This is a genomic window from Lacticaseibacillus zhaodongensis, assembly GCF_009687905.1.
GTDB lineage: Bacteria > Bacillota > Bacilli > Lactobacillales > Lactobacillaceae > Lacticaseibacillus > Lacticaseibacillus zhaodongensis.
This window is the reverse complement of sequence record NZ_BLBG01000006.1, coordinates 57672-115342: the sequence shown is the minus strand read 5'-3', so window position 1 is coordinate 115342 and position 57671 is coordinate 57672. Positions and strand designations below refer to the sequence as shown.

Below are 57671 nucleotides of genomic sequence, written 5' to 3'. Positions count from 1 at the left end.
TCCGGTTTAATAAACTGCTGCTCCTTGATTTGGGGATCAGCACTGCCCACCATGATTTCTTCGTTGAGCAGGGGGACGGAGCGCCTGTCGCGCCGCGGCTGCCGGGTCGAAATCGTGAAGTCAAAATCGTGGGTGTCATTGACCGCGGCAATACGCTGGGTCAGTTTGATTGGGGCGTCGGGATAGATGTGGTGGATCGTCGTGATAATGCCAGGAATGAGGGCCGAAGCCACCTCAACTAGTAAGCGAATCGGCTGCTGCTTGGTCGTGCGCTTGGCCACGGCTTCCACACCGGCTTGGATTTGGTCAAGGCCGGTTTCAACATAGTTTAAGAAAACGCGGCCAGCATCATTGATCACGATCCCCCGGCCGACCCGGTCGAATAAGGGCACCCCAAGTTCCTTTTCGAGCTCTTTGATCATTTTGGACATGGCGGGTTGACTAACGTAAGCCTGCCGGGCCGCTTGCGTGATGCTACCGGTCTGGGCGGCGTAGACGAAGCCTTGTAGTTGGGTGAGATTCATGGGGACGACCTGCTTTCATTAATAACTTACGGTTATATATATTATCAAAATTCATTATACAGCGTTATTGGTTCGGGTTACAGTAAACTCTGTGAGAGCGATCGGATCGAATTAGAGAGAAGGTCAACCGTGAATTCATTATGGATTTTCCCCGGTCAAGGGGGGCAGAGCGCTAGCATGCTGCAAGGTGTGGATGCTGATTTGCGCACGCACGTTGAAGATTTGCTGGGGCTTAAATTACAGGACACAGACGAAGCCTATCAGGACTCCGTGCAACTGCAAGTGGGCATCGAGCTGCTGCAGGTCGCACAGATCGATGCCATGTTCAAGGCGGGACTGCGGCCGCACCTAGTCGCTGGCCACAGCCTAGGCGTGTTTGCGGCGGCATATGCACTTGGCAGTCTGCAGAAAGACGATTTGTTCCGCACCGTTAAACGGCGGGCGGAGCTCATGCAGGGGGCTTACCCCAGCGGCTACGGCATGGGGGTCATCGTTGGCCTCAGCCGGAGTGAGGTCGAAAAATTGGTTGCGCGAGTGCACAGCACCGCGCATCCGGTATACGCGTCCAACCAGAACGCGGAGGACCAGACCGCGTTGTCCGGTGAGCTGGATGCGATCGCCCAAGTGGTGGCGTTAGCGAAGCAAAATGGTGCCGCCCGGGCGCTGCGCTTGAAAGTGCCAGTACCATCGCACTCACCGCTGATGACTGAGGTCAGTACCCAGCTGGCGGCGGCAATGAGCGCGGTTGAACTGACCAAACCGAACGGTATTTACCTAGCTAATTACTCGGGCCGCGCAGTTCGGCAGGTTGCGCCAATTCTTGAAGACCTAACGGCGAACTTGAAGTACCCGGTGTACTTTGAAGCCATGATGGGGGTCGCACGCGATTACCAGCCGGATAGCATCGTCAATTTTGCCCCCGGCCAGCCCTTCCGCAAGGTACTAGCGCAGAAGTTTGGGGACTTGCACCAAATCAATCTGAATCAAATGAGCGTATCTGACGCAGCGTTTTTATTGAATAAATGGGAAAGAGGTTCTTATTAATGAGCGAAGAACGTAATTGGGCAACGCATCGCGAAGCCAAAGCGAGAAAGCTCGCAGCCATTAGCAGTCTGCTGGATGGCAAAATTGCGCAAACGAAGGATGCCAAAACCCTTCTGGAAGGCTTGATTGCCCCAGGAGACAAGGTCGTTCTTGAAGGTGACAACCAGAAGCAGGCCAGTTTTCTGTCCAAGACCCTGGCTGCAGTTGACCCAGAAAAGATCAACAATCTGCACATGATCATGAGCAGTATTTCGCGGCCCGAGCACCTGGACATTTTTGAAGACGGAATCGCCTCGAAGATGGACTTCTCCTTTGCGGGTCCCCAGAGTACCCGGGTTTCGCAAATGATTGCTGACGGGACACTGAAGGTGGGGGACATTCACACCTACCTGGAACTGTACGCCCGCCTGTATGTTGATTTGATTCCGAACGTCGTGTTGGTTGCGGCGGATAAAGTCGACCATGAAGGTAATCTTTACACCGGTAACAACACCGAAGAGACGCCAGTTATCGTTGAGGCCGCTGCATTCCACGATGGGATCGTCATCGTGCAGGCCAACGAAATCGTCGACAAAGTACCGCGCGTCGACATTCCTAGTGATTGGGTCGACGTGGTCATTCCTGCCGACGAGCCATACCAGCTGGAACCACTGTTTACGCGGGACCCACAGAACATCAACGAGTTGCAGATCTTGATGGGCATGATGGCAATTCGCGGAATCTACGAAAAGCACAACGTTCAGTCCGTCAATCACGGGGTCGGCTTTAACACCGCCGCCATCGAATTGCTGCTGCCAACGTATGGCGAGCAGCTGGGGCTGAAGGGCAAAATCGTGCCGAACTGGGAAGTTAACCCAACCCCGACCCTGATTCCAGCAATCGAATCCGGTTGGGTCAAGTCGATTCACTCCTTTGGTGGCGAAGTGGGGATGGAAAAGTACATCGCAGCCCGGCCGGACGTGTTCTTCGTTGGTCCAGACGGCTCGATGCGGTCCAACCGTGCTTTTGGCCAGATGGCCGGTCAGTACGCACTGGATATGTTTGTTGGGTCAACACTGCAAATTGACCAGTACGGGAATTCGTCAACTGTTACTAACGGCCGCCTATCTGGTTTCGGTGGGGCGCCAAACATGGGTTCCAACCCAACTGGGCGTCGGCACTCGACCCCTGCATGGCAGAGTTTGCGGCCAGATAACGATCCGCTGGGCAAGGGCCAGAAACTGGTTGTGCAGATGGTTGAAACCTTTGGCTCTAACAAGCGGCCGGTCTTCGTTGACTCGCTGGATGCGGTCAAGGTTCGTGAAGAGGCCAAGCTCGCCAATGTGCCGATCATGATTTACTCCGAAGACACGACCCACATCGTGACTGAAGAAGGGATTGCTTACCTGTACAAGACCGACTCAATGGCTGAACGCCAGGCGGCAATCGAAGCTATTGCCGGCGTCACACCTGTCGGCTTGCGCTCTAATCCAGACACAGTCAAGGACTTGCGCGCACGGGGCATCGTTGCGTTCCCTGAAGATATCGGCGTTAATCGCAACCAGGCAACACGGTCCCTGCTTGCCGCCCAGAACATGGAAGACCTGGTTAAGTGGTCCAAAGGCTTATACAACCCACCGGCTAAGTTCAGAAGTTGGAGCTAAAACCGCGAACTAGCCGCAGCCTTTTACACGAGAGGAGCACCCATTATGGAAAAATTGCACTTTAAATATCAAGCAACGCAGCCAATCGACCACCCGGTCCACATTGGTGTTGTTGCTTCAGGTGACCTGGAAGTCATCATGAAGCCAACGGACAAAACAGAGTCCGAGCTGAACATCGTCACTGGTAGTGATGGTTTCAAAGAAGTCTGGCAGAACGTTCTGACGCGCTTCTTTGCGCGCTACCCGCTGCTCGCCGATTTTGAAATCAATGATTTTGGGGCCACACCCGGGGTCGTTAACTTGCGGCTGACACAAGCAATGGAGGCACTTAAAGATGAGCAATAGTTTTGTAGAATTACACGCTCGCCAGCGGGCCGAAGCCTTACTGGACGCCGGTAGCACCCGCGAACTGATTGGGCCTTTTGACAACATGATCTCACCACATTTGGAGCCACAGGGCATCGTTCCCGAAGCTGATGATGGGATTGTCGTCATGAAGGGCACGATGGCTGGCAAGAACGCCGTCGTTATCGCCATCGAAGGCAGCTTCCAAGGCGGTGGGATCGGTGAAGTTTCCGGTGCCAAAATTGTTGCCGCACTGGAACATGTGCTAGCCGATAACAAGGCTGGCAAAACCGTCTACCCAATCATCATTTTGGATACCGGTGGTGTGCGCCTGCAGGAAGCTAACTACGGCCTCCTGTCAATTTCCGAAATTCAGAACATGATCATCGCGCTGAAGAAGTACGTGCCAGTCATCGGTCTAGTTCCCGGACGCGTTGGTTCATTCGGCGGGATGTCCATCACCAACGCCCTGTTGTCCTACGTGATCGGTACCGACAAGGCCCGGATTGGTTTGAACGGTCCTGAGGTTATCGAACAAGAAGCCGGCGTCAAGGAATGGGATTCTTCGGACAAAAACCTGATTTGGAACACGCTGGGGACCAAGCAGCGGCAGGCAACGGGCATCATTGATGAAGTCGTTGACGACGATGTTGCGGCCTTTAAGCAGGCAATTACCAGCGCAATTAACGAGAAAAAGGATTCGCAGCGTGATCAGCGCGGTGACTTCTACTTGTCCTTGCTCGATCAGCTTGACCCAAGCCAGCCGCTCGACATCGCTGGTTATGACAAACTGTTCAAGCAGGTCACGGTTAAGGAGCATCATTTGGCGCCAGCCGTTGCGGGCACGGAAGCCGGCACCAAGTCGCGGGGCCGCAACTGGTTCGAGATTCTGACTGGCATCAAGAACGCTCAGAGTGAGGTGCCAACTGTTTTGCACGCGCAAAAGGACGGGCGGGAATACATCGCCATCGTGCCTGATGAGCATAATCGCTTCCCGCGCGTGCAGCACGGTGAAGTTGGGCTGCAGGAAGGTTACACCGTTGCCAGTGTTGTTAACGACTTGATTGCCGCTGACAAGGACAAGCCGGCCACGCAAAAGACTCCAATCGTCATTGTTGTGGACGTTCCGAGCCAGGCATATGGCTACAAGGAAGAGCTGATCGGGATTCACATGTCCCTGGCAGCTGCGGCTAGTGCTTATGCACGTGCCCGGCAGGCTGGGCACAAAGTGGTTGCCTTCATTCCTGGTGATGCGGTCTCGGGTGGTTTCTTAGCCCAAGGACTGCAGTCGAACCGGCTGGTTGCACTTGATGACCTTGATATCACCATTCAGGCGATGAGCAAGGCCTCCAGTGCCCGGATTACCCAGCGGACCATTGCCGAACTGGAAGAAGCAACCAAGCACGTGCCAGCGATGGCTTATGACATTGAAAATTACCAGAAGCTCGGTTCTCTGTACCGGCTGATCGAGGGCGTGAAGGGTTACGACCACGATGCGCGGGCTGTTGGTACCGTTGAGGCCGCACTGGATGACGCGTTCGCGAGTCTGGACGACGCGCCAACTGACCTGTCCTTCCGGTACACGAACGACATCGCGGTCAACGGTGCAGACGGTGGGCGCAAGGCAACTAACCAGGTCCGCGCCCTGATGGATCAGCAATGGAACGCTTAGCACCCCACACGCTCATTCGCCTCAGCAGTCGCGCTGCGTTGACAGCGGCAGGCGCTTTACCGGAGTGGGCAGAAGCCATGTTAAAAGAAGCACCGTACGTAATCGTGCGGCGCGGCGCACAGGTCGACCGGTATCCGGTCGGCCTGCGTGGCTATCAGAAGAGTGAGCGCTTCGCGGCGTTCGTGACCGCAGATGGTTACAGTGATCCGGTCACGCCTCAGCAGGCGCTTACGCTACTCCCACAACTGGACCCCGTGCGGGCACAGCTGCCGGCGTTTCAAAAGCTAGTGCAGTTGCAGCCCCTACTCCAAGATTTTGATTGGGGCGTTGGTGGTAGTCTGCAGTTTGAACTGGTCACCGGTCTGAAGATGGCCCGGCCTGGTTCCGACGTGGACGTCATCATGAACCGCCCGGCGCAACCTTTGAGCTATGCAGCCGCATTGCGGTTAGTGCAGCAGCTGCAGGTGATTGCTGGCGCGCACGCCGATATTCAGGTGGTGCACGGTCAGGACGGCTTTTCGCTGGAAGAGTACGCCCAGCAGCGTGACCGCCAGATCATGATGAAGACGGCGAATGGCCCGCAGTTAACGGCTAATCCTTGGCATTTTGCGGGTGAGCGTTAATGTTGGTAGAAGTTCCGCAGGCAAAATTAGCTGTGCACACTGAAGGCGAGGGCCGCCCGGTGATTTTTCTCAACGGCTTTGGTAGCTACAAAGAAATCTGGACCGCCCAAGTCGCAACGTTTAGCCGGCACGCGCAGACCGTGTGTTTTGATTACCGCGGTCAAGGCGAATCGACTGGTGCGGTCGCGACCACTCTTGAGCAGCTGGCCGATGATTTGCTGGCAGTTATCCGAAGTCTGGTACTGATCAGGCCGCTGCTGGTTGGCCACTCGATGGGGGCCAGCGTGCTGTGGGCATTTCGGCAGCGTCACCCCGAAGTGCCAGTCAGCGGGTTAGTGATTGTGGATCAGTCGCCCAAAATGCTCAACACGGCTGACTGGCCGTTTGGTTATCGTAATCTGACCGCGGCCACCGCCCCCGTGCAGCTGACGCAGCCGCGGCAAGGGCATGAGACTCTACACGGCATGGTGCCAGAGATGTTGACCGCCTTCATTCGGGCCGAGAGTCAGCATCCCTTTACTCGAGATGAGGGCTTGCCCCTACTCAAAAGTCATTTTGCGGCTGACTGGCGCGATGTGGCCATTGCGGAGACTACGCCAACGCTGTTTGTGACCGCTGAGCAGACGCCCTACTTCAATAATGGTTACGGCGAGTGGTTGGTGCAGCGCAACGCCCATGTGCGGGAGGTATTGCTTGCCGACTGCGGTCATGACGTGATGGCCGAGGTGCCAGAGGCGTTCAACCAGACCTTGCGCCATTTTATGAAACAACACCAATGAAAGGAACTCCTTATGCCGAAGTATACCCCGGCGCAACTCGCCAAATTTGCCACGCGTGCACTTTTATATGAAGTCAGTGTTAATCCCAAGCCGGGGCTGGTCGATCCAGTTAGTTCTGGTCCGCACCCGGACATGACCGTGTTCACATTTATCGACTCGAGCCTGAGCTTGCAGCCTTATCTACAGTTTTGTGCAGAAACTGGGGATAACTGGGCGGGCACACTGCCCAATCTGTTCCAAAAGCTGCGGCCGGAGGGGATGGAGGCTGAAAAAGCCATGTTTGAGGCAACCAACGGGGTCAACACGCACAAGGGCGCCATTTTTTCCCTGGGTATTCTGGTGGCCGCGACCGCTTATCAGCAAAATGCTACTGCGGCGTTCTCTTCGGTGCAGTTAGTCATTAAGCGGATGCTCGCCGGATTGACCGAGCAGGATTTTGCCCGCACAGCGGAGAAGCCTAAAGCAGCGCTGACGGCAGGTGAAAAGCTTTACCTAGGCTATGGTTTGACCGGCGTGCGGGGCGAGGCTGAGGCCGGCTACCCCAGCGTTTTTGCGCACGGGTTGCCCACTTTGCGGCAAGCAGAAGGGAGCCTGAATGAGCGGCTACTTGATAGTCTGCTCGCAATCACGGCGCACTTTACGGATACTAATCTGATTCACCGCGCCGGGACGGTGACGGCCATGGCTGCCGCACAGACGCAGGCGCAAGCAATCCTTGATGCGGGCGGAGTGCACACCAAGCGGGGCAAGGAGTTACTTGACCGGATGAACACGGATTTCTTAGCGCGAAATCTGAGCCTGGGCGGATCTGCGGACATGCTGATCCTGACAATTTTTATGGCGCTGGTTGCAGGCGTAATCTAGCTACTTTACGGTGTCTCGTTTCATCAATTGTTGATGAAGCGGGGCACTTTTTGTTCAGCAAAAGTGGCCTACCTGAACCGTTTCTAAAAAACTGTTGACACTTAACAATTATGTGATAGCATTAACTCAACATTAAATATCAAGTGAACAGAATTAAGTAGAGATTAGAAGAAACGAATTGCGGCAGTGCACAGAGAGTCTCAGGGGATGGAACGAGATGACTGCAGATTCGTGGCACATCTATGAACTTGGCGGCTGAACCAATAGTAGGCTGGCACGCAGGAATTGCGTTATCATAGCTATCAGGAAGCGTTCGCGTTACGCCGCCGCTCCTTGACAGTGCGAGGCTATTTGGCGCAAGCCAGTAGCAAATTGAGGTGGTACCGCGGTGACACATCGTCCTCAAGAATCTAGATGATTCTTGGGGACTTTTTTTGTACACAGAGCGGAGCCCCGCGGGTAGAAGCTGAGGACTAACAGGCTTCTGAAAGAATGCCGGTTTTGGGCATTATTTCAGAAGTCAGTTAGCCGCAAGCTTCTGCGGGGCGCAGCTCGACTATGTACACAGAGCGGAAAGGAACGGTTTGAAGGTGAGCATTTGCAGACTCCGGAAGAAATGCCGGGTTTTGGCATTACTTCCGGAGTGGGCAAAGCGCAAGCTTCAGTTCCTCGCAGCTCGACTAGACATCGTAAGCAAGAACGCCGCAGCTCGACTCGGTACCGTAAGATAACCATTATCCACAACAAATGCGAGTTATTAACAGCCAATTCTAAGCACCATAAAAATTATCCACATCTTTTCCACACAATCGGAGGTAATCACATGTCCAAACGCAATTTGCCCCTCGGCACCCGCGATGAACTCGGGCCGGCAATGGCACGTAAGCAGCAAATCATCCAGACGATTCAAACCACATTCAGCCAGCAGGGTTTTGCCCCGGTCAAAACACCAGTGCTCGAATACGCTGACGTGTTCACCGGCATGAACGGCGGCAACCTCGGTACATACAGCCTGCCCGCCGAAGAGGAGCAGCTGGTGCTGCGGCCCGACCTGACGATGCCAATTGCCCGGGTGATGAGCACCACCGGGATCGTGCCTCCGGTCAAGCTCAGTTACAGCGGGGATGTGTTCCGGCGCCACAAGCGGCACACCGGCGGCTACGACCAAATCACGCAGGCCGGTATCGAAATCATCGGCTACCCCGGCAGTAAGGCTGAAGAGGAGTGCCTGCTCCTCGCCGGGCAGCTTTGCACCCAGCTGCAGATCAAGCAGTTCACGATCGAGCTGGGCAACGCGGGCTTCGTTGACGCAGTGCTGGCGGCCTTGCCCCTGGCCGAGCCGGCACGCGCGGAACTGAAGCAGGCACTGATTGCCAAGAACCTTAGCACTTACCAGGACCGCATCAAGCCGCTGGTAAACAGTCCCTACGCCGACTTCTTGCAAAATTGGCCCTGGTTGTTCGGCCCGCTGGACACGGTGCTGGCGCAAGTCGAAAAGTTACCGGAGACACCCGGCGTGGCTGCAATTTTGGCTGACCTGCAGCGGGTGGCGGCGTTCCTCAAGCGTTACGTCCCGAACGCGGAAGTCACCTTGGACCTGTGCAGCAGCGCGCCGCAGCCTTATTACACCGGACTCAGCTTCCACGCCTACGCTGCGGCTGGCGATTACTTGTTCTCCGGTGGCCGCTACGACCGCTTGCTCGCTAGCTTCCAGCAGACGCCGCTCGCCGCGGTCGGTTTCGCTTTTGACGTGGACGCGCTGGTCGCCAGCGTGCCCGTGCAAGACGCAAGCCCGCAGCAGCTGGTTTACTTTACTGAAGACCAGTGGCTGGCGGCCCAGCAATATGTTGCTAAGCGGCCGAATGCGACCTTGTGCCTCGCCACCAGTCTGGCGGCCGCGCAGCAGCAGGCTGATCAGCAACAAGCTCAGCTCATCGACTTGAGCAGTCAGGAGGAGACCAATGCTTAATATCGCCTTAACGAAGGGCCGGACCGAACAGGACGTCTTGCCACTACTAAAGCAGGCCGGTGTCGACACCGTGCCAATCGAAAACAAGGGCCGCAAGCTCATTTTCACCGACCGCGACCGTTACCGGACGATTCTGGCAAAAGGGCCGGACGTGCTGACCTACCTCAACCGCGGCAGCGTGGATATCGGCATTGTTGGTTCCGACATCCTCACCGAGCAGGAAAACGACCAGCCGGACATGCTGGATCTGCAGGTTTCCAAGTGCCATTTTGTCCTCGCCTCGACCAGCGCCTTTAATCCGGACACGCCGCGGCGGCTCATCATTGCCAGCAAGTACCCGCACATCACGCAGACCTACTTCGACACGATTGGCACCGACGTTGAAATCATCAAAATCGAGGGCTCCGTTGAACTGGCCCCGCTCATTGGCATGGCGGACGCCATTGTCGACATCGTGGAAACCGGTACGACGCTGCGGGAGAACCACCTGCAGGTCTACAACCGGCTCCAAGATTGTTCGGCGCACCTAGTGGTCAACCGCCTCGCGTTGAAGCAAAAGCGGGCGGAAGTCTACCAGCTGATTACTAACCTCCAAAAGTGTATTCAGGCAAAATAAGCAATTATTGTTGAAAGATGGCGTCACCGCGGCTGCGGTGGCAGGAGCAAGCAATTAGGAGGGCATAATTATGAGACAAGCAACGATTACACGCGACACGGCCGAGACCAAAATCACGGTTAGTTTGAACCTTGATGATTACAGCACAATCGATATCGATACTGGGATTGGCTTTTTCGACCACATGCTGAACGCCTTTGCCAAACACGGCCGCTTCGGTTTAGTGGTCAAGGCGGATGGCGACTTGCAGGTCGACCCGCACCACACGACAGAAGACGTCGGCATCGTGCTTGGTCAGTGCTTCAAGCAGGCACTCGGCGACAAAGCCGGCATTGAGCGCTTCGGCACTGCCTTCGTGCCGCTGGATGAGACTCTTTCCCGCGTTGTGATTGACCTCTCCGGCCGCAGCTACCTGGTCTTTGACGCCGAGTTCGACAACCCGAAGCTGGGCGGCTACGACACCGAGGTCACCGAGGACTTCTTCCAGGCCTTCGCCTTCAACGCCGAGCTCAACTGCCACGCCGCCGTTTTGTACGGCCGCAACACGCACCACAAAATCGAAACGCTGTTCAAGGCGCTGGGCCGGGCGATGCGCGCGGCCGTCACGCTGAATCCCGAAATCAAGGGGATTCCGTCGACCAAAGGGGTGATCTAATGCTGGCACTAGTTGATTACGACACGGGGAACGTGCGCAACGTGCAAAAGGCGCTCAGCTTCCTTGGCATCGCGAGCACCCTCACCGCCGATCCGGACGAGCTGCTCGCGGCGGACGGCATTATCCTGCCTGGGGTCGGAGCGTTCCAAAAGGCGATGGCGGCGCTAGCAGACCGCCAGCTGGTGCCGGTCTTGCAGCAGGCGGCCCGCAGCGGGCAGCCGATGCTGGGTATCTGTTTGGGGATGCAGCTGTTGTTTGACTACAGCGATGAGTTTGGCCGTTGCCCCGGCCTCGGAATTTTGCCCGGTGCGGTCGTGCCGATTCCGAAGGCCGACGACTTGAAGGTACCGCACATGGGCTGGGACAAGAACGTCTCCCAGCGGCCGGGTAAGCTCGCCGACATCTTTGGCGGCCAGTACACCTACTTCGTGCACTCCTTCTACGTGCAGACGGCGAGTCGCAACGTGGTCTGCAGCTGCGATTACGGCGTCCGCATTCCGAGCGTCGTGCGCCAGAACAACGTCATCGGCATGCAGTTCCACCCGGAAAAGAGCGGCAAGGTGGGGCTCGCCGGCTTGTCCGCTTTCGAGGAGGTGTGCCGCAATGCAGATGTTGCCCGCAATTGATTTGATTGGTGGTCAGAGCGTGCGCCTCAAGCAGGGCGATTATGCCCAGCGCGACCTCATTAACGCCGACCCGGTAGCGCAAGCACAAAAGTTTGCGGCCGCGGGCATGACGGACCTGCACCTCGTGGATCTGGACGGGGCCAAGGCGGGCACGCCGAAGAACACGGCGGTGATTGCCAAAATCCTGGCCGCAACGGATTTAGATGTAGAAGTCGGTGGCGGCATCCGCACGCTCGCTGCGATTGAGCAGTACCTGCAGTTGGGCGTCAAGCGGGTCATTCTCGGCTCCGTGGTGCTGACCAATCCGGAGCTGGCGCGGACTGCGCTGCAAAAGTTTGGCCCTGACGCGATTACCATCGGGCTCGACTGCCGCGACGGCAAGGTGGCCACGGCCGGTTGGCTCGAAACCAGCAGTGCCCAGGTCGACGACGTGCTCGCGGCGATGCGCACTGCCGGTGCCCGGCGCTTCGTCGTGACGGACATCGCCAAGGACGGCATGCTTGCCGGCCCGAACGTGGCACTCTTGCAGCGGCTGCAGACCGCCTTCCCCGATGTGACGATCGTGGCTTCTGGCGGGATGCACACGCCGGCGGATCTGGACCAGCTGGCGGCGGCCGGTTTGCGGGCCGCCATCGTTGGTAAGGCTCTCGCTGCCGGCACGATTACGTTGGCCGATTTACGGGAAAGGATGGATGCTTAATGCTTAGTAAACGAATCATTCCCTGTCTGGATGTTGATCACGGCCGGGTGAAGAAGGGCGTGCATTTTGTTTCCCTGACCGATGTTGGTGACCCGGCAGAAATCGCCGCAGCCTACGAAAAGCAGGGGGCCGATGAACTGGTCTTCCTGGACATCACGGCAACCGTTGAACAGCGGCCCGCAATCGTCGATACCATCGAGCAGGTGGCCAGTCAGGTGTTCATGCCCCTGACCGTTGGCGGCGGGGTGCACAACGTGGCTGACATGCAGCGGCTGCTCCACGCCGGTGCCGATAAAGTGGCCTTGAACTCTGCGGCCGTGCGCAATCCCGAGCTACTCACGCAGGGCGCGGAGAAATTTGGTGCTCAGTGCATGGTGGCTGCAATCGACGTGCGTTACAACGACAAGATGCAGGTCTACGAAGTCGTGGTTGATGGGGGCCGCACCCCAACCGGTAAGGACGGCATTGCCTGGGCTCGCGAGGCGGTTGAACGCGGGGCCGGGGAACTCATGGTGACCTCCATGGACAAGGACGGCACCAAGGCCGGATTTGACCTCAAGTTGTACCAGCAATTGACAGCGGCGGTGGACGTGCCCATCATTGCCTCTGGCGGCTGCGGCAGCACGCAGGACATGGTTGATTTATTCAAGCAAACGAACGTTGATGCCGGCCTGGCCGCCTCGGTCTTTCACTTTGGCGAGCTGACCATTCCGGACGTTAAACGGGCGCTACAAAAAGAGGGGGTCCCGGTACGATGGAGCTAGATTTTGCCAAGGAAGACGGGCTGATTCCGACCGTGGTGCAGGACGCGCGCACGAAGCAAGTGCTGATGGTGGCCTACATGAACAAGGAGTCCTGGGAGCGCACCAAGGCGACGGGGCAGACCTGGTTCTGGTCCCGCAGCCGCGGCGAGCTGTGGCACAAGGGCGAGACTAGTGGCAACACGCAAAAGGTCGTCGACATCCAAGTTGATTGTGACGCCGACACGGTGCTGTTGCTGGTTGAACCAGCGGGCCCGGCTTGTCACACCGGCCACACGAGTTGTTTTTACAGGAACGAAAAGGGAGACGTTATCGATGAGTGAAAAGCAGACGATTCACGAACTAGAAGCATTGATCAAGTCACGCAAGGAAAACCCGGAACCGGGCTCCTACACGGATTACCTATTCACTAAGGGCCTCGACAAAATCTTGAAGAAGGTCGGCGAGGAGTCGACCGAGGTCGTGGTCGCGGCGAAGAACCCCGACGACCCCGCATTCATTCTGGAAGTTGCCGACCTGACTTACCACGTACTCGTGCTGATGGCGGAGCGCGGAATCAGCGTTGACCAGATTGAAGAGGAACTCGCCAGCCGCGAGGGCAAGAAGAGTAAGACGCAAGACCGGCGCCCAATCGACAAGTTCTAGGGGGGCAGAATATGCTTAAGAAAACTGTTGCGGACTTACACCCCTACGTGCCGGAAGAACCACTGCAAGATTTGCAGGCCAAGTTAGGCATTGATAAACTTGTGCGGCTGTCGGCCAATGAGAACCCTTTTGGCACCTCACCCCGCGTCAAAAAAGCGCTGGCCACAGCAACGAGCCTGCCATTGAACGAATATCCAGACGGCAATGCGAATGCGTTGCGGGAGGCGGTAGCGCAATACTTGCAGGTTGACCCTGAGCAGCTGCTGTTTGGTTGCGGGCTGGATGAAATTATTGAGCTAATCACGCGTACTTTCCTCGAACCTGGTGATGAGGTCGTCGAACCATGGCCGACCTTCTCCGAGTACAAACTGCACGACCAGATTGAGGCAGCCAAAACCGTTGATGTACCAGTGACCGCTGATGGCCGTGTTGATGCGGACGCCATGGTTGCCGCCATCACGGACAAGACCAAGTTGCTGTGGCTCTGCAACCCGAACAATCCGACCGGAACGCTGCTCAAGCCAGTTGAGCTGGAGGCGCTGCTCAGCCGCATCCCGCAACACGTGCTGGTGCTTATCGATGAAGCCTACATTGAGTTTGTGGACGGGGTCGACAATCCATCCGCCGTGCAGTTTTTGGACCAGTTTTCCAACATCGTGGTGATGCGGACCTTCTCCAAAATATACGGGCTGGCGGGGATGCGGGTCGGTTACGCTGTTGTCCCGAAGTCGCTGATTGCCAGCATGCAGGCGGTGCGGCTGCCTTACAACCTCAACAGTGTATCCCAGACCTTGGCGCTAGCCGCACTGGATGATCAGGAGTTTGTCGCGGATACAAAGCGGAAAGTGGTCGCGGCGCGCAAGTCCTGGACTGATTTCCTGACCGCGCAAAAGCTTAACTTCTATCCTAGTCAGACTAACTTCATCTTCTTCCAGGTGCCAGACGCGGCCGGCTTGCACGATTTTCTGATGCACAATGGCTTTCTTGTGCGTGACCGCTTGCGCCCCGATTGGCTGCGGGTCACTTTCGGTAGCGCGGAAGAGAATGCACAGCTGCAGAAACTGATTGCGGAATATTTGGCAGCACACAAGTAGCATTAACAAGCGCGCCACGACGAGACCCTTGCTCGGACAGTTAATCATCTGCCTGAGCGAGGGTCTTTGCGTGCTTATGTTAAGGTATAAATAATAGTAATTAGCTTACATATTCTGATTGAAAGTGGTGAACCATCTTGGACAAGCGTTCCCAATGGACCCTCCTGCTGGCAACATCAATGGTGTCATTCATGTCGACCATCGACGCCAGTATCGTTAATATTGCCGTGCCGCAACTATCTCATGACTTTGGTGTGCCGATGAACCAGGCCGAATGGGTCGTGTCTGTCTACTTAGTTTTGATTTGCGTGTTGCTCATCTTCTTCGGTAATGTCTCCGACCAAATTGGCCGTATTCCGGTGTTTCAGGTCGGTACGATTATTTTCACAGTTGGCTCTCTTGGCTGTGGGCTCAGCAATTCGCTGCCGATGCTATTGATCATGCGGGTACTGCAGGCGGTCGGCTCCTCGATGACGATGGCCACTAACTTCGGTATCATCACCGAAATTTTTCCCCGAGCGCGGCACGGCATCGCACTGGGCGTCAATAGCTCCTTTGTCCAGATTGGCAATATCATGGGGCCCGGATTGGGCGGCCTCATCCTGGCCGCGTTCACTTGGCACGATATCTTTTATATCAACGTGCCGCTCGGAATTATCGCGTTTATACTCGGGCGTAAGCTTTTCCCCAAGGAGCCAGTGCACCTGCAGAAAATCAAAATTGACTGGCCCGGCTATGCCGCCTACGCATTAGCCATCGTGGCGTTCTTCGTCGGGATTTATTGGGGCCAGGATAGCGGCTATACCCGTTTGCCGATCATCGGCTTGTTCGTCTGCACCTTAATCATGATTGGTGGCTTTGTTTACCGGGAAAATCATACCCCGGCGCCATTACTGAATTTGCGGATCTTCAAGAATCCGGCGTTTACGATTGGCGTGCTGACCACGATGATGGTGTTTGCGGTCAGTTATTTTAATAATATGATCTTGCCGTTTTACCTGCAGGAAACTTTAGGCTACTCCTCCGCAATCGCTGGAATGATCCTGATGGCGGCACCGTTCGTCAACGTTTTCGCGGCACCACTGGGCGGGCAGTTAAGTGACCACATCGGGCCGGAACGGGTTTCGCGGTACGGCCTGGGCCTCTTCTTGATCCCGATGATCATTTTCATACTGATTGAACCCAGCTGGGGCGCCCTGTGGCTAGTTATCGCCCTCATGATTTTTGGCTTTGCCAACGGGACCTTCCAAAACAACCCGATGATCATGAGCAATGCTGGTCAGGAATATCAGGGCATTGCCGGCTCGATTGCGTCGCTATCCCGGAACCTAGGCATGTCCCTAGGCCTGTCGCTCGCCACTTCCACCCTCTACTGGGGTATTAGTCGGCAAGCTGGTCGGCACATCACCAGCTATCCGCATGCACACCCGGAGTGGTTTATCGCGGGGATGCACATCAGTTATTATTTTGCACTCGGGCTGATCGTAATTGCGCTGGGCTTGCTCACCTGGTTGCTGCGCAGCACCCGGCGCGCTGCGGCAGCTAATTCATAGCGTGCGGAGAACACGGCGATTAACACTGCATTTGACGCCGCCGCTTGCAAACCGGTATGCTGGAACTCGATTTGTTTTCATGGCGGAGTTGGAAAAGTGGAGGTATGCGGGTGACACGCAGGCAAAAGTTAATCATCTATAGTTACGGCCTTTTGTGTGCGCTCATCATCGGTGCCATTCTCGGCGGCTTCTACCTGCTGCAGGGCTGGTTGATTGATGTCGTCTGGCCGGGACCAACGTTTCGGCCGGTGTTCAACGCCGCCTGGATAGTGCTGGTTGGGGCGCTGATTTACCTGACCCAGCGCACGACCGGTCAGTTCCCGAAGGCGCTCGGTCTGATTCGGGCGGACCTCGCCGCGACGGGAACGTCGAACTACCGCTATCTGCTGCTGCAAATGATTGTGCCCGCAGTCATGCTGACCAGTGGCACGAGTCTCGGCCCCGAAGCCACGCTCGTGAGTTCGACCTGTCTGTACGGCATCTGGCTCGGCGACAAGCTGCGTTACATTGACCGCAACTGGCCGGCAATTCACCAACAAGGCACAAAGCGACTCCTGCGCGTTATCTTGACGCCGCACCGGTACCTGCTGCACCGGTCACCGGCCGATAAGCACAAAAGTCTGTGGACCCCGTGCATGATCAGCTACTTCGTGTTCGGAATCTTGGCCTTCTACCTGACCTGCAAGTGGGGTGGTGAACCGTCCGTGATTGTTTACCTCGGTCGTTCCGCCTGGCACATGCGCGACCTGCTGTGGTTGCCACTCATTGTGCTGGGTTCGTGGCTAGCGGGACGCATTTACTTACGGCTAATGGTGGGCTTGCGCCACATCATCACGGGCCGCTTGACCCACGACTGGAGCCTGCTCGTGTTTGGTGGGATTGCCATTTACCTCGCAACACTCTTCACGCCCGCAATCAACTTTTCGGGGATGCACAACTTCCACCTGCTCGCGACGAGCTGGCAGCAGCAAACGAATGGGTTCCTGTTGTTGCGGTCGTTTCTGAAATTGGCACTGCTGACGATTTGTCTGAACACTGGCTGGCTCGGTGGGGATATTTTCCCAGTTCTCTTCGCTAGCACTGCGCAGGGGATTGCATTAAGCCACCTCTTGCCGCAACTGGACCCGATCTTTATCATCGCTGTTTGTGCCATCAGCATGGGTGCAACGATTCTGGAGTCACCCTTAGTTGCGGGTGGGGTGATGGCAATCATGTTCCTGCCGCCGAACCTGCTGCCAGTCAGCGTGATTACCACTGGCTGCATCTTCTTGGTGGACCGAGGCTACCAGCGGCTGAACGCTAAGTATGGCGATCAGTTTGCAATTCTTCGACTATAGACTGAAACGAGAGCACCGTGGTCAGCTGGCTGCGGTGCTCTTTATATAGTCTGAATAATTAACGTTTTACGGCTCTGTTGCAACGTGAAGTTAGCAGATAAACAACTACTGTTTTTTTATTGAAGCATCATAAGCAAACTCATTTAACTATCATCGCTAAGGGGTCTTAACTAAGCGACTCCGTTAAAATAAAATGATTGAGACATTCGGCTTGGATTATGGTCAGACAAAACAGAGCGTCCCCCAGCGCCTGTTTGTGCCTATTCGTGCAGTTGAATAAACGTTAAAGTCGTTAACTTATAGTCTGAATTGGCAGTAGCAACCATCAATCTTGAATGGCATAACAAAGTCCGATGGCGCTTGATTTGGCGGGCGTTGCGCAGTCCGTATCATTCGATTATCGAGACATAGGAATCGACTGCTCACGTTCGTTAAAAAACAAAAATATCCGGTCAGCCCCTGTTGCCCTCCAAGTTGTAATTAACTCAGGTTTAAACAGGAAGTCACAATTTGGCAGGCTAAGCACCTGTGTCAACTAGGTCTAGATGTAGCTTATCACTAATATAATTTTGCACTGACAAAAAATAAAAAAAAAAAAAATAAGCCTTTTCAAAGTTGATTCCGAATATCTATTTGGAAACCTACAATGTATTCGATGGGACAGATATTATATTTCTTTTTTTGATTAGGGGGAGAATATTATGATATTCGGTTTTAATAACAATAAAGGTAAACATATGTTGGTTAAGGAACATTACAAGCTGTACAAAGACGGTAAGCTTTGGGTTGCGGCTGCAATTGGCGCGCTAAGTATTGGCGCTAGCACCGTCATCACGAATCCACACCCGGTAGCGGCAGCATTTCAGGTTACCCAGACTTTGGGCAACGGGACTAAGATTAGCTTCCGCGATGAAGAGGAAGTTCCAGTCGGAAGTTCTGCAACCTTGGCTGATATCCTGCAGCCCACAATTAATGGTAGTTCGAAAGGTATCCGGATCGACCCGGAAGCTTTTGATTCGAACAAGGTCGGGACTTACGGAGTTAAGATTAGTGATGGCACCGGTTATGGAATAACGGCCACTGTTTACGTTGTGGCAACTGATTCAACACCAGCAACCAATATGGATAGCGTTGGTTCCTTACCTAATGGCAGTGACATGGCATATTACTGGCGGACTGATTTTGATGCCGATCCAAAGGCCGCCCACCCACAAACGCCGCTCGAAAATAATGACAGTTATGGTGTGCCGTTCTTCCCATACGACTTCAGTTCGTCCGTGGACTTTTCAAAATTCGTTACTACGCCGTCAGTTCAAGACTCAGCAGCTGCTTTTGGTGAGTTGATTGGTGGTAACGATACGCTCGGCTTTGCTAAGCAGTGGCGGGGTATGGACAGCGAGCCGACCGACGTCAAGAGCTGGGTCAACAATGTTGTCTACGCTGACGGTCCGCACAAGGGCGAAGAGGTGAACGTAAGCAGCCCGTACTTTGAGCACGACCCTAACGATCCTAGCTCGCCAGCAGTAATCAACGCCTTGGTTCAGGTTGGCGCGGCTGGTGACAACATGGTTGCGATGAAGACCTACCCGCTGCAGATTGTTGATGATGCGCCGCAAATCAGTTCTGACAGCAACATTCAGGTTCAACAAAACGACAGTCCCCTCACAGTTGAACAATTGATGCACGCTACCGCAACTGACACGGAAGATGGCGAGTTGCCAGTTAAAATCACTTCCAACTATGACCCAACGAAGGTTGGCAAGTATGATGTTGAGATGACGGCGACCGACAAGTACGGAGTCCAAACCGTTCGGCACGAGACCATCACGGTTACCGACCATGACGTTTACAGCTTCCCATTCACTTATGTTGATGAGAACGGCAACCAGATTCACGACCCAGCGCAGACCGATGCGTCAGTTGAGGCACCTGCAAACATTCTGAAGTACGATGTTAAGGGCTACACACCGGCGCAGGAAATCATTAACGAAAGCAACCGTGGTGGCGGTGTTCAGAGCCTGGTCGCAGACTTCGAAAAGCAGGAAGTCCAGATGTACAGTGAGTTGAACGGACAGGGCAAACTCGTTTCAACGATTCCGTTTAGTCAATTGACCCCAGGACAGCTGCTGCAGATGGGAATTGAGACCGCAACGGGGACCGTGCCGCTGACTTCTGGCACGAGCTACAACGACCTAGCCAACGCTTATGATTTTGCCTCCGCTATCAGTGACGTTAAGTTCGTCTACAAGGAAGATGCACCAACCGTGACTGATGAAGCGCCGGAGCTGAATGCGACCGATGCGACCGGTCTGGTTGGGACCACCGCAACCATCACGGACCTCTTGAAGGCAAGCGCAACTGACAAGGAAGACGGTAACCTGACACCAGTTGTTCAGGTCATCAACGATGGTGGCTTCAACAAGGACCAGGCGGGTAAGTACAACGTGACCCTGGGCGTAACTGATAAGGCCGGCCACTTTGTTACCAAGAACTACACCATCACTTTGACGGATGGTTCTGACCAGACGGATCCTGACGCTATCCCAACTCTGACCGCAAGCAACGCCAGTGCAAAAGTCGGCACGACTGGATCCATCCCGGCACTGCTCAGTGCGGCCGCAACGGATAAGGAAGACGGCGACTTGACTTCAAAGATCACGGTCGTTGACGATGGTGGTTTTGACAAGGACAAGACTGGCACCTACAACGTTACCCTGAATGTAAAGGATTCTAATGGGCACAGCGTTACCGGTAAGTACACCATTACGTTGACGGCTGATAATGACAATACAACCCCGGACGACAACACTAAACCAGGTGATGACAGCACTAAGCCTGGCGATGATACCACTAAGCCTGGCGACAACACGAACCAAGGCGGCAACACTGTGATCGGCAGTGGTAACAATAATGGCAACACCACGATCAATGGTGGTGACACGAATACAACCACGAACACGACTGGTGACACCAATATTACCATTAACGGTGGCGACACAAATACTAGTGGTGACACCAACATCAAAGGCGGCGACACGAGTACGACTGGCGACACGACCACTAGCGGCGACACCAATACCCACATTAAAGGCGACACGGATACCAGCGTTATCATCAACACTGCAAATGACAGCACTTCTGGTGAATGTGGCAGCACAAACGGAGGTGACACTACCAACGGCGGGACTACTAACGGCGGTACCACCAACGAAGGCGGCACAACCAATGGCGGGACTACAAATGGTGGAACCACAAATGGTGGCACCACCAACGAAGGCGGCACAACCAATGGCGGGACTACAAATGGTGGGACCACAAATGGTGGCACCACCAACGAAGGTGGCACAACCAACGGCGGGACCACAAATGGCGGTACCACCAACGAAGGTGGCACAACCAATGGCGGGACCACGAATGGCGGTAGCACCACACCGGCTGGTAGCACGATTAACAATATCTTCACCGGCGCTGGCTTGCCAACGACCGGTCTGCCAGCAACAGGCGGTAGCGTGACGAATACCAATACCACGACTGTTCCAACCGGTAGTAACACAGCTACTGATGGTGACACGACCGGTTCACTCCCAGAAACCGGATCATTCTCAGCAAACGGTACTGGTACGGCTGGTTCGCTGCCAGACACCGGTTCTTTCCCAACAACTGGTGCAAATGGCGTAATTAGTACCACCCGGACGCCATTAGCAAGTGGCTTTAGCGGTGTGACAAGCACGAGTCGCACGTCACTGCCGAATACCTTTGGCGGCACCACCTCATCTTCACGGCGGAGTTACCTGCCACAGACAGGTGACCGTACGAACAGTGTTATTACTGCTATCGGTGTAGCTCTGCTCGGTGGGATTATCCTGCTTGGCGGACTACGGCGGCGGCGTGAAGACTAACATTTGAAACAAGCTGATTCATCTCTGCCAAACAGAAGTAGTCATGCTGTAGGTGGTCAGTAGAATGTAGCGAAAGCTCTCGGTAATCTTTTGAAATGCCGAGAGTTTTTGCGTTTCAAAAAGAGTTGGCCAATGGATATTGAACTGATATCAATCAAAATTGGGGCTTAGGACTGAAGTGACAATATCAAGTAAGAAATTACAATTATATTGTTAACTAAGTAAACAATTTTGAATGTAAACGGAGGTACGCGGATGAGCGATAAAGAGAACCGCTTTGTAGAACCTGACAAGTATCCAAACGTGGGCGGACGGAGATTGAACGTGATTGTGGACCGCAAGACGAGGGTGCAGTACATCGTCTTTAATGGTTACATGGGCACGGTCAACGGCAGTGGCGTGACGGTGCTGGTTGATCAGGACGGCAAGCCGTTGCTGTATTCGGGTGAGCTGCCCGACTAGGTCATATTCGTGGGGATGGTGCTTACTTTTTTCGTGGTAGTTGCATCCCGACAACCTGAAGCCAGAACTGATGTGAATTTCACGTCAGTTCTGGCCTTTTTAGTTCAGGTTGAACTACTCCCAACACTTTGGCGGTGTGTAATTTCTTAAAATTTTAGGGGGTGAAAACGTTTTAATTATTTTGACTACGTTGCTTTACAAGGTATAAAGCGGCGCGTATACTTTGTTTTGCAAGGTAGGGGGCGATGTCATGAGCAAGATTGAAACACAGATGCTGAAGGGGACACTAGACAACGCCATTCTGATGATTATTGCGCAAGGCGAAACCTACGGGTATGCCTTGCTGCAGCAACTCGGCGACGCCGGCTTTGGTGAAATTACCGAGGGGACCGTTTACCCCCTGTTACTGAAGCTGCAACGGAATGGCTGGATCAGTGCCCAGCGCCATGCGACCGCGACCGGTCCCGACCGGAAGTACTACCGCATCACGGCGGACGGGGAAGCACATTTGGCGGAGTTTTTACCGCAGTGGACACAACTAGTGGTGGCGATGAATCGGCTGATTGCCAGACAGGAGGGGTAATCATGGATCTCTTGACGAAGAATGACCAGCGGCTTAAGGAATTGCACGGGTTTAACCGGAATTACGCTGAGACCTTGGTCGGTTACTTGCGGGCTCACTGGGGTAAGGATGCGCTCGCTCGGGAAGACACGATTGCGGACCTGCTGGTGGATATGGTGGCGGCGCAAGCGGATGGGATTGCCAGCAAGGACCATTTTGGCAAGGACCCGCAGGCTGCTGCGGATGAAATCCTGGCTGAGTTACCGCCAGCTCCCAAAGCACAGTGGTTGCTCCAGTTGTGGCCGCTATTTAATGCTCTGTGGGTACTGATGTTTGTGTACGCAGATGCGATTATACTCAGTGGTGAGACTGTGGGGCTAGATATCCTGTGGCAGCAGTTGGCCATCCCCTTTCTATTCATTGCTGTTGCCCCACTGTTTCGGGGGATCAGCTTTAACCAGATCAAGACGAAGACCAAGTGGCGGGCAAGCATTGCGGTGGTTCTGATTATCGCCATCTACGCAGTAACGTTTCTTTTGCCAGACACCTCGCCGCTGACGTCGGACCAACTGCAAATTGGTCTTGGCGTAGTGGTTGCGGCCTTGATTGTCTGCAACTTGGGTTTGAGCTTTTGGCTCCGGCGGCTCACGCTACCTTGGTTCTTGTACTGGCTGATTGTTGGGCCAAGCGTTCGGGCGCTGATTGGCGCGACCTTGCCCGTTGCGTTGGTTGTAGTGCTGCTAGTTGTCTTTATGGGTGCTGTGCTGGCGCTGGCTATTTACCAGAGCAAGCACCTGCACTTTGTCTTTCAAGCACAAGGTGGCAAGCAGCTGCACGTTAATCAGTAGGATTGTGGAGGTGCATCATGAAGAAGTTAACCACCACCATTTATGCAAGCAGCGGGATTGCCGTCTGTTTGTTAGCTTTAATCGACTTTGGAATCAGCGCTGACAGAACGCCCAAGCACGTCATGATGCTGGCAGGACTCCTGATTCTGGGCTTAATGTACATTGGTGCCGCGCTGGTGGCGGCATTCGGCAAGCGGCAAACGACGCAGACGCGGCCACGACTTGCTTGGCCGTTCGCCGCGTTGGCCTTATTGCTGTTGAGTGTGCTGATTGGTTTCGGCATTTCCCGGCACCCAATCCAGTTGCACGATATTGCAATCGCGGCGGTTCTGCTGACGGTGCCAATCGTCAATTGTGTGGAGGCACTTGCCATGACGCGCCGCGCACGGCAATGACGGTGGGCAAATTGGCGATGAAAACTGAGATGAAGAAGAGTATCGGCAAAATCATCCTGTTTATTGCGTTTGAGTTTGGCATTGACGCAAATATTATTGCCTTACTGCTTTGGGGCTGCTTATTTGCGCACACAGAGCTTAATGTTGCCAGTTGCAATTCACTTTTCACTCGACTTCTTAGTAACGCTTCGTTCTGGTTATGCAACATCACAAAATGCGCACCCAAGCCTGATGGGGACATTAACTATTTTCGCTTTATATTCGTTCATTGCTTAGCTAATCTTGTTGCATCAGCCAGCTGCAGATAAGTTTGCCAGTCTTGCGCATAACCATCGCGAACTGAAAGTGTGAGCTCCATGGTCATTATTAGGTAAGTTGCGGTAGCCCGTTAACAATCGGGCTGAGGACTGATGCTGCGACTTTTGGGAGGGCTTACAATCACAGTGTGCAAAAAATTCAAAAGTTCAGCGGTCTTTATCAGTACTGATGGTCACTGTTGCCGAAAATAAGCATGAATTAACGTCATCTATTCTCGGCGAGTGTTTGTTAATCCAAGTGAGTCTGTTTCTGGAGATGAAGATAAGGGGTAATCTATATGGGTATAATGGCTGAAAGTAAAGCGCAAATGGAAGCAATCGTCCGTCAGCTGGGATACGAACCTGACGACAATTACCTGTTAGCGTACAATCGTCTGAACAATGTTGCTAAAGCCGGTATCTATATCCTTTTGCAACAGCCATGGATTGGTCTTGCTATGTCTGAGAAGGAACATGTAATCATTTTTACGCCAGAGGCAATCGTAATCCACCGGCTTAAGAAAAACGGGCAGACGCAGGTGTTTCCGGCAAACGAAATTGAGAACTTTCGCGTGCGGGATGGCGCAAACAAATCAGTAGTAATCGAATTCACACACGGAAGCGACTCTTTTAGTTATTACAGCTATAAAGACTTCAGCATGCGCAATAAGTACGTGGCGGAGAATCTCGCCAAGCTAACAGCCAATAATTTCGGGGGCTATGCTAAGGATTAACTGATAGTGTTGTATGCCTTAGTCCCAGCGGAGGTTTTACCCATTAAGATAAAGTTCAATCCTAAGTTTTACAGAGATCCAGGCTTTTGGTGCTTCGTTTCGCTTGGTTTCGTGTATCTTACTTTTCATACCAAAACGATGCATTGGATAGCATTACTTCTATGGGGGCCGGCACTAGTTAGCATGTTTAAGTGGGGGCGAGCCGCCAAGTAGGAGTGCAAGAATCTATGAGTACTCTACATTTTGTGATTACCTCAAAAAACAGGATTTTGAAGTAGCTTGTTTAATTTCTATTTTGCGAAAACGCGGTTTTTGAAGAATAGAATTCGAATATGCTGGGGCAAAATGCCAATATCGCGATAATTGCAAAATAGAAGTGGCAAATCATGAACAACTTACGTGAACAAAAGAAGGAGCATCCCGGCTGCGTAGTCGGGATGCTCCTTACTTATTGGCTTCGCCTAGTTAGATGGCCGAGGCGCGGTATGCGGGCGTGTTCTTAAGTGGATTTGAAGACGATGGATTAATACCGACAATGGAGAACTTACATTTTAATCAAAAGCATCGGCGTGACGTCAGGTGAATTGCTGATGTCATGCCGCTGTTAATAGTGTCAGGTTTAGTAAAGCTATGCGTCAGCTAGTAAAGTCATGGCCTTTTTAACTTGATGGTTTTTAATAAGCTTGTTGAGATCTCGATCAACACGCTTAGCACTTACGGTAATAACTTTTGATGACTCATTTTTTGATGCCACGTCGGCAGAAATCTCTTTAAAGTCGTTGGTGGTGATGTCCAAATATTTCTTTTTCTCCATGATATCACTCCTTGTTGTGAGAAAATTATAGCCTATTCATCGGGGTTGTCAATGTAACGGCATAGTGAAGGCAAAATCGAGCTTGTGTTGAGCATCGTCCATTGAGTCAAAGTACGTGACGCCTATGTGTTTAAGAATATATTTTTCAAGGTCATCCGCAGAAATTTCCTTGTTAGCAATCTGGCGGCTGATTTCGTAGAGTGCGTTGCCATCCAAGCCTATCCAACGAAAGCCGTTCATGTACAACATCTCCAACGCACTAAGCAGAGCGGTGCGCTTATTACCGTTGAAGAAAACCTGTGAAGTTGCAATTTTGTACCAATACATGGTAGCTTTCTTGACAACGCCGGGATATTGCCATTCGCCAAAGATTGGGTAAATGATGTTTGAAATTATCGCGCTCAGTGTACCTTCATCTTTGAGACCGTGTTGGTACTCCTCCCTGAACATTTTTTCGGCCTTTGTGTTAATAACTTTCATATTGTCGACATTTAATGTGAATATCTTTGAAGAAAGCATTAAGCCTAATGTATCAACAATTGCATCGTTTACCTTAATATCAACGTACGTGTTTTTAGCAGCGTCCCCCCAAATGCCGATAAACAGGTTATAGTTACCTGGGTGCGCCGCTCTGTATTCATTACGAATTGCGATCATAAGGGCGCTCAGCTGCTTCTGTGGTTTGTCGGAGATGTCCATGCACCTCACGAAATGTTTTATCTTTACCATACTACCATTATAACTTGTTGGGGTAGTTGGTATCAAAGCGGTGTGTAAGGAATTGTTAAGTAACTTTTGAAATCAGTAAGGAGAGCCTTGTTGAAACAAAAATAAACAGTTGTACAAATAAGGGGTATCCTAACCGTCTCGGTTGGGGTACCCCTATTTACTGGTTAAGTTTAGTTAGATGATGCGCTGGCAGCTTCCATGTCGCCGGCCATGATCGCGTCGAAGCGTTCTTTGATGAAGTTAGCGGATTGCGCGAGCTTTTCCTCTTCTTCCTCAGTGAGGTTCAGGTGCGTGGTGTCCAAAATGCCGTCCCGACCAACAATCACGGGGTAGGACAGGTAGCAACCGTATTCCGCGCGGTAGTTCGAAACGGGCAGCTCCGTGTGGGCGTCACTCAGCACGGTGTTGAGTAGGCGGGTGCAGGCGGCCGCGATGGCGTAGTTGGTGTAGTGCTTGCCCATCATGACGTGGTAGCCACCGATGCGGGCTTCCTGGTCGATGGCATCGAGGTCGAGACCGCGGTCAGCGGCGACAGCCTTGATTGGGCGGCCCAGCACGCGGACCGCAGACCACGGGGTGAACTGGGAGTTACCGTGTTCACCCAGGTTATAGCCGGTGACCGAACGGGCGTCGAGGTGCAGTGATTCCGCAACGGCGCGCTTCATGCGGGCGGAGTCGAGTAGGGTGCCGGTGCCCATAACGTGTTCCTTGGGCAAGCCGGTAATCTTTTGATACATCATGGTCTGGATGTCACAAGGGTTGGAGATGTCGATCAGAATGCCGTTGAAGCCGGAATCCTTGATCTTCTGGGCAACGATTTTGACTTGCGCAGACGTGAATGGTACCTCGGCAAAGCGGTCCAACTTGATCTTCTGAATCTCGATGTCGCCAACTGCGGAGATAATTACATCGCAATCCTTGAGCTGGCTGTAGTCGTTAACGAATATGTTTGTGTGCTCGTCCAGGTTAGCCATGGCGTCGGCAAAATCCAGGGCGTCAGCCTTAACCTTGTCCTCGCGGGTGTCAATAAGTACTAGGTCGTCAACATGACCACCCATAATGATGCTATGCGCAACAGTGGAACCAACGTGGCCGCAGCCAATAATTGCAACTTTACGTGTCATAAGATAAATACCTCGATAGATTATATTTTATTTTTGGTGCTAATTTTGGCGCGAACAAGGCCCCGCACAACTAGCATGCGGGGCTTGTTCGCATGAATAGTTACTAACTTCCTGGGTCGAGTTGCGGGCCGGTTAAGCGGCCCTTTCCGCTCTGTTTACTTCACTGCATTTTTGGGAGTCTTACCGGCAAGCACGGTGTTCACATCGTCCAATGAGAAGTCGACCATGTTGGCCACCGCGTTGTTGGTGAAGAAGGCGATGTGGGGCGTGATGATGACGTTAGGCATTGCGTGCAGCTCTTCAATGAGGGGCTCGCTGTGAATGCCATCCTTGCTGTGGTCGGTCTGGAACACGTCGTTCTCACCGGTCACGGTGTCGAGGCAGGCGGCAGCAATCTGCTTGTTCTTCAGCGCGGCTACCAGGTCGGCGGTGACGACAACGGGACCGCGGCTAGCGTTAACGATGCCGGCGGTCGGCTGCATCAAGGCAAAATCCTTAGCGGTGATCAGTCCCTCAGACGTCGGGTTGAGGTCAACGTGCAGGCTGACGACATCACTGCGCTTCAGCAATTCTTCCTTGCTGACGTAGGTGACGGTATCTTCCAATTCCTTGCGCGGCTTGGTGTCGTAGGCGAGGACGTTGGCGTCCAGAGCCTTCAGCAGGCGGGCCAAGGTGCCGCCGATGCGACCGGCACCGATAATGCCGATGGTCGCGGTGTGGATCTCCTTGGCCTGTAAACCGCCCCAGGTGTAGTCGTTGTTGCGCACGCGGTTGTCGACGATGGCACTCTTCCGCAAAATCCGGAAGATGGACATCAGCGCGTGTTCAGCAACGGACCGGGGTGAGTAGGCGGGCACGTTGGTGACGATCAGGCCAGCAGCGTGGGCGGCGGGGATGTTGATGGTGTCGAGGCCAGCGGTGCGGGTGCTGAGTTGCTTGATGCCGTAACTAGCCAGCGTTGCGTAAACCGTATCGTCGGTGATTGGTGCGCGCTGCTGGATCACGATGCCATCGTAACCCTCGGCCTTGCTGACGGTGTCGCCATCAAAATTAACGTTGCAGGTGTCGATGGTCTCGTTGTGCTTAGCGGCGTATTCGTTAATAGCCGCCATTTCGTCGGGACGAACACTGTACATCAGAATTTTTGTCATATTGATTCCTCCATTTATGATTCCAGCGGGCTACTTGCGGTTAGCATCCACGTAAGCCTTCAGACGTTTCATCGCTTCGTGCAAGTTCTCCATTGATGCCGCGTAGGAGACCCGGACGTGGGCTTCACCGCCAGGGCCAAAGCCGCCGCCCACGATGACCGCGAGCTTGTTCTTCCGCAGCAGGTCGTAACAGAACTCCGTGTCGTCCTGGATGCAACCCTCAGGAATTTTGGCGAAGACATAGAAGGCACCAGTTGGTTCGGGGATCTCGAAGCCCATTGCCGTCATTTTCTTGACCACGTAGTCGCGGCGCTTGATGTATTCGGCCTTCATCTTGAGTGAATCCTGCCGGCCCTCCTCGGTGGAGAAGGCTTCAGTTGCCGCCGCCATTGCGGGGTTGGAAGCCACTGTGACGTTGAAGGCGTGGGCCAAAGCGACGCGCTGCATCAATTTTGCGGGGCCAGACACGGTCCCAATCCGCCAGCCGGTCATCGCGTGGGACTTGGAAACTCCGTTAACGAGCAGCGTCTGTTCAGGCAGCGCCTTGGCGAAGGAGTAGTGGATGGAGCCATAAGTCAGCTCGGAGTAGATTTCGTCGGAAATGACGATGATGTTCGTTTTGGCCAGAACCGCCGCAATCGCCTTGACCTGGGCTTCGTTGTAGGTGACCCCGGTTGGGTTGGATGGGAAGTTGAGCAGTACGGCCTTCACGCTTGGGCCTTCCTTAGCAATGGCGTCCTCAAGCTGTTCTGGGGTGAGCACGAAGCCGGTGGAAGAAGTGTTGATGTAGACGGGGATGCCGCCGTTGATGCGAATGAGCTGGTCGTAAAGGGAGAAGGTTGGGCTCGGCATGAGGACCTTGTCGCCAGGGTTCAAAATGGCGTCCAGGCAGGAGTGCAGGCCCTCGGTCGCGCCGACCGTGATGACCATTTCGGTGTCGGGGTCGTAATCAACGTCGTAACGATCCTTCAAGAAGTGGCACGCAGCCTTGCGCAATTTAGGCCAGCCATTGGAAGGGCCGTAGTGGGTTTCGTTGTTGTTAATGGAGTCGATTGCGGCCTGCTTGACGTGGTCGGGGGTGTTGAAGTCGGGTTCACCGAGCGTGAGCTTGAGCACGCCAGGCGTTTTGCTGGCTTCCGCGTCGAACACACGGATGGGGTTCGGCTTCAGGCCATCGTATGTGTGTTTAAGATCTGTAAGTAATCCTGCTTTGGTTTCGGGCATGATAGAACTTCCTTTCAAAATGTTCCGCATTGACTAAGGGGAGCACAATTGCGACAAAAAACACCGGCTGCTTCGATTTGCGAAACATCCGGTGTTATTAGTTAGCTACGCAAGAATTGAGTTCCTGTTCATATCTAGCCTCCACGCGGATGTTCGTTGGTCATCCGCGCGCCACAAATTGCTGGCACCCGGATGACTATCCGAAATACCAGCTAAAGGCTTTGCGCGTTGAAGAGGCTGAAATATGAGTCATAATTAGAACTCCCTGACAATTTGATTACCATGAGAATATACCTTTAATTTAATGGCGTCAACAGTAATTCCAGTTTAATTTATCGATTAATAAGACAAAGCCGCCAGCTAGCCCGGTTATCGGCCGTGAAATAACAAACGGAAATGTGGCATATTAGTTCAGCCAGCAGTGACTAAATGTGGTTTGACTTTAATGCATCCAGGCTGGCACAATTAGGTTAGAGGATGCTGATAGCTTTAATGCGCAGTGGTAGTTGAGTAGTATCCGCAAAATTATGCAGATAGAGGGGGCAGCGCGATGATCAAGAAGGATGGCCATTCACACACGGAATTTTGTCCGCACGGGAGCGGTGACGACGTCGAGGCAATGATCCAAAAGGCAATCAAGTTTGGCTTCACCGACTATTGCATCACCGAGCACGCACCGCTACCGCCTGCCTTCAGGAACGATTACGAAGGAACCAAGGGCGGCTACGATACGGCCGCAATCGCCATGTCTGACCTCGACGCGTATTTTGCCAAGTGCGAACGCATGCGCAGCAAGTATGCCGACCAGATCCGCATCCACATCGGTTTCGAGGTGGATTATTTGCCGGCTCAGGCGGACTGGACCCACGACTTCCTGAACGAATACGGCCCGCGCTGTGATGAGAGCATACTTTCCGTCCACTTCATGCGCGGTGTGCACGGCAAGTACTGGCCGGTTGATGACGAGCTCAGTGAATTCGAGGATGGTTTGTTGCCAATCGGGGCGGATGACAAGCAGGATTTGTACGCGGCCTACCTAGACGCGGTGCAGGCTGCTGTTGCCGCTGACCTTGGAAAATACGCCCCCGTACGCATTGGTCACATCACGCTGATCAAGAAGTTCCAGGACTACTTTGATCTGCCTAAGCGGTTCAATAATGCCAACATGGCGCGCATCGACAAGTTGCTCGCGACAATGCAGCGGCAGGGGCGGCAGCTCGACGTGAACGCGGCCGGCCTGTTCAAGGAGTACTGCAACGAAATTTACCCTTACCCGCAAATCATCATGATGGCCCGGGCGCGCGGCATCAAAACGGTTTATGGTTCCGACGCCCACAGCATCAAGGAAGTCGGCCACGCGTACCACCAGGTGGCAGAATTGTTGCCGGCGGGGAACAGTGTTTAGGAAGTGTTAGCCTCCAAAAATTTCACCGTGAGTCGAAACGCAGCAGCCTTGGAAACCAACATTTGCTTCGGGACATATTTTTAAATATGCGCAAAAATCGCGCAAACGCCTGATATGAAGGCGTTTCTACGCTTGCCCAAAATATGAAACCGCCCGTTTTGCTGAATTCATATTTTAGCCTCGGCGCAAAATCCCGATGTACCGGGCTTGATGAGCTACGCTGCGCATATTTAAAAATATGTCCCGAGCGTGATTTGGCATTATCATGTCCGCACCGTTTAGCAACGTCATACAAAAACGCTCCGCAACCAACTTAATGGCTGTGGAGCGTTTGCGTTTTGCATAGCTTTACTTAGGCCAGTGCGCCCATTGGGTCCCATGGTGCGAGGACGGTTGGCTTGTCAGTCTCGGCCTTGATTACGGCCTGCTGCTCGTCGGTCAGGAACTTCTTGTTCACAACAACCTGGTAGACGTATTCGTCGAACCAAGCGTCGGAAGCAACGAAGTAACCCTTCGTGCCGACCTTGTCACCCCAAGAGTTCTCGACCTTCCACTTCGTTGGCTTGCCGTCAACAATGTCGACACCGGTCAGAACCATGGCGTGGGTCATGAGGCTCTGCGCGTAGTCGAGGCGTTCGCCCTTGGTCATGGCGAAGCTGGTGTTGAAGAGGCTGTCTTCGTCGTAGATGGCAGGATCCATGATCCCGAGCTGGCGGTCGGATTCCTTACCAACATCACTACCGAACCAGACGGACTCGCCGGCTTCAAGCTGCTTGATTGCGGCTGCCTTGAAGTCATCGATGGCAAGGTTCAAGTGGCGAACTTCGCGGCCGCCGATAACGTTGCCGAGCATCTCAACCGTGTAAACGTGGTTGTATGGCTTGTCGGCAGTTGGGGAGTTGATGAGTGACTGGTATGCATCGAGGTCCCAGTTGATGTACTTGTCGAAGAAGGACTTTGGTGTCAGGCCCTTGTCGATGTGGTAGTTCTTGTCGTCATCACGGTATTCGAAGTCGAACTCTGTAGGTGGGTTACCCAGAGTGTAGGCCAGAATCCGGTAAACTTCGGACAGGAACTGCTTCTTGGTTTCAGCGAGCTTGTCATCGCTGGCGCCGTCAGCGACCAACTTCCGCAGGGTAACAGCGTCCTTACGCAGCTTGAGGTTCAAGGTTGCGTTCAGCTCGCTACTCTTAGATGAGGAGTAGGTTTCAGGCATCACGGACTTAGGCACGATCCCGTACTTGTCGATGAGGGCGGTGAGCATGTCCCACTGACCACCATCCTGCTGCGGAGTTGTCAGCAAGAATGATACCTTGCGGGAATCGGTTGGCTGGTCAGCCGTGGCGATGACGTTTTCGTAGAAGTAGTTGGACTTTTCGAACTTGTCCCAGAAGAATGTGTAGTTCTGGGAAAGCTCGAAGTCCTTGATCTTGTACTGAGCCTGGATGGAGTGGCGCATCGTGTTGAGTGCGGCGAACATCCAGCAACGGCCGGACTGCTTCTGGTTAGAAACAGCACCGGTGTCGAGGTCGATGGAGAAGGTTGGCGTCATGGCAACCTTGCTGTCGGTGCTCTCAGCGGTCTTCAGAATCCCGTTGTTCATCACTGCCTTTTGCAAGGCAGATGCTGCTGGTGTTGCGGCGAGGTCCTTTGCGTACTGGGCAATGTTTTCGCTTGTAATTGCTTTAGTCATTAAAGGTTTCACTCCTTAGTTAAAATATGCTTAGAATTTTCACTATTGATTGTAGCACAGGCGTAGGGACTGCGGCAAAAGCCATTTTGTCCCACAGCCGGGTTGCTTATGCCAATGGGTCCCAGGCAGGCAGAGCGATTGGCTCCTTGTCGAGGGCAGCGAGCACATCGGCGGGCAGGAGGGACTTCTTGATGACGACTTCGTAGACGTAATCATCGAACCACTTGGCGTCAGCAACAAAGTAACCATCGTGGCCGTTGTCCTTGCCCCAAGAGTTCTCGACCTTCCAGCGCCGCGGCGTGCCGTCAACCAGGTCCACCCCGGTGAGCACCATGGCGTGGGAGACTTCGGCTTGGCGGGTGGCGAAGCGTTCGCCCTTGTCCATAGTGAAGTCGACGTCAAAGAGCCCGTTCAGATCGTAGAGGCCGCCTTCCAAAGTGCCGCTCTTGCGGTCCATGTCGGCGAGGACATCGTTACCGAACCAAACCGTGGTGCCGGCCTGGATCTGCTTAACGGCCAGTTCCGTGAAGACATCGTGGGGTACGTTGACCGCTTTGACCGGCTGGCCTTCAATGACGGTATTCTGAGCCGGGATTGTGTAGGTCTGGTAGTACTTTTTGCCGGGCGCGTTGGTGCTGGCAAGCGTGACGTAATCGTCGAAGTCAAAGCCGACGTACTTCTTGTAGAAGGACTGCGGCGTGAGGTCACGATCAATGTGGTACTGCTTGTCCTTGTCGCGGTATTCAAAATCGAACTTCTTGGTTGGCTCGCCGTATGCATAAGCCAACATGCGGTAGATGGTGCTGAGCTGGTCGACCTTGGTTGCGCGCAACTGGTCCTCATCGGCGCCTTCAGCGCGGGCCTGCCGCAGTTCAACGGCGTCCTTGCGCAACTTGAGTTCCAGGCTGGCGTTGATTTCGTTAGTCTGGGAACTGTTGAAGGTTTCGGGCATCACGGACTTCGGGACCAGGCCGTACTTGGCAATCAAACCGGCGGCGTTGTCGTACTGACCACCATCCCCGTTTGGCGCAGCCAGCAAGTCAGCAACTTCGCGGTCCGTCAGGGGCTTGTCCGCAGTCGCGATGACGTGTTCCAAGAAGAGGTTGGACTTCTCCAAGCGGTCGTAGAAGGCGTTGTAGGCTTGGGAGAACTCCAAGTCCTTGATGCCGAATTTATCGGAGCTGAAGTGGCGCATGGTGTTCAGCTCGGCGAACAACCAGCAGCGGCCGCTCTTCTTCTGGTTGGTAACGGCACCGGTGTCGATTTCGTCGGAGAAGACGGGAGCCATGGCTGCCTTACCCAAGGTGTCGCGGCTGGCGGCATAGGGCCCGACGTTCTGGACGGCGCGGGCGAGCGCGGCACTAGCTGGGTGCTCGGCTAGGTCTTTGCGGAATGTATCAATATCTGTGAAGCTGACTTCTTTAGACATGTTAATCCTCCTCATTTATGTACTGAATTAAACCTTAACGGCACCAATTCTACGCCAGTTGATTAGTTTCGGGAACAGTTATCCGAAAATTAGGTGAGAAGTTTATGCCAAACGTTTTAATATTTACAGTAAAAAAAAGCGCCCCTCCCAAAAGAAGGACGCGTAGTTTGAATTTTGTCAAAATTATTAGTGGCGGGTTGCCGTCAGGACTTTGACCCCATCCTGGGTGCCCACAACCACGTTGTCGACCAGGTCGAGGAACAGGCCGTGTTCGAGAATGCCCACCTGGGCGTCCAGGTAGTTCTTGAGGATGTGGGGGTGCTTGATGTTGCTCATGTGCAGGTCGATCACGTAGTTCTTGTTGTGCGTCAGTACCCGCTTGCCATCCGCGTTCAGGCGGAAGTGGGGGTGCAGGCCCTCAGCTTCCAGCTTGCGGAAGACTTGTTCGCAGCCAAACGGAATGACTTCGGTCGGCAGTGGGAACTTGCCGAGGTGGTCGACCATTTTGCTCTCATCAACGATCCAGATGTTGCGGCGGCTGTTGGTGGCCACCATCTTCTCGAGGGTGTGGGCGGCACCACCGCCCTTGATGCCCTGGAAGTTGGCGTCGATCTCGTCGGCGCCATCAATGCAGAGGTCAATGTGATCAACATCGTTCAGGTCGCGCATGGGGATGCCGAGTGATTCAGCTTGCTCCGCGGTCCGGCTACTTGTGGCCACGCCCTGGATGTGCAGGTGCTCGTCCTTGACGCGCTTGGCAATCGCTTCGACTAGGAAAAAGACGGTCGAGCCGGTGCCGAGGCCGAGCGTCATGCCGTCCTCAACGAATTCGGCAGCGCGCTCCGCCGCCATTTTTTTCAGTTCACTTTGTTCCATTATCTTTGTTTACGCTCCTTTGCGTTGTTGACCAGGGGTGAATTTACTCTTCGGGTTTGACGGGACGCAGGACATCCGCGTACTCAGCATGCTTGGCGAATGCGTGGCGGGCATACGTGCAGACTGGCTCGATGGTGAAGCCTTTTGCCCGCGCCTCATCAACGACCAGTTTGACCAATTTACCCGCGATGCCCTGGCCGCGCAGTGATGGGTCCACATAGGTGTGGGTGATGACGACACTTTTGCCGTCGTCAATCGGCGGGTAATTGATTTCCGCCAGTAACTTGTCGTTTTCGTCTTGCAAGAAGTAACGCCCGTCTTCGTGCTGAAAGTCCATTGCTATCCCTCCCGCTAACTAGATTAATTTTGCTACGTCCATTTTACTACACTTGGGCTTAGCTCGCAGTGTAGGCGCACGGTGATGAATTTAGCCCGGCAGATTTGCCCGATTTTGCCCGTAAAGTTCGTGCACGTTCGTGGTATGCTAGATGGTAATTAGAGGACTGTCCAAGTGGAGGAAAATTATGGCTAAACGAGGTTTCGAAGTCGTCAGTAAGTATGCACAGGCGGGGTTAACTTTGCCGCAGCGGAGCACCACTAACGCTGCTGGGTACGACTTCTGTGCGCGGGAGGATTTTGTCCTGAAGAGTATCTGGCGCTATGATTTCATCCGCTTGTTCCGGCTGATCAAGAACGAACACCCCTTGACGGGCGAGGACTACGCGCGGGCCAGCAAGGTGTTGAAGCCGCTGCTGGTGCCAACGGGGATCAAGGCCTTCATGCAGCCGGATGAGGTGCTGATCCTCGCTAACCGCAGTAGCGGTCCGTACAAGCGCGGCTTGATCCTGCCGAACGGAATCGGGGTCATTGATGCTGATTACTATAATAATGACGCCAACGAGGGCGAGATCTTCTTCCAGCTCGTGAACCTCAACCCCCGCGATGTGGTCATCAAAAAGGGTGAGCGCATCGGCCAGGGCATCTTCATGCCGTACCTGACCGCGGACGGTGACACTGGGGATGGTGGCAAGCGCCAGGGCGGCTTCGGCTCGACCGGTTTCTAAATAATAGGGAGGAATTGACCAATGGCGAAAACAAAAACACGGTATACATGTCAGAATTGCGGTTACGTTTCCGCCTCCTTCCTCGGGCGCTGCCCGCAGTGCGGGGCGTGGAACACCCTGGTCGAAGAGACCGTTGAACCTGCTAGTGCTGCTGCAACAAGCAAGCCCCGGGTTACCAAAAGTGGCAGCCAGGTCCGCCCGCAGCGAATGAACGCCGTGACCACAACGCACGAGGCGCGGGTCACCACTAAATTGAACGAACTCAACCGGGTGCTGGGCGGCGGGATTGTTCCCGGCTCCCTCATCCTGATCGGTGGCGATCCCGGCATTGGTAAGTCGACCCTGCTGCTGCAGGTTAGTGGCCAGCTGGCTAAAGACCACGGGACGGTGCTCTACGTTTCCGGTGAAGAGAGTGCTAGCCAGATCAAGTTGCGGGCGGAGCGCCTGCACGTTTCGGACTCGCAAATGTTGCTGTATCCGGAAACCGACATGCCCAGCATCATGAGCGCGGTCGACGAGATTCAGCCGGATTACCTGATCATTGACTCCGTGCAGACCATGAACGTTCCCGACATGAATTCGGCGGTGGGCTCGGTTGCCCAGATCCGTGAAGTTACGGCTGAGTTGATGCGGCTCGCCAAGAGCAAGGGCATCACCATCTTCATCGTCGGCCACGTGACCAAGGACGGCAGTATTGCCGGCCCCAAAATTCTGGAACACATGGTCGACACCGTGCTCTATTTTGAAGGCGACATGCACCACACTTACCGCATCCTGCGTTCCGTCAAAAACCGTTTCGGCAGCACTAACGAAATCGGGATTTTTGAGATGCGCCAAAACGGGCTGAGCGAAGTGGCCAACCCCTCCGAGATTTTCCTCGAGGAACGGCTCGCCGGCGCGACCGGTTCGGCGGTCGTGGTGTCGATGGAAGGTACGCGACCGATTTTGGTCGAGATTCAGGCCTTGCTTACCCCGACGATGTACGGCAACGCTAAGCGGACCAGCAGCGGTTTGGACCACAACAAGGTCAGCCTGATCATGGCCGTCCTCGAAAAGCGGGCCAACCTCTTGCTGCAGAACCAGGATGCCTACCTGAAGGCAACCGGTGGCGTGCGCCTGGACGAGCCGGCAATCGACCTCGCGATTGCGGTGGCCATCGCCAGCTCTTACCGTGACGTTGAGCTGCCGGCAACGGACTGCTACGTCGGTGAAATCGGTCTGACCGGTGAGGTGCGGCGCATCAACCGGGTTGAAGATCGGGTCAAGGAGGCCGCCAAGCTCGGCTTCAAGCGGATTTTTGTCCCGCGCAACAATTTGAAGGGCTGGACGCCCAGCGCGTCGATCCAGGTCGTAGGCGTCAGCAGCATTGCCGAAACACTGCACAAGGTGTTCGCTAAGTAAACTGAAAGAAGGTGAGTAAGTACTGCTGGAGATTGGTCACACAATCTTCAGATAAAAATCACGCAAAATCCGTCCTAAGTCGCAATCATCAGGGCGCTTTGTGGCGTACAATTTAAGCAATACTGATAAAGGAGGTCAGAGAATGAAAACAGCCACTAAACGGCGAATTGTCGTAATTATTTTCGCTATTATTGGAATCATTGCCGGAATCGCAGGTCTGCCATCATTGTGGCGGCTCGTTGGTCAGGGCGAGAATCATATCATTAATAATTTTGTAGTTAACGCAATTATTGGGGCAGTTATTCTGCTCATTATTTCCGCACTCACCGTTCGCTCGATTGTTGACTTGATTGACCGGACTGAAAAGAATCTGAATACCAAGTCAACAAGTTATCTGCTGTTCGGTAGCCTTTCAACCATCGTTGGTTTGATTATGGCTAACTTAGTTTCCCAGCTATTATTCTACCGGCTGCCCAATGAGTTTCTGTCCACGGTACCACCGATCATTTTGATGATTGTTTTTGGTTACCTGGGCTTTCGCATCGGGACCACCCGGCGGCACGAGTGGGGCCAGTTTCTGGGCAACCTGCGGAAGAACAACGATAAGGACGGCAGTAAGAAGAAGGACGACGCGCCAGCCGCGGCTTCAACGCAGGTCCTCGTTAACTTCCACGAGTACAAAATTCTGGACACTTCAGTCATCATCGACGGCCGCATCCAGAACCTTGCGCGGACTGGGTTCATTGAAGGCACGCTGCTGGTGCCGAACTTCGTGGTGCACGAGCTGCAACTGATCAGTGATTCCGCAGACGCGCTGAAACGCGAACGCGGCCGGCGGGGTCTGGACATTCTGAGCCAGATGCAAAAGGACCCGCACATCAACCTCGAGATGACCGATAAGGACTTTGATGGCTCCCGCGAGGTCGATGGGAAGCTGCTCAAGCTTGCTAAGGAAATCGACGGCATCGTGATGTCGAACGACTATAACTTGGGTAAGGTGAGCCGCCTACAGAATGTGCCGATTCTGAGCATTAATGAACTTGCAAGTGCGCTCAAACCAGAAGTGCTACCCGGCGAAACCATGCAGGTCAAGGTCGTCAAGGCCGGGACCGAGCGCCAGCAGGGGGTTGCTTACCTACCTGAGGGCACGATGGTCGTTGTCGAAGATGGCCAGTACTACATGAACCAGGACATCACCGTTGTCGTCACCTCGGCACTGCAGACCAGCGCTGGGCGGATGATTTTTGCCAAGCCGGAGCATAGCGCAACCACCATTCGCAACCAGGATGGCGAAAAGGTCGACGCAACGCGGAACACCAACGCCGATGCGCGCGATGCCGCCGCGAGCAAAGCGGAGGCTAGTAATGCCAAGACAAACAAGCAAACTGATCACAAGCACAATCGGGGCCGCAAGTAATTAGCCGCGATTATGCAGCGCAAATAAGTTAAAAAAGTGGGGCTAATTTCGCAGCAGCGAGTTGGCCCCACTTTTTGTGCGCAGATTTCCCGGGAAATAATTGTCAAGTTAGTAAGTGCTTACATTGCTGTGGCAAGCTTTCAGTGTTGTGACATAATTCGCCAAGCTAACTGTTAGAAAATCATTAGCAGATTTTCCCGTACTTCCTGTGCAAGTAAGGCTTTTGGCCTGTATCATTAATATTGGCGGTGAGACATAATTCGACCGGAGCCCACGTCGCCGCTACGGGGGCCAACTTATACAGAGGGAGGTAATAACAATGGCTGACAATGAAAAGCAGTTGCGCTGGTTCAACGTGGCGCTGATTGCCTTTGTTGCCGTTTGGGGCTTAGGCAACGTTGTCAACAACTACGCGCAACAGGGCTTGACCGTGATCACCTCGTGGATCTTGATCATGCTGCTCTATTTCGTTCCGTACGCCCTGATTGTCGGGCAGTTAGGGTCAACCTTTAAGGATGCGGCCGGTGGGGTTTCGTCCTGGGTCAAGCAGACCAGCACCAAACGACTCGCGTACTACGCAGCCTGGACATACTGGGTCGTGCACGTTCCGTACTTAGCACAGAAACCGCAGGGGATCTTGATTGCCTTGAGCTGGCTATTCAAAGGCAATGGTTCCTTCGTGAACACCGCATCGGCGATGACGGTGTCCCTGATTTGCCTAGCTTTGTTCTTGGTTTTCCTGTGGGTGGCCGCCCGCGGGCTTACAACTTTGAACCGCATCGGCAGTATGGCCGGGACCGCAATGTTTATCATGTCGATTCTGTTCATCATCCTGGCCGTGAGTGCGCCGCTGATGACTAAGAGCGCGGTGATTGCAACGCCGGACATGGGCAAAATCAGTACCTACCTGCCCAAGCTGAACTTCAATTACTTCACCACCATCTCAATGCTCGTCTTCGCGGTCGGTGGGGCAGAAAAAATTTCACCTTACGTTAACAAGACCAAGAACGCCGCACGGGAATTCCCGCTGGGGATGCTGGTACTCGCCGGCATGGTTGCCCTCTGCGCGATTCTCGGGTCCTTCGCGATGGGGATGCTCTTTAACGGCCACCACATCCCCCAAGACCTGATGGCAAACGGTGCGTACGAGGCTTTTGCTAAGCTGGGCGGTTACTACCACGTTGGCCGGTTGTTCGTGATCCTGTACGCAATCGCCAACACGCTCGCCCAGATTTCCGCGCTGGCGTTTTCCATTGACGCGCCGCTGAAAATCATGCTGGGTGATGCGGATAAAGAATTCATTCCGCGTAAGTTGGCTAAGCTCAACAAGCACGGCACGCCGATCAATGGTTACTACCTGACCGGAATTCTGGTCAGCATCTTGATTGTGGTGCCGGCGCTTGGTATCGGCAGCATGAACGAACTCTACAAGTGGCTGCTGAACCTTAATTCCGTGGTCATGCCACTGCGTTACCTCTGGGTCTTCTTCGCTTACTTCATGCTGAACCGGCACCTGGAGCGCTACAAGTCCGAGTACATGTTCGTGAAGAACAAGACGGTGGGGACAATCGTTGGGGCTTGGTGTTTCGCCTTCACGGCCTTTGCCTGCATCCTGGGTATGGTCCCGAAAATCGATATGGCTGCCAACCCTAGTTCCTGGTGGTTCCAGTTTGCACTGAACATCATCACCCCGATCATCTTCGTGATTCTCGGCCTGATCCTGCCGCTGATTGCGCGGCACGGGAACAAGAAACAGAGTGGTCCACAACGCGGTTAGCTTCTGAGCATTAGCAGAAAACTGGCATATTCCCGGGCTTGGGGAATGTGCCAGTTTTGGGCTAAGCGGAGCCATTTCCACTAGTGCGGCTCGCTGCCCGTAGTGGAATGGACAACGGAGTAGGAGCTGCGTTGTGGAGCACGTTTTTATGCCGGGAGAGTTAGCGGTTTACCGCTTACTCTCCTACATCCGTAGCGTAGCGAAGGTGGTCGATTCCTCACCATAATTAAGATTGGTCAGGAATCGCCACTTCCACTTGGGCGATTTGCGCCCTTAGTGGAATGGACAGTGGAACGGCCGGCAGCGTAGTCTTTGTAACTTCAAAGTAGCTTTCAGACTTTAACTACTAGATAAACAAAAACGGACCCGCTGGCAAAATCGCTTTTGTCCAGCCGGTCCGTTTTTGTTAGTGCAAGCGAACTTTCGCCTACTTCTTATCGTTGTCGTCGTTGTTCTTGGCCTCTTCTGCTTCGATTTCGTCTTCCGTCAACATGTCCTTAACGGTCATTGTCACGCCGTCAACGGTCATGCCGGTCATGTCCTTGACGTTCTTCGCGATGGCCTTAGTCGCCCGGTCGAATACATCCGGTGCTGATTCACCATAGCGGAGCACAGCGTCGAGGTTCACGGTGACATGCTGGTCGTCGGTGTCTACGCTCACGCCCTTAGTAGGGTCGTCTTCCTTGCGCAGCTTGTCCGCAACGTTCGCAATCATGCCGCCGTGCATGCTGTGGATGCCCTTGACTTCGCTGCTGGTGATGCCCACGATTTTGGCAATAACATTGTCGTCAAACTTGAGTTCTGTCTGCATCTTGTTCACCTCCGTCTTGCTTGTGCTTGGCGTGGTGGTCTTTGGTGTCATAGTTGCGTCCATTGGTTTCTCCTTTTCTTGGCTAATTCTGACTTTGCCGCCATTCACGTTCGGTCATGATGTCGCTGACATTCAAGTTCAGTGCGACGAGCTTGAGGCCGGTCATCTGCTCGAGTGCGGCGGTGATGCGCGTGCACGCTTCCGTGTAGAACTGCCGTGCATCCGTGCCGTACTTGAGAACGACCGCCAAGTCGAGCGCCACCTGTTTGTCGCCGACGTTCACCTTGATACCTTTAGTCACGCGTTCATCCTGTGTGATGGTTTCCGTGAGGGAGTCCACCACGTTGCCGTCCATTTCCAGGAGGCCGGGGATGTCCTGAACGTTCAGGCGCGCGATTTTGGCGATGACCTTGTCTTCAAAAGTGAGCTGGCCCCCGGGTTGCGTTGCCGTGTCCATGGTCAGTCCTCCTTCATGAGCGTGTGCCTGCCGTCACGGAGCCACTTTTTGATGCGCGGCAGCCGGGGCGCCAGCCACCATTCAAGTGCGTAACCGGCAGCGCCCATGGCCAGAACCAATAGCAGCGCCAGCCAGCCCCACTGCAGCAGGACGACCGCGATGGCGATCCCAATTGCGGCACCCGTTAATCCTTGTTTCATCTGCGGCACCTCCTAAATGACTTGCGCTGCGGCCTTGCCCTTAGCCTGCTGAATGCGGATCCGGACCCGCCGCACGGGCACACCGAGGGTCGCTGCGAGTTCGTCACGGACCGTACTTTCGATTGTCTGGCCCAAGTTCTGAGCGTCAGCAACCTGCCACTGTGAAACGGTCACCTTGGCACGCGTCACCTCGTTGCGGCGGAGCTTAACGTCGGCCTGCACATCTTTAACATCATGCTCGCTGGCCACCGCGGCCGCCACGCTCTTTTCGACGGCCTGTTTGCTGAGGACCAGCTCGCCGCGGTCAGTCTTAATGTGCAGGTCGCGGCTGCTGGAGCGGCGCAAAAGTGCGACTCCGAGCAGGCCTAAACCCACCACGGCAACGACCGCCGTCAATGCGAGGACAACGATGCGCAGCCACTCCCAGATCAGGCTCAGATTACTGATGCTGGTGAGGGGCCACACCACAGCTGTTACTACTGCGGCTTGAAGCAAGACCAGAATTGCGACTAGGGCCAAAATTACCTTTGTGCTTGGTCGCATGGGGGTCCGCCTCCTTAAGCCTTGCGTCTGCTGCTACCAATTACTAATGAAACAACGAATACGACGACCATCGCGCCGATAATGGCAGGGAAGATGGCCATGCCAGCTGCTTGCGGGCCCCATGAGCCCAGCAGGGAACTACCGAGCCATGCGCCGAGCAAGCCACCAATAATGTTTCCGATCCAACCGCCGGGCATGTCGCGCCCCACGATGAGAGAACCGATTACGCCGATCACCGCACCGATGATCAGGACCCAAATAAGGTGTAACATAATTCTCGCCTCCTTTAGCAAGTTGTGATGTAGTGGATAGTCCTAATAACTACCCTAAGTTAAGGCTAACATGTTGCCTGTAAGCGGTTCAATAAGCTGGAGAATGTTTTTTAACAATTAATCGTTAAAAGTTCATATAATCGGTTTATTTACATACGAAACGCATTGGACGATTAACGATAATTAATATTTACAAGAATGCGGCAATAACGTCATTAGCATTAAGTTATGCGTTGAGCAAAGGGCTGATTCGTAATCTTAACTAGTGCTCCCGTAACGGACGTGCTAAAACTGTAGGGGGTTACCAAACGTTTGGCCACCTAATCCACCAGGAGGTACACAAATGCCAATTGTGATGTTACTGCCCGGACTCATGGCGGGGCTCGTTCAGGGGCTGACCGGTTTCGGCTCCGGAATTATTCTGATGATTTTTCTGCCCGGCCTGTTGCCAATCAGCCAAGGGGCGGGGGTGTCGACTTTGACGATGGCCGCCGCCAACTTGATGATGGTGTGGCGCTACCGCAAGTCCATCAAGTGGGGCCGCCTCATTATCCCCTTCATTATCTATTCGACGGTCGCAACGCTGTCGGTGCACCTGGGCCTGGTCCTCGACACCCACATTTTGCGCATGTTACTGGGCGGCTTGCTGATTGCACTCTCGCTGTATTTCACCTTGTACAAGAGCGCGAGTGCAAAACGCTACCCACTGTTTATCGCCGGAATCTTCATGATTATCTCGGGTTTCTTCAACGGGTTGTTTGGCATCGGTGGGCCGCTGATGGCGTTGTACTTCTTGACCCTGGCGCGCACGAAAGAGGAGTACTTGGCAAGCATTCAGACTTTCTTCATGCTGGACACGATTTACGTCAGCACGCTACGCTTTGCTACCCACGTGCTGAGCTTCGGCGACCTGAAGTTTGTGCTGTTCGGAATGATCGGCTCGCTGGTCGGGACGGCGATTGCGAACCGGCTGATCACCAGGATGGACACGGACCGCGTGAAGGAGCTGGTGTACATCTTTATTGGGATTAGCGGGTTGTATTATTTGATTTTTCACTAGGAATAGGCACAAAAAAATACTCCGCCTTCTTGCGATTCAGAAGGCGGAGTATTTTGGTTTAGTATAGAAGCTAAGCTGAAATGGTTTGAATTTATGGTGCCGAGTTGAGCTGCGAGGAACTGAAGGTTGCGGCTAGAATGCTCTGGACTAAATGCCAAAGACCAGGCATTTAGCCCAGAGCACCCTAGTCCTCACCTTCAAACCGTTCCTCTCCGCATCCTGCATCCGGTGCCGAGTTGAGCTGCGCGGGGCAGAAGGCTGCGGCTAACACACTTCTGAAGTAATGCCTAAAGACCAGGCATTACTCCAGAAGTACGTTAGTCCTCACCTTCTAAGCGCCCCGCTGCGCATCCTATTTCTATGGCAGATCATTCCCTGCAGCGAAGTACAGATCATACCAATCCTGCCCATCAAGCACGACGTCGGCAGCTTCCGCCACTTGGGCGATGCGGTCCTTGTAGGTCGTGCCGGCGATGACTTGGGTGTTGCCGGGGATGCGCAGGATCCAGGCTGCGGCGATGGCGTTGACGTTGGTGTGGTACTTGTCAGCCATTTCGTGCAGTTTTGCGTTCAGCTTCGGGAACTTCGGGTTGTCGATGAAGACACCCTCGAACATCCCGTACTGGTATGGGCTCCATGCCTGCACGGTCATGCCCTTGAGGCGGCTGTATTCGAGGACACCGCCATCGTGGTCGATGGAGTGGTCATCAGCCATGTTGGTGTGCAGCCAGAAGTCGATCATGCCGGTGTGCTTCAGGGACAACTGCAGCTGGTTGGCAATCAGGCGCTGCGGAACGGCCTGCTGCAACAACTCGACCTGCATTGGGTTGAAGTTGGAAACACCAAACTGGCGCACCTTGCCGCTATTTTGCAGGGTGAGGAAGGCTTCGGCAACCTCATCGGGCTCCATCAGTGGGTCGGGCCGGTGCAGCAGCAGGGAGTCGACGTAATCAACGCCCAGCCGCTGCAAGCTGGCATCGACGGCATCCAAAATGTACTGCTTGCCGAAATTGTACCGTTTGCCGGGCACGATGCCCACTTTTGTCTGCACTAATACGTCGCTACGGTTGAAGCTGGCCTTTTTGAGTGCGGCTCCGAACAGCTTCTCGGATTCACCATCCGCGTAGATGTCGGCGTTGTCGAAGAAGTTGACGCCGGACGCGTAGGCACTTTCCAGCAGGGCGGTTGCCTGCTCCTCATTAAGCTTAGTGATGCGCATGACGCCCAGGCCGATTGGTGAAGCCATTAGCCCACTTTGACCGATATTGATTCGTTTCATATACTCGGTTCCTCCATTCGTTTATGGTTCGCTTCTAATCTAACACAGTCAGATGCGCCCTGAAAGCGGATACTGCACATATGCACTCTGAAAGCCGCCAATTATGTGGTAGACTGAATCAGGTATTGTGACTTATATATGGAGGCGGAAAAATTGGCAGATCGACCAATTCGTGTGCGTTACGCACCGAGTCCGACTGGGCACTTACACATTGGTAACGCCCGGACGGCTTTATTCAACTATTTGTTTGCACGGCACAACAACGGAAAATTAATTCTGCGGATCGAAGACACTGATACGAAGCGGAACGTTGCTGACGGTGAAAAGAGCCAGGAAGACAACTTGCACTGGCTGGGTATTGACTGGGATGAAGGCCCTGACGTGGGCGGCGATTTCGGTCCTTACCGGCAGTCAGAACGGCTCGACATCTACAAGCCTCTGATTCAGAAGCTGGTTGATGAAGGCTATGCCTACGAATCCTACAAGACTGAGGACGAACTGAACGCAGAACGTGAACAGCAAAAGGCAACCCACCAGATGCCGCACTACGTTTACGAATACGCGGGCATGAGTGAAGACGAAAAGGCCGCAGCAATTGCCGCAGCCAAGGCGAAGGGTTTGAAGCCAGTTATTCGTTTCCACATTCCTGCAGATCACACTTACGAGTGGGACGACATCGTTAAGGGTGACATCAGCATCGACTCCGATTCAATCGGTGGGGATTTTGTCATCCAGAAGCACGATGGCATGCCGACTTACAACTTCGCGGTTGTTGTCGATGACCACATGATGCAGATCAGCCACGTCCTGCGCGGTGATGACCACATTGCCAACACGCCAAAGCAGCTGGCGATTTACGAAGCATTCGGCTGGGAGCCACCTGTTTTCGGCCACATGACTTTGATCATCAACACCGAGACGGGTAAGAAGCTGTCCAAGCGGGACGAGACCATCTTGCAGTTCATCGAACAGTACAAGGAACTCGGTTACCTGCCGCAAGCGATGTTCAACTTCATTACCCTTTTGGGCTGGTCCCCTAAGGGTGAGGGTGAAATCTTCACCAAGAAGCAGTTCATCAAGCAGTTTGACCCAGCCCGGCTGAGCAAGAGTCCGGCTAAGTTCGACCAGAAGAAGCTCGAATGGGTCAACAACCAGTACGTCAAGAACAGCGATGAGAACGAAATCGCCGGCCTGGCCCTGGACAACTTGATCCGTGCGGGTAAGGTCGCGGAAGACCCGGATACTAAGACTATCGAATGGGTTCGTCAGGTCACCAACCTGTACAAGCAGCAGATGAGCTATACCGCCCAAATCGTTGACGACGCCGACCTGTTCTTCAGCAAGCCCGCTGAACTCAACGACACGGACATGCAGGAGATTGCTGACGACCAGGCGCTGCCGGTCATCAAGTCCTTCTACGAGAAGATGAAGGTCATCAAGCCATTCTCCGCACTGAACATCAAGCGTGCAACTAACGAAGTACGCGACGAGACTGGTGCGAAGGGCCGCAAGCTCTACATGCCGATCCGAATTGCCACGACCCGCGTCATGCACGGTCCCCAGTTGCCAGAAACTCTGGAGCTGATCGGCCGCAAGCAGGTCCTCGCAAACATGGAATACGTGCTCTCAAAATTGAACTAAGTTGATGAACGGTCGCCAGTGCTGGTGGCCGTTTTTTGGTATCCGCAAACTATTTGGTCAAAATCGAAATTACTACTAGACGGGCCTTGCCGAACAGGGTATAGTATTAATGTTATCTGGTTGGTGACGTCATGGAGGATTAGCTCAGTTGGGAGAGCGTCTGCCTTACAAGCAGAGGGTCACAGGTTCGAGCCCTGTATCCTCCATCATAGTGGAGCCGTAGCAATTAAAGTTGCTGCGGCTCTTTTTTTGTCCTCAGGTTCGCATTTGCGAATCTATGCAGTAGTTACTGTGAACTACGAAAGATTGCCCCCCAGATGGGTACTAACGCCTAACAGATCAAGCCTGTTACCGCTAACAGTTCCCTTTAGCTTGTTGTAGCTATGATGAGCCGATAATCTTGAAGCTGAAGGAGGGGATGAATATGGCGTCTTGGTATGACCGCGCAATTATTTACCAGATCTACCCAAAGTCATTTCAGGATAGTAATGGTGATGGGATAGGGGACCTGAACGGGATTCGCCAGCGAATACCGTATTTAAAGGATTTAGGAATCAATGCCGTTTGGCTCAATCCGGTGTTTGTTTCACCGCAAGTGGATAACGGTTACGATGTGGCCAATTATTATGCCATTGATGAACGGATGGGAACCATGGCTGATATGGAAGCGTTGATTGCTGACATGCATGCGGCGGGGATTCACGTCATCATGGACTTTGTGTTGAACCACACATCGGACCAACATCCATGGTTTCAAGATGCAGTTAAGAGCAAAAATAGCATTTACCGCGACTACTACATTTTTGCCGGTAAAAATGGCCGCAAGCCAAATAATTGGGGTAGCTTTTTTGGCGGCTCTGTCTGGGCGCCGGATCCTAGTGGTAGCGGTCAGTCCTATTTTCATTTATTCGATAAGCGGATGCCCGATTTGAACTGGGCCAACCCCGAAGTCCGGTTAGCAATGGGCGATGTGGCCGAATTTTGGCTGGGTAAGGGGATTGACGGCTTACGTCTGGACGCATTCATTCACATCGCAAAGGGTGATTTGTACCAAAATTATCCGACCGCCGGGGATGATAACGAGCCAATTGTTGCGGAGCCATTCTTTGCAAACTTGCCAAAGGTGCAGGAGTGGTTGCGGCCATTTGCGGAGCGAATTAAGGCTGATTATCCGCAGGCGTTTTTACTTGGGGAAGCTGCTAGTGCGAGTGTGAATCTGGCGGTTGATTACACCAGTGCGTACGCGCACTTGATGGATTCAGTAATTACGTTCCGCTATTTCACCACAGATGAAGAAGCACTTGACGACACTTTGCCACATCAGTACCAGCCTACGTCAATCGACTGGCATCAGTTCCGTGAAACCCAAGTTGTTTGGCAGCAGACGTTAGCATCTTTACCCACGCTTTACTGGAGCAATCACGACATGGCGCGTCTGGCAACTCGTGTAGCGCATTCAGAAACTGAGGCGCGAAGCTTGGCAATCTTGATGTACCTGCAACGGGGAATTCCAATCATTTATTACGGTGAAGAGCTGGGGATGCAAAATCTGCAGTTCAATTCCAGCAGCCAATTCGCAGACCCATCCGTCGATGCATTCGTGAAAAAGGCGATTACGCAAGGAAAAGCCAAAGCAGACGCCCTCAAAATGGTCAGCGCTACGCATAAGTTGCCCGCACGGGGGCCGATGTCTTGGGACGATTCGGCGCATGGTGGCTTCACTACCGGTACACCATGGCTGAATGGCGCAGCAAGCAAAACGGCTCCAGTTTCCGCGCAAAAACAAGACAAGAATAGCATGCTGAACTTTTATAAACAGTTACTAGCAATTAAGGCAGAACCCGTATTGCAAGAAGGAAAGTTTCGGCTGCTTGATTTTGGGGACAGCACGTATGTCTACACGAGGCAAACGGCGCTGGAAACGGTGCTCGTGGCTGTTAATTTAACCGCGAGGGATGCGGTGTTCACGTTGCCGGCTGGCGAATATACGGCGCTTTTATCAGCAGGTGCGTACGGTCAGACGGGAAACGAGTTGACCTTGGGCGCGCACGCCAGTGTTGTGTTCCAGCGGTATTAGAAATGAAATCAAAGCGAGAGTAGCCGCGCCGACTTTGGCGCGGTGAACGGAGGTAACAATGATAACTAGTGCATTGCAACATCGCCCTGAAAGCGAAGATTGTTTTCTTTATGATGCAGATCACTTACGGTTGCGCTTGCACACTGCTAAGAATGATGTCGCGGCCGTGACAGTAATTTTTGGTGACCCGTACTGGATGATTACCGGTGCGGATGGCCGTAGCACTTTCAAATACACAACGACAAAAATGGTTCGGATTGGTGAAGGTGAAACGCAAGACTACTGGGGTGTTACCCTGACTGCACCGTACCACCGCTTGCAGTATCAGTTTGTGATTACTGGTGTTGATGGTGCCATCACGCTGCTTGGTGATCGGGGCCTGCGTGAAGACAGCGAAATGATGCGGCAAGAAACGGCCAACTATTTCCGTGTTCCGTATTTGCACGAAAGCGACATGGTGCGGACCCCAGATTGGGTCAAGCAAACCGTTTGGTACCAAATCTTTCCGGAGCGTTTTGCCAACGGCGATACTAGCAATGATCCGGTCGGTACGAAGACATGGCGCCCAGAAGATCACCCGGGCCGTGAGGACTTTTATGGTGGTGATTTACAGGGCGTGTTAGACCACCTAGATGATCTCCAGAGCTTAGGCGTCAACGGATTGTATTTCTGCCCAATTTTTGCAGCTAGTTCCAACCATAAGTACGATACCATCGACTACCTTGAAATTGATCCGGCTTTTGGTGATAAAGCACTTTTTGCCCGTTTGGTGACCGCAGCCCACAAGCGGGGGATGAAGGTCATGCTTGATGCTGTATTTAACCACATGGGTTACGAGAGCATGCAATGGCAGGACGTTTTGGAAAAAGGGGCGCAGTCACGGTTTGCAGATTGGTTCCACATCAACCAATTTCCTGTGGCTCCGTTTAACGACCCGACTAAAGGTGAGGGTGAACCCCAGTACGAGACCTTTGCGTTTGAGTCCCACATGCCCAAACTCAACACGGACAATCCACAAGTTCAAGATTACTTACTGACGGTGGCCAAGTACTGGATTGAAGAGTTCGACATTGATGCATGGCGATTGGACGTAGCTAATGAAGTCGATCACGGCTTTTGGCGGCGGTTTTATGCTGCTGTGAAAGCTATTAAGCCGGATTTTTACGTGCTGGGTGAGGTTTGGCATTCTAGTCAGCCTTGGCTTAACGGAGATCAATTTTCAGGAGTCATGAACTACGCGTACACAGAACTGCTTATGGATCACTTTTTGACCCATAAGCAGACGGCAAAGCAGATGGTGGCACGGCTAACTGATCAGTTGATGCTCTACCGTGATCAGGTTAACCAAGTGATGCTGAACATGCTTGATTCGCATGATACCGCGCGGTTACTGACCCTCGCTGGGGACAATGAAGCCTTGGCACTCCAAACTTTGGCGTTCATTTTCACCCAAACTGGGGCACCGTGCATTTACTACGGAACTGAGATGGGTATGGATGGTGGCAACGATCCGGATGATCGTCGGCCAATGGACTGGTCGAAGCTTGGCGGCCAGACTTGGCAGGCGGTCGCCGCATTAATCAAGCTGCGCCGGAAGTATGCAAGGACGTTGGGCCAAGGTAGCACCAAGCTCAGTGTCACGAAACACGGATTGATTGCAGTTTCACGCAAGGGAGATCATAACGTGACCGCATACTTCAACACTACGGGCCAGCCAGTTAGCCTGAACGGTGAAGCAACCTTGGCGCAAAACTATCGCGATGGACAGCTAGGCCCAAACGGTTTTGTAATCAAGGCTGATTAGTAGATTGATAGCGGTAACAGAGTTTTCCAAATTGTAAAAGCGCTTACTCGCCAACATAATTGAAACCGTAGCAAGCAACGTGCCGAGTCGACCGACAAAGTTGCTGCAGGATAGATTTAAAAGCTAATCAATTATGAAGAAGTTGCGCGGTAATCAAGACGCGCATTACGTGAGGGATAAGATGAAACGAATTTTTGAAATCAATCCCTGGCTTGTCCAAACGCACGAACTAGCGATTGCAGACAAACGACTGCAAGAGAGTTTAACCGCGATTGGAAATGGCTACATGGGCTTGCGGGGAAACTTTGAAGAAGGTTATTCGGGTGATCATCTCCAGGGAACTTACATTGCAGGGACTTGGTTCCCGGATAAAACGCGAGTTGGTTGGTGGAAGAATGGTTACCCAGAGTACTTTGGCAAGGTCATTAACGCCCCTAGCTTTATCGATATCTTTTTGACGGTGAACGGCCAGCGGGTTGACTTAGCAAAAGAGCAGTTTCGTGATTTCACGCTGACACTCGATATGCATCAGGGTTTGCTTACCCGCAGCTTCATTCTGGAGCGAGAGGATTGTGAAGTCCGGTTTCAATTTGCCCGGTTTCTGAGCAGTGTAATCCGGCAGGCAGCGCTGATTAAGGTTACGGCTTTCGTTGTACGCGGCACGGCGAAAATTGACTTTGATGCTGGGATCAACGGCAATGTTGTTAATGAAGATAGTAACTACGAAGATCATTTCTGGATTCCGGATGTTACCAAACCAAATGCAGGCCTGATCCAAATGACAACCAAGTCGAATCCTTTCGGGGTACCGCAGTTCACGGTGATGGTGAAACAGGGATTGCGTCGCAACGGTGTGACGGTTGAGGGTCTGCACTCTGGCCAGGATGGCGCTGTTACAGAACGTGTGACCGCGACATTACGGCAAGGCCAGCATCTTGAACTGGAAAAGGACGTTATCGTTGTAACGAGTCGTGACGTGGCCAAAGCCAATCAGGAAAGAACTGCGGAAAAGTTATTGCACAAGGTCCAGGCCAGCAGTTTTGCGGAGAATCTGCACGCACACGAACTGGTTTGGGCACAGCGGTGGCAGCAAAGTGATGTGTCAATCGTTGGGGATGCCGCCGCCCAACAAGGGATTCGCTTTAACATCTGTCAAATGTTTATGACGTATTACGGTGAGGACAAGCGGCTCAATATTGGGCCCAAGGGATTCACCGGTGAAAAATATGGTGGTGCGACTTACTGGGACACGGAGGCATATGTGGTACCGATGTACCTCGCCGTGACGCCGCCAGACGTCACTCGAGCCTTGCTTCAGTACCGACATGATCAATTACCTGGTGCCTACCACAACGCCAGGATGCAAGGCCTAGCTGGAGCATTGTTCCCGATGGTCACCTTCAACGGCGTGGAATGCCATAACGAATGGGAAGTCACTTTTGAAGAGCTGCATCGCAACGCGGCGGTGGCATTTGCAATTTATCAGTACACCACCTATACGGGTGATGAAACTTATGTGAATGGGCCAGGACTTGAGGTGCTTGTCGGTATTGCCCGTTTCTGGGCGGACCGCGTTCATTTCAGTCAGCGGAAGCAGAAGTACATGTTGCACGGTGTGACCGGTCCGAATGAGTATGAAAACAACGTCAACAACAATTGGTACACGAACACGATGGCGTCTTGGTGCCTTGAATACACCTTAGAGCGGTTGCCCAAAGGTGATGTGGATGTTGTTTCAGAACTGGCGGTCAGTGCCAGCGAAAAGGCGCATTGGCAGGACATCATTGACCGCATGTACAAACCAGTTGACCATGATTTAGGTATTTTCGTTCAAAATGATACTTTTCTCGATAAAGATTTGCGTCCGGCAAGCTCGATTCCGGCCGATCAGCGGCCAATCAATCAGCACTGGTCTTGGGACCGAATTTTGCGATCACCCTTTATCAAGCAGGCGGATGTGTTGCAGGGAATCTACTTCCTGAATGACCGGTTCACAATGGCGGAAAAGGAACGTAATTTTGACTTTTATGAACCACTAACGGTCCATGAAAGCTCACTTAGTGCTTCGATTCATGCAATCTTGGCTGCAGAGCTCGGCAAGAGTGCCAAAGCAGTTGAATTATATGCACGGACGGCGCGCTTGGATTTGGACAATTACAACAATGATACCGCTGATGGTCTGCACATCACCTCGATGAGCGGTGGCTGGTTGGCGATAGTCCAGGGCTTTGCGGGAATGCGGTATGACCAAACGGGACTTCGCTTTAAGCCGTTTTTGCCGGACAACTGGCAAAGCTACAGTTTTAAACTCAACTACCGCGGCCGGCTTATCGGTGTCAACGTTGCTAACCAGGCAACCTTCACGCTGCTTGATGGCGATGATTTGGACATCCAGGTCAAGGGCCGGCAAGTGCATTTACAGAAGGGAGAAGCCAATGCTCAAAGGATTGATCTTTGACGTTGATGGGGTGATTACCGATTCAGCCAGTTACCACTTGGCTGCATGGAGAGCACTTGCAACGAAGCTGGGGATTGATTTGCCTGCTGCTGCAGATGATCAATTGCGGGGCCGTTCACGTATGGACTCGCTTAACGTGATCTTGCGCTTTGGCAATCAGTTGAATCGCTACAGTTCCGCCAAGCTTAACGCGCTTGCGGCGGAAAAAAACGCGATGTACCAACAATTAATTGTACAGATGACCCCTGCTGATATTCTTCCGGGAATGCTGCAACTGCTAAAAGATGCACGTTCGGCCAAGCTGTTGCTGGCGGTAGCGTCGGCATCGCAGAACGCACCCAGAATTTTGCAACAGCTAGGGTTGATTACTTATTTTGACGCCATTGTGGATCCAACGGCCCTGCACAAGGGCAAACCGGATCCAGAGATTTACGTTGCCGCCCAGAGCTTGCTCAAACTGAACGCTGATGAAGTGATTAGCTTTGAAGATGCATCTGCCGGGGTGGCTGCAATTAAGGCGGCAGGGCAGTTTGCGGTTGGCATTGGTGATGCGCAGGTCTTACGCGCGGCGGACTACATTGTGCCAGACACAAGGCAACTCAAGCTGAGCGCAATCAGCACCGCGTTTATTCGCCAGCAAATTGCAAGCAATGATTGCCAGGTGGATTGAAAGAAGGGATTAGCAGTGGTTGAAATTGATTTGAATCATCTCTACAAAAAATATGATCACGCGGAGGAAGCAGCGGTCAAGGACTTTGACCTCCACGTCAAAGATAAGGAGTTCATCGTCTTTGTCGGTCCATCCGGTTGCGGGAAGTCCACAACTTTACGGATGATTGCGGGCCTTGAAGACATCACGGAAGGCACACTTGAAATTGACCATAAAGTGATGAACGATGTCGCCCCAAAGGATCGGAACATTGCAATGGTCTTCCAGAATTATGCTTTGTACCCACACATGACCGTATACGCCAATATGGCCTTTGGTTTAAAACTACGGCACTACAAGAAGGATGATATTGATGCCAGGGTGCAAAATGCCGCTAAAATTCTGGGCCTAACCGACTTTCTCGCCCGTAAGCCAGCCGACCTGTCAGGTGGCCAGCGGCAGCGGGTAGCCCTGGGAAGAGCAATCGTTCGGGATGCCCCGATCTTTCTGATGGACGAGCCATTGTCAAACCTTGATGCTAAACTGCGCGTCACGATGCGTGCGGAAATTGCCAAATTACACCAGCGGCTTAATACGACCACCATCTATGTTACCCACGACCAAACTGAAGCGATGACGATGGCCGACCGGGTTGTTGTAATGTCCACCGGTGAGGTTCAGCAAATCGGCACACCTAAAGATGTTTATCAGAACCCTAAGAACCAATTTGTAGCGGGCTTCATCGGTTCACCGGCGATGAATTTCTTCACGGTCACATATCAGGACGGCAGAATCAGTGACGGTCGGAGCCTCAAATTGGCGGTGCCTGAAGGCCGAGCCCGGATTTTGGATGCTAAAGGGTACAACGGTAAGCAAGTCATCTTCGGCATTCGGCCGGAAGATATTCACGCTGAAGAGACATTTTTGACAACCTGGCCAGATGCAGTCTTGAAGTCAAAAGTGGTTGTCTCAGAATTGCTCGGAGCGACTGTGCAAATGTACCAGAAACTTGATGACACTGAGTTTGTTGCAGTGGTGCCAGCACGCGCATTGCATACACCGGGGGACGTTGTGGACCTGGGCTTTGATATTAACAAAGGACATTTCTTTGATCAGCAGACAACGAATGCAATTGTTGAGGATAGCGCAGATTGTGCCTACTAGAGCTCGGATAACCTTGTCCCAGAGCACTATGCTTTTGCACTTGAGGAGGTGTTGCCATGGATGAATGGTGGCGTAACGCCGTAGTCTACCAGATTTATCCACGTAGTTTTCAGGACAGTAACGGTGACGGCATTGGGGATATTCCGGGAATCATTTCCCAACTGGATTACCTCGCCGAACTGGGGATTGATGCAATCTGGTTGAGTCCGGTGTACAAGTCACCGGGATTGGATAACGGCTACGATATCGCGGATTATCAGGCCATTGATCCCCAGTTTGGCACGATGGCAGATATGGATGAATTGATTGCTGAGGCCCACCGGCGAAATATTCGAATCATCATGGATTTGGTTGTTAATCACACTTCAGATCAACATGAGTGGTTTAAACAATCACGCCGGTCACGGAATAATCCGTATCGGGATTTCTACATTTGGCGTGACGGCAAGAACGGAGTGGCACCAAACTCCATGCAGTCGGGATTCTCCGGCTCAGCTTGGCAGGAAGATTCGCGAACCGGGCAGTATTATTTACACCTTTTCAGTGCCGGTCAGCCAGATTTGAATTGGGCTAACCCAGCAGTTCGCCGGGCAATCTACCGGATGATGAATTTTTGGCTTGATAAGGGCATCAGCGGTTTCAGGATGGACGTAATTGATTTAATCGGTAAAGATCCCGACCACGAGATTCGTGAAAATGGGCCGCACCTGCATGAGTATCTGCAGGAAATGAACACCGCTACGTTTGGCCGGGGTGACTTTATGACCGTCGGCGAAACATGGAGCGCAACACCAAGCCTTGCCCAGAAGTATTCTGATCCGCGGCGGAATGAGCTTTCGATGGTCTTTCAGTTTGAGGCCATGCAACTAGATAAACAAGCCGGTAAGGAAAAATGGGATTGGCGGCCACTTCAAACTGCTGAACTCAAAGCGGTTTTGAACAAGTGGCAGACGCAGCTTGATTATCATGCCGGTTGGAACAGCCTGTTCTGGAACAATCACGACTTGCCACGAATTGTCTCGCGGTGGGGAGATGATGATAAGTGCCGAGTTACTAGTGCGCAGATGTTTGCAATCCTGCTGCACTTGATGCGCGGGACGCCATACATCTACCAGGGCGAAGAAATCGGCATGACAAATTATCCAGTTGAGTCGATTGCAGAAGTTGATGATATTGAGAGCATCAACATGTACAACGAGCGGCTCGCAGCGGGAGCAAAGCCTGCTGATCTAATTGCCGCAATCAACCGAATGGGGCGGGATAATGCGCGTACGCCGATGCAATGGACAAATGCTTCTGGGGCTGGATTTACAAGTGGCCGACCGTGGCTACATGTTAATCCGAATTACCGCGAAATTAATGTCGCCGCAGCGAAGGCCACACCACATTCGGTGTACACCATGTACCAACGTTTAATTAAATTGCGGCATTCAGAACCAATTATTACAGATGGCGAGTATGAGCCCATTACTTCCGTACCTGACGCAGTTATGGCATATTACCGCTCTTATGAAGACACCAGGTGGTTGGTGGTGGCAAATCTGACGAATAAAGAACAGATCATTAATTTACCGGTCAAATTTAAGCAAGTACTGATTACCAATTATTCAAGAGTACCTAAAACCTTAGTTAACGCGATACTGGCGCCGTATCAAGCTTTCGCCGTTGTGGTTAACTAAAATTCGTAATTGTTTTTTTAGGAAATTATTCCATTGGGAGGAATTTTACGATGAAACTATGGAAAAAGATTGGACTCGTTAGCAGTTCAATTATTGCAGTAACTTTGCTTGCAGCATGTGGCAACAGTTCGAGTTCTTCGGACACCAAGTCAACCTCGGACAAAGTAGCTGGGAACGTTAAGCTCTGGGTCGACACCACGCAGGTATCCTACTACAAGAAGATTGCTAAGAACTTTAACAAGAAGTACCCAGACGTCAAGGTTAAGGTTACCCAGAGTCCAAACGGGTCAGCGAATGCGAAGACCGACGTAGCGAAGGACCCGGCTAAGGCTGCTGATGTGTTTGAGGTGCCAAATGATCAGCTCGGCGCCATGGCCAACCAAGGGTACATCAACCCACTATCACCAGCCGCGACTGCTTACGTTAAGAAGAACAACACCGCCGTTTCTGGTAAAGGGGTTGAGTGGAAGAACAAGTTATATGGCTATCCATTCGCTGAACAAGCACAGACGCTCTATTACAATAAGTCCAAGCTGTCCGCAACGGATGTGAAGGATTGGGACGCATTGACTTCTAAAGGAGTGATTGCTACTGATTTCACCGTTCCGTACAATTTCTACCCAATTTTCCTGTCAGCTGGCACGAATCTCTATGGTAAAGATGGCGAGACGCTTAAGGGTACTAATGTAAATAATCAAATGGGTGTTAATGCGATGACCTGGTTTGCTCAGCAAAAGCACAACAAAGGGGTTATGCAAACATCAAACGCGCTCAACCAGTTGAAGTCCGGCAAGGCGACAGCAATCCTTGATGGCCCTTGGGACACA

At 53.1% G+C, this 57671-nt stretch carries 54 protein-coding genes and 1 tRNA gene (2 of these 55 cut by a window edge); 39 read left to right on the top strand and 16 right to left on the bottom strand.

Annotated features, from left to right (window positions below):
- Positions 1-524, bottom strand: the 5' portion of a protein-coding gene (locus GN107_RS06345; protein ID WP_155287512.1) for a LysR family transcriptional regulator. 352 nt of this gene lie to the left of the window's left edge; the window shows 524 of its 876 coding nt (coding positions 1-524); it begins with the start codon at positions 522-524; its stop codon lies off the left edge, out of view.
- Positions 525-653: 129 nt separating this feature from the next.
- Here GN107_RS06345 and GN107_RS06340 point away from each other — a divergent pair, with 129 nt between their 5' ends.
- From GN107_RS06340 to GN107_RS06225, 24 genes are all read left to right on the top strand, one after another.
- On the top strand, positions 654-1568 hold the full coding sequence (locus tag GN107_RS06340) for an ACP S-malonyltransferase (protein ID WP_155287511.1): 915 nt from the start codon (positions 654-656) through the stop codon (positions 1566-1568).
- A complete protein-coding gene (gene mdcA / locus GN107_RS06335; RefSeq protein ID WP_155287510.1) occupies positions 1568-3211 on the top strand; it encodes a malonate decarboxylase subunit alpha in 1644 nt (547 codons plus the stop codon). The genes GN107_RS06340 and mdcA overlap by 1 nt, the downstream gene beginning before the upstream one ends.
- A gap of 45 nt (positions 3212-3256) precedes the next feature.
- Entirely contained in the window at positions 3257-3556 is a 300-nt protein-coding gene (locus GN107_RS06330) for a malonate decarboxylase subunit delta (protein WP_155287509.1), read from the top strand.
- Positions 3546-5228 (top strand): biotin-independent malonate decarboxylase subunit beta, encoded by a 1683-nt coding sequence (mdcD, locus tag GN107_RS06325; RefSeq protein WP_155287508.1) that lies wholly within the window; start codon positions 3546-3548, stop codon positions 5226-5228. The genes GN107_RS06330 and mdcD overlap by 11 nt, the downstream gene beginning before the upstream one ends.
- Entirely contained in the window at positions 5216-5851 is a 636-nt protein-coding gene (locus GN107_RS06320) for a malonate decarboxylase holo-ACP synthase (protein ID WP_155287507.1), read from the top strand. Before mdcD ends, GN107_RS06320 begins: the two co-directional genes overlap by 13 nt.
- The gene (locus tag GN107_RS06315; protein ID WP_155287506.1) at positions 5851-6630 is read left to right on the top strand and encodes an alpha/beta fold hydrolase; all 780 of its coding nucleotides are present in this window, start codon (positions 5851-5853) and stop codon (positions 6628-6630) included. Before GN107_RS06320 ends, GN107_RS06315 begins: the two co-directional genes overlap by 1 nt.
- Before the next feature lie 12 nt (positions 6631-6642).
- Positions 6643-7494, top strand: a complete 852-nt coding sequence (citG, locus tag GN107_RS06310) for a triphosphoribosyl-dephospho-CoA synthase CitG (protein ID WP_155287505.1) — start codon at positions 6643-6645, stop codon at positions 7492-7494.
- 823 nt (positions 7495-8317) lie between these two features.
- A complete protein-coding gene (locus GN107_RS06305) occupies positions 8318-9463 on the top strand; it encodes an ATP phosphoribosyltransferase regulatory subunit (RefSeq protein ID WP_155287504.1) in 1146 nt (381 codons plus the stop codon).
- The gene (gene hisG / locus GN107_RS06300; protein ID WP_155287503.1) at positions 9456-10079 is read left to right on the top strand and encodes an ATP phosphoribosyltransferase; all 624 of its coding nucleotides are present in this window, start codon (positions 9456-9458) and stop codon (positions 10077-10079) included. Before GN107_RS06305 ends, hisG begins: the two co-directional genes overlap by 8 nt.
- Positions 10080-10149: 70 nt before the next feature.
- Positions 10150-10734: an imidazoleglycerol-phosphate dehydratase HisB gene (gene hisB, locus GN107_RS06295; protein ID WP_155287502.1), complete on the top strand. Its 585-nt coding sequence runs from the start codon at positions 10150-10152 to the stop codon at positions 10732-10734.
- A complete protein-coding gene (hisH, locus tag GN107_RS06290) occupies positions 10734-11360 on the top strand; it encodes an imidazole glycerol phosphate synthase subunit HisH (protein ID WP_155287501.1) in 627 nt (208 codons plus the stop codon). Before hisB ends, hisH begins: the two co-directional genes overlap by 1 nt.
- The gene (hisA, locus tag GN107_RS06285) at positions 11338-12060 is read left to right on the top strand and encodes a 1-(5-phosphoribosyl)-5-[(5-phosphoribosylamino)methylideneamino]imidazole-4-carboxamide isomerase (protein WP_155287500.1); all 723 of its coding nucleotides are present in this window, start codon (positions 11338-11340) and stop codon (positions 12058-12060) included. Before hisH ends, hisA begins: the two co-directional genes overlap by 23 nt.
- Positions 12060-12824, top strand: coding sequence for an imidazole glycerol phosphate synthase subunit HisF (gene hisF / locus GN107_RS06280; protein ID WP_155287499.1), 765 nt, complete (start codon positions 12060-12062; stop codon positions 12822-12824). The genes hisA and hisF overlap by 1 nt, the downstream gene beginning before the upstream one ends.
- Entirely contained in the window at positions 12815-13144 is a 330-nt protein-coding gene (gene hisI / locus GN107_RS06275) for a phosphoribosyl-AMP cyclohydrolase (protein ID WP_155287498.1), read from the top strand. Before hisF ends, hisI begins: the two co-directional genes overlap by 10 nt.
- Complete coding sequence (hisE, locus tag GN107_RS06270; protein ID WP_155287497.1) at positions 13137-13466, top strand: phosphoribosyl-ATP diphosphatase; 330 nt, start codon at positions 13137-13139, stop codon at positions 13464-13466. The genes hisI and hisE overlap by 8 nt, the downstream gene beginning before the upstream one ends.
- An 11-nt stretch (positions 13467-13477) precedes the next feature.
- Complete coding sequence (gene hisC / locus GN107_RS06265) at positions 13478-14560, top strand: histidinol-phosphate transaminase (protein WP_155287496.1); 1083 nt, start codon at positions 13478-13480, stop codon at positions 14558-14560.
- A gap of 179 nt (positions 14561-14739) precedes the next feature.
- Positions 14740-16113 (top strand): MFS transporter, encoded by a 1374-nt coding sequence (locus GN107_RS06260; RefSeq protein ID WP_269057688.1) that lies wholly within the window; start codon positions 14740-14742, stop codon positions 16111-16113.
- 110 nt (positions 16114-16223) lie between these two features.
- Positions 16224-17450 carry a chloride channel protein gene (locus GN107_RS06255; protein ID WP_196246303.1) on the top strand — a complete coding sequence of 409 codons (1227 nt, stop codon included), beginning with the start codon at positions 16224-16226 and terminating at the stop codon, positions 17448-17450.
- A 701-nt stretch (positions 17451-18151) separates the two neighbouring features.
- Positions 18152-21349: a KxYKxGKxW signal peptide domain-containing protein gene (locus GN107_RS06250; RefSeq protein WP_155287493.1), complete on the top strand. Its 3198-nt coding sequence runs from the start codon at positions 18152-18154 to the stop codon at positions 21347-21349.
- Between the two features lie 255 nt (positions 21350-21604).
- Positions 21605-21811: a DUF6440 family protein gene (locus GN107_RS06245; RefSeq protein ID WP_155287492.1), complete on the top strand. Its 207-nt coding sequence runs from the start codon at positions 21605-21607 to the stop codon at positions 21809-21811.
- A gap of 250 nt (positions 21812-22061) precedes the next feature.
- Positions 22062-22394 carry a PadR family transcriptional regulator gene (locus tag GN107_RS06240; RefSeq protein ID WP_155287491.1) on the top strand — a complete coding sequence of 111 codons (333 nt, stop codon included), beginning with the start codon at positions 22062-22064 and terminating at the stop codon, positions 22392-22394.
- A 2-nt stretch (positions 22395-22396) separates the two neighbouring features.
- Positions 22397-23221: a hypothetical protein gene (locus GN107_RS06235; protein ID WP_155287490.1), complete on the top strand. Its 825-nt coding sequence runs from the start codon at positions 22397-22399 to the stop codon at positions 23219-23221.
- A 17-nt stretch (positions 23222-23238) separates the two neighbouring features.
- On the top strand, positions 23239-23616 hold the full coding sequence (locus GN107_RS06230) for a hypothetical protein (protein ID WP_155287489.1): 378 nt from the start codon (positions 23239-23241) through the stop codon (positions 23614-23616).
- Positions 23617-24220: 604 nt separating this feature from the next.
- A complete protein-coding gene (locus GN107_RS06225) occupies positions 24221-24646 on the top strand; it encodes an amidohydrolase family protein (protein WP_155288055.1) in 426 nt (141 codons plus the stop codon).
- 628 nt (positions 24647-25274) lie between these two features.
- On the opposite strand, the gene GN107_RS06220 is transcribed toward GN107_RS06225, so the two are convergent.
- The 5 genes from GN107_RS06220 to GN107_RS06200 form a co-directional block, all read right to left on the bottom strand.
- On the bottom strand, positions 25275-25460 hold the full coding sequence (locus GN107_RS06220) for a hypothetical protein (RefSeq protein ID WP_155287081.1): 186 nt from the start codon (positions 25458-25460) through the stop codon (positions 25275-25277).
- A gap of 48 nt (positions 25461-25508) precedes the next feature.
- Positions 25509-26159 carry a type II toxin-antitoxin system death-on-curing family toxin gene (locus tag GN107_RS06215; RefSeq protein WP_155287082.1) on the bottom strand — a complete coding sequence of 217 codons (651 nt, stop codon included), beginning with the start codon at positions 26157-26159 and terminating at the stop codon, positions 25509-25511.
- Positions 26160-26359: 200 nt separating this feature from the next.
- A complete protein-coding gene (locus tag GN107_RS06210) occupies positions 26360-27313 on the bottom strand; it encodes an L-lactate dehydrogenase (protein ID WP_155287083.1) in 954 nt (317 codons plus the stop codon).
- Between the two features lie 155 nt (positions 27314-27468).
- Entirely contained in the window at positions 27469-28464 is a 996-nt protein-coding gene (locus GN107_RS06205; protein ID WP_155287084.1) for an NAD(P)-dependent oxidoreductase, read from the bottom strand.
- A gap of 30 nt (positions 28465-28494) precedes the next feature.
- Positions 28495-29688: an aminotransferase class I/II-fold pyridoxal phosphate-dependent enzyme gene (locus tag GN107_RS06200; protein WP_155287085.1), complete on the bottom strand. Its 1194-nt coding sequence runs from the start codon at positions 29686-29688 to the stop codon at positions 28495-28497.
- A gap of 550 nt (positions 29689-30238) precedes the next feature.
- Between GN107_RS06200 and hisJ the strand changes: the two genes are divergently transcribed.
- A complete protein-coding gene (gene hisJ, locus GN107_RS06195; RefSeq protein ID WP_196246283.1) occupies positions 30239-31093 on the top strand; it encodes a histidinol-phosphatase HisJ in 855 nt (284 codons plus the stop codon).
- Between the two features lie 352 nt (positions 31094-31445).
- On the opposite strand, the gene GN107_RS06190 is transcribed toward hisJ, so the two are convergent.
- The 4 genes from GN107_RS06190 to GN107_RS06175 form a co-directional block, all read right to left on the bottom strand.
- Entirely contained in the window at positions 31446-32786 is a 1341-nt protein-coding gene (locus GN107_RS06190) for a C1 family peptidase (RefSeq protein ID WP_155287086.1), read from the bottom strand.
- Between the two features lie 106 nt (positions 32787-32892).
- Positions 32893-34215 carry a C1 family peptidase gene (locus GN107_RS06185; protein ID WP_155287087.1) on the bottom strand — a complete coding sequence of 441 codons (1323 nt, stop codon included), beginning with the start codon at positions 34213-34215 and terminating at the stop codon, positions 32893-32895.
- Between the two features lie 186 nt (positions 34216-34401).
- Entirely contained in the window at positions 34402-35091 is a 690-nt protein-coding gene (rpiA, locus tag GN107_RS06180) for a ribose-5-phosphate isomerase RpiA (protein WP_155287088.1), read from the bottom strand.
- Positions 35092-35134: 43 nt separating this feature from the next.
- Positions 35135-35428 (bottom strand): GNAT family N-acetyltransferase, encoded by a 294-nt coding sequence (locus tag GN107_RS06175; protein WP_155287089.1) that lies wholly within the window; start codon positions 35426-35428, stop codon positions 35135-35137.
- A gap of 187 nt (positions 35429-35615) precedes the next feature.
- Between GN107_RS06175 and GN107_RS06170 the strand changes: the two genes are divergently transcribed.
- The 4 genes from GN107_RS06170 (at position 35616) to GN107_RS06155 (ending at position 40750) form a co-directional block, all read left to right on the top strand.
- Positions 35616-36155, top strand: coding sequence for a dCTP deaminase/dUTPase family protein (locus GN107_RS06170; RefSeq protein WP_155287090.1), 540 nt, complete (start codon positions 35616-35618; stop codon positions 36153-36155).
- 21 nt (positions 36156-36176) lie between these two features.
- Positions 36177-37556, top strand: coding sequence for a DNA repair protein RadA (gene radA, locus GN107_RS06165; protein ID WP_155287091.1), 1380 nt, complete (start codon positions 36177-36179; stop codon positions 37554-37556).
- Positions 37557-37698: 142 nt separating this feature from the next.
- Positions 37699-38973, top strand: a complete 1275-nt coding sequence (locus GN107_RS06160; protein WP_230678574.1) for a PIN/TRAM domain-containing protein — start codon at positions 37699-37701, stop codon at positions 38971-38973.
- A gap of 319 nt (positions 38974-39292) precedes the next feature.
- Positions 39293-40750 carry an amino acid permease gene (locus GN107_RS06155; protein ID WP_155287092.1) on the top strand — a complete coding sequence of 486 codons (1458 nt, stop codon included), beginning with the start codon at positions 39293-39295 and terminating at the stop codon, positions 40748-40750.
- A 427-nt stretch (positions 40751-41177) separates the two neighbouring features.
- On the opposite strand, the gene GN107_RS06150 is transcribed toward GN107_RS06155, so the two are convergent.
- From GN107_RS06150 to GN107_RS06130, 5 genes are all read right to left on the bottom strand, one after another.
- A complete protein-coding gene (locus GN107_RS06150; protein WP_371863479.1) occupies positions 41178-41561 on the bottom strand; it encodes an Asp23/Gls24 family envelope stress response protein in 384 nt (127 codons plus the stop codon).
- Between the two features lie 82 nt (positions 41562-41643).
- Positions 41644-42018 (bottom strand): Asp23/Gls24 family envelope stress response protein, encoded by a 375-nt coding sequence (locus GN107_RS06145; protein WP_155287093.1) that lies wholly within the window; start codon positions 42016-42018, stop codon positions 41644-41646.
- Between the two features lie 2 nt (positions 42019-42020).
- On the bottom strand, positions 42021-42218 hold the full coding sequence (locus tag GN107_RS06140; protein WP_155287094.1) for a hypothetical protein: 198 nt from the start codon (positions 42216-42218) through the stop codon (positions 42021-42023).
- A gap of 12 nt (positions 42219-42230) precedes the next feature.
- On the bottom strand, positions 42231-42761 hold the full coding sequence (amaP, locus tag GN107_RS06135; protein ID WP_155287095.1) for an alkaline shock response membrane anchor protein AmaP: 531 nt from the start codon (positions 42759-42761) through the stop codon (positions 42231-42233).
- 14 nt (positions 42762-42775) lie between these two features.
- Positions 42776-43033 carry a GlsB/YeaQ/YmgE family stress response membrane protein gene (locus GN107_RS06130; RefSeq protein ID WP_155287096.1) on the bottom strand — a complete coding sequence of 86 codons (258 nt, stop codon included), beginning with the start codon at positions 43031-43033 and terminating at the stop codon, positions 42776-42778.
- Positions 43034-43376: 343 nt separating this feature from the next.
- Between GN107_RS06130 and GN107_RS06125 the strand changes: the two genes are divergently transcribed.
- On the top strand, positions 43377-44093 hold the full coding sequence (locus GN107_RS06125) for a sulfite exporter TauE/SafE family protein (RefSeq protein ID WP_155287097.1): 717 nt from the start codon (positions 43377-43379) through the stop codon (positions 44091-44093).
- A 358-nt stretch (positions 44094-44451) separates the two neighbouring features.
- Here the strand turns inward: GN107_RS06125 and GN107_RS06120 are convergent, their stop codons facing one another.
- A complete protein-coding gene (locus GN107_RS06120; protein WP_155287098.1) occupies positions 44452-45372 on the bottom strand; it encodes an aldo/keto reductase in 921 nt (306 codons plus the stop codon).
- A gap of 153 nt (positions 45373-45525) precedes the next feature.
- Here GN107_RS06120 and gltX point away from each other — a divergent pair, with 153 nt between their 5' ends.
- The 9 genes from gltX to GN107_RS06075 form a co-directional block, all read left to right on the top strand.
- A complete protein-coding gene (gltX, locus tag GN107_RS06115; RefSeq protein WP_155287099.1) occupies positions 45526-47013 on the top strand; it encodes a glutamate--tRNA ligase in 1488 nt (495 codons plus the stop codon).
- 133 nt (positions 47014-47146) lie between these two features.
- Positions 47147-47219, top strand: a tRNA-Val gene (locus GN107_RS06110).
- Positions 47220-47437: 218 nt separating this feature from the next.
- On the top strand, positions 47438-49090 hold the full coding sequence (locus GN107_RS06105; protein ID WP_155287100.1) for a glycoside hydrolase family 13 protein: 1653 nt from the start codon (positions 47438-47440) through the stop codon (positions 49088-49090).
- Between the two features lie 58 nt (positions 49091-49148).
- Positions 49149-50894 (top strand): glycoside hydrolase family 13 protein, encoded by a 1746-nt coding sequence (locus tag GN107_RS06100; RefSeq protein WP_155287101.1) that lies wholly within the window; start codon positions 49149-49151, stop codon positions 50892-50894.
- 181 nt (positions 50895-51075) lie between these two features.
- The gene (locus GN107_RS06095; protein ID WP_155287102.1) at positions 51076-53352 is read left to right on the top strand and encodes a glycoside hydrolase family 65 protein; all 2277 of its coding nucleotides are present in this window, start codon (positions 51076-51078) and stop codon (positions 53350-53352) included.
- A complete protein-coding gene (gene pgmB, locus GN107_RS06090) occupies positions 53330-54022 on the top strand; it encodes a beta-phosphoglucomutase (protein WP_155287103.1) in 693 nt (230 codons plus the stop codon). Before GN107_RS06095 ends, pgmB begins: the two co-directional genes overlap by 23 nt.
- Before the next feature lie 15 nt (positions 54023-54037).
- Entirely contained in the window at positions 54038-55165 is a 1128-nt protein-coding gene (locus GN107_RS06085; protein ID WP_155287104.1) for an ABC transporter ATP-binding protein, read from the top strand.
- Positions 55166-55221: 56 nt separating this feature from the next.
- Positions 55222-56844 carry a glycoside hydrolase family 13 protein gene (locus GN107_RS06080; protein WP_155287105.1) on the top strand — a complete coding sequence of 541 codons (1623 nt, stop codon included), beginning with the start codon at positions 55222-55224 and terminating at the stop codon, positions 56842-56844.
- A 50-nt stretch (positions 56845-56894) separates the two neighbouring features.
- Positions 56895-57671 carry the 5' portion of an extracellular solute-binding protein gene (locus GN107_RS06075; protein WP_155287106.1) on the top strand. The gene runs 459 nt beyond the window's last position, so 777 of the gene's 1236 nt are visible here — the first part of the coding sequence; it begins with the start codon at positions 56895-56897; its stop codon lies beyond the right edge, outside the window.

Coding starts and splice junctions, on each gene's coding strand:
- GN107_RS06095 (WP_155287102.1), top strand. CDS start 51,076: ATGAAACGAATTTTTGAAATCAATCCCTGGCTTGTCCAAACGCACGAA.
- amaP (WP_155287095.1), bottom strand. CDS start 42,761: ATGCGACCAAGCACAAAGGTAATTTTGGCCCTAGTCGCAATTCTGGTC.
- hisH (WP_155287501.1), top strand. CDS start 10,734: ATGCTGGCACTAGTTGATTACGACACGGGGAACGTGCGCAACGTGCAA.
- GN107_RS06215 (WP_155287082.1), bottom strand. CDS start 26,159: ATGGACATCTCCGACAAACCACAGAAGCAGCTGAGCGCCCTTATGATC.
- hisE (WP_155287497.1), top strand. CDS start 13,137: ATGAGTGAAAAGCAGACGATTCACGAACTAGAAGCATTGATCAAGTCA.
- GN107_RS06080 (WP_155287105.1), top strand. CDS start 55,222: ATGGATGAATGGTGGCGTAACGCCGTAGTCTACCAGATTTATCCACGT.
- hisB (WP_155287502.1), top strand. CDS start 10,150: ATGAGACAAGCAACGATTACACGCGACACGGCCGAGACCAAAATCACG.
- GN107_RS06185 (WP_155287087.1), bottom strand. CDS start 34,215: ATGTCTAAAGAAGTCAGCTTCACAGATATTGATACATTCCGCAAAGAC.
- pgmB (WP_155287103.1), top strand. CDS start 53,330: ATGCTCAAAGGATTGATCTTTGACGTTGATGGGGTGATTACCGATTCA.
- GN107_RS06315 (WP_155287506.1), top strand. CDS start 5,851: ATGTTGGTAGAAGTTCCGCAGGCAAAATTAGCTGTGCACACTGAAGGC.
- GN107_RS06330 (WP_155287509.1), top strand. CDS start 3,257: ATGGAAAAATTGCACTTTAAATATCAAGCAACGCAGCCAATCGACCAC.
- GN107_RS06260 (WP_269057688.1), top strand. CDS start 14,740: ATGGTGTCATTCATGTCGACCATCGACGCCAGTATCGTTAATATTGCC.
- GN107_RS06145 (WP_155287093.1), bottom strand. CDS start 42,018: ATGGACACGGCAACGCAACCCGGGGGCCAGCTCACTTTTGAAGACAAG.
- hisC (WP_155287496.1), top strand. CDS start 13,478: ATGCTTAAGAAAACTGTTGCGGACTTACACCCCTACGTGCCGGAAGAA.
- GN107_RS06105 (WP_155287100.1), top strand. CDS start 47,438: ATGGCGTCTTGGTATGACCGCGCAATTATTTACCAGATCTACCCAAAG.
- GN107_RS06130 (WP_155287096.1), bottom strand. CDS start 43,033: ATGTTACACCTTATTTGGGTCCTGATCATCGGTGCGGTGATCGGCGTA.
- GN107_RS06210 (WP_155287083.1), bottom strand. CDS start 27,313: ATGACACGTAAAGTTGCAATTATTGGCTGCGGCCACGTTGGTTCCACT.
- GN107_RS06175 (WP_155287089.1), bottom strand. CDS start 35,428: ATGGACTTTCAGCACGAAGACGGGCGTTACTTCTTGCAAGACGAAAAC.
- GN107_RS06190 (WP_155287086.1), bottom strand. CDS start 32,786: ATGACTAAAGCAATTACAAGCGAAAACATTGCCCAGTACGCAAAGGAC.
- GN107_RS06140 (WP_155287094.1), bottom strand. CDS start 42,218: ATGAAACAAGGATTAACGGGTGCCGCAATTGGGATCGCCATCGCGGTC.
- GN107_RS06305 (WP_155287504.1), top strand. CDS start 8,318: ATGTCCAAACGCAATTTGCCCCTCGGCACCCGCGATGAACTCGGGCCG.
- GN107_RS06240 (WP_155287491.1), top strand. CDS start 22,062: ATGAGCAAGATTGAAACACAGATGCTGAAGGGGACACTAGACAACGCC.
- GN107_RS06155 (WP_155287092.1), top strand. CDS start 39,293: ATGGCTGACAATGAAAAGCAGTTGCGCTGGTTCAACGTGGCGCTGATT.
- mdcD (WP_155287508.1), top strand. CDS start 3,546: ATGAGCAATAGTTTTGTAGAATTACACGCTCGCCAGCGGGCCGAAGCC.
- GN107_RS06125 (WP_155287097.1), top strand. CDS start 43,377: ATGCCAATTGTGATGTTACTGCCCGGACTCATGGCGGGGCTCGTTCAG.
- GN107_RS06235 (WP_155287490.1), top strand. CDS start 22,397: ATGGATCTCTTGACGAAGAATGACCAGCGGCTTAAGGAATTGCACGGG.
- GN107_RS06120 (WP_155287098.1), bottom strand. CDS start 45,372: ATGAAACGAATCAATATCGGTCAAAGTGGGCTAATGGCTTCACCAATC.
- GN107_RS06220 (WP_155287081.1), bottom strand. CDS start 25,460: ATGGAGAAAAAGAAATATTTGGACATCACCACCAACGACTTTAAAGAG.
- rpiA (WP_155287088.1), bottom strand. CDS start 35,091: ATGGAACAAAGTGAACTGAAAAAAATGGCGGCGGAGCGCGCTGCCGAA.
- GN107_RS06230 (WP_155287489.1), top strand. CDS start 23,239: ATGAAGAAGTTAACCACCACCATTTATGCAAGCAGCGGGATTGCCGTC.
- hisI (WP_155287498.1), top strand. CDS start 12,815: ATGGAGCTAGATTTTGCCAAGGAAGACGGGCTGATTCCGACCGTGGTG.
- GN107_RS06100 (WP_155287101.1), top strand. CDS start 49,149: ATGATAACTAGTGCATTGCAACATCGCCCTGAAAGCGAAGATTGTTTT.
- GN107_RS06250 (WP_155287493.1), top strand. CDS start 18,152: ATGATATTCGGTTTTAATAACAATAAAGGTAAACATATGTTGGTTAAG.
- GN107_RS06170 (WP_155287090.1), top strand. CDS start 35,616: ATGGCTAAACGAGGTTTCGAAGTCGTCAGTAAGTATGCACAGGCGGGG.
- GN107_RS06205 (WP_155287084.1), bottom strand. CDS start 28,464: ATGACAAAAATTCTGATGTACAGTGTTCGTCCCGACGAAATGGCGGCT.
- GN107_RS06320 (WP_155287507.1), top strand. CDS start 5,216: ATGGAACGCTTAGCACCCCACACGCTCATTCGCCTCAGCAGTCGCGCT.
- GN107_RS06225 (WP_155288055.1), top strand. CDS start 24,221: ATGGCTGAAAGTAAAGCGCAAATGGAAGCAATCGTCCGTCAGCTGGGA.
- radA (WP_155287091.1), top strand. CDS start 36,177: ATGGCGAAAACAAAAACACGGTATACATGTCAGAATTGCGGTTACGTT.
- hisF (WP_155287499.1), top strand. CDS start 12,060: ATGCTTAGTAAACGAATCATTCCCTGTCTGGATGTTGATCACGGCCGG.
- mdcA (WP_155287510.1), top strand. CDS start 1,568: ATGAGCGAAGAACGTAATTGGGCAACGCATCGCGAAGCCAAAGCGAGA.
- GN107_RS06245 (WP_155287492.1), top strand. CDS start 21,605: ATGAGCGATAAAGAGAACCGCTTTGTAGAACCTGACAAGTATCCAAAC.
- GN107_RS06160 (WP_230678574.1), top strand. CDS start 37,699: ATGAAAACAGCCACTAAACGGCGAATTGTCGTAATTATTTTCGCTATT.
- citG (WP_155287505.1), top strand. CDS start 6,643: ATGCCGAAGTATACCCCGGCGCAACTCGCCAAATTTGCCACGCGTGCA.
- hisJ (WP_196246283.1), top strand. CDS start 30,239: ATGATCAAGAAGGATGGCCATTCACACACGGAATTTTGTCCGCACGGG.
- hisA (WP_155287500.1), top strand. CDS start 11,338: ATGCAGATGTTGCCCGCAATTGATTTGATTGGTGGTCAGAGCGTGCGC.
- GN107_RS06200 (WP_155287085.1), bottom strand. CDS start 29,688: ATGCCCGAAACCAAAGCAGGATTACTTACAGATCTTAAACACACATAC.
- GN107_RS06150 (WP_371863479.1), bottom strand. CDS start 41,561: ATGCAGACAGAACTCAAGTTTGACGACAATGTTATTGCCAAAATCGTG.
- hisG (WP_155287503.1), top strand. CDS start 9,456: ATGCTTAATATCGCCTTAACGAAGGGCCGGACCGAACAGGACGTCTTG.